Below are 54,712 nucleotides of genomic sequence, written 5' to 3' on the forward strand. Positions count from 1 at the left end.
GGCCTGGGTCTGGGCAAGCCGCTGGACCTGAGCGGTGTGGCCAACGCCGCCTGGTTTGGCCTGCCGCAGTTCACCAGCCCGGTGTTCACCGGCAACGCCATGCTGCTGATGGCCCCGGTGGCCATCATCCTGGTGGCCGAGAACCTGGGCCACATCAAGGCCGTGACGGCCATGACCGGCAAAGACCTGGACCGCTACATGGGCCGCGCCTTCATGGGTGACGGTGTGGCCACCATGGTCTCGGGCAGCGTGGGCGGTACGGGGGTGACCACTTATGCCGAGAACATAGGCGTGATGGCCGCAACCAAGATCTACTCCACCGCGATCTTTCTGGTGGCGGCCTTGCTGGCGCTGGTGCTGGGTTTTTCGCCCAAGTTCGGCGCCATCATCGCGGCCATTCCGCTGCCGGTGATGGGGGGTGTGAGCATTGTGGTGTTTGGCTTGATTGCCGTGGCCGGCGCACGCATCTGGGTGGAAAACCGGGTCAACTTTGCCGACAACAAAAACCTCATCGTGGCCGCCATCACGCTGATCCTGGGCACGGGCGACTTCACCTTGAAGTTTGGTGAGTTTGCCCTCGGCGGCATCGGTACCGCCACTTTTGGTGCGGTGCTGCTGTACCAGTTGCTCAATCTCAAAAAGTCGTCTTGATGCTGCAGGCTTAGCGAAATCCGGTGATGGGGAACTTCTCGGTGATCATCCCCATCACCCGCCCGCTCTGGCGCAGGGTGTAGCTGCGCGACAGCAGCAGGGTATCGGCCGCCAGGCCAAAGTGCGCCGCCACGGCAGCAAAGCGCTCCAGCCGCAGGTCGACAATCTCGCGGTACATCTCGGCCCGTTCCTGACGCCACAGCAGGCCAATCGGCACTTCGGTATCGACCAGGCCCGCGCGTATGGCGGGCGACAGCCGGGCCAGCACAAAGGTGGACGCGGCAAACACCAGCGGTGTGGTGCCATGTATCAGCATGATTTCGCGCTGCAACAACGAGGCGCCCGCTGGTGCATCCAGCGCTTCCAGCAGACCCGATGCGTCTGCCAGCGGCCCGGTGCCCACGGTCTGGAAAAGCTTGCTCGCGCGAATCGGGCCGCCCGCGTACAAACGCAGCAACTCGGTGACCGAACCATCGGTGGTCAACAGCACTTTTTGAAACAGGCTCAGCTGGGGCTCGCGGTGCAGGTTTTCAGGCGCAAGCATGCGTTCCAGCATAGGCTCGAAGATGGCTTCTTGGTAGGTGTTGATGGTTTTCAAATGGGGCTCTGCGAAGTAGGAATGCAGGGGTGACAGAGATGTTCGACGAGTCGTCCTATAGTGGTGTCCACGCAAAAAGGAAGCCGCAAAAATGTCGATCTGGAAACAACCCATCTCCGTGGAAATCTTGACCCAACTAAGCAAGAACACGGCCATCAGCCATTTGGGTATGGAGTTCGTTGAAGTGGGTGACGATTTCATCCGCGCGCGTGCACCGGTGGATGCACGAACCGTGCAACCTTATGGTCTGCTGCATGGCGGCGTGTCGGTTGTCCTGGCAGAAACACTGGGTTCTTGCGGCGCCGCCTATTCCGTGCCCGACGGCCACCGCGCCGTGGGCCTGGACATCAACGCCAACCACTTGCGCGGCGCCAGCAGCGGCTGGGTCACCGGCACCGCCCGCCCGGTGCACCTGGGGCGCACCACACAGGTCTGGCAAATCGACATCGTGAACGAAGCGGGGCAGATGGTATGTGCCTCGCGTCTCACGGTGTCGGTGCTCGCGCCTAGGTAAGCCGGACCACAAAAAGCCGACCCTTTGAGGTCGGCTTTTCAAGCGTTGAATTGGCAGTTCACGCATACTGGGCATGCGTGAGAAGCTCCTTTTTCAGGAGCGCTCTGCGAGCCGGTTACAGCGAGAAGATCTTGCCGGGGTTCAGAATGTTCTTGGGGTCCAGCGCGCGTTTGATGGTGCGCATCATGTCCACCGCGCCGTCGCCAGTTTCGTCCACCAGGAAACCCATTTTGTGCAGGCCTACACCGTGTTCGCCGGTGCAGGTGCCGCCCAGGCTCAGCGCACGCGCCACCAGGTCGTGGTTGAGCTTCTCGGCCGTCACCCGTTCTTCGGGAATGTTAGGGTCCAGCAGGTAGCCGAAGTGGAAGTTACCGTCGCCCACGTGGCCGACCAGGAAGTACGGAATGCCCGAGGCATCGGCCTCGGCCACCGAATCCAGCAGGCAGTCGGCCAGGCGCGAGATCGGCACGCAGGTGTCGGTGGAAATGGCTTTGCAGCCGGGGCGTGATTGCACGGCGGCGAAGTAGGAGTTGTGCCGCGCCGTCCACAGGCGCGTGCGCTCTTCGGGGGTGCTGGCCCATTCAAAGGCATTGCCGCCGAACTCAGAGGCAATCTCCTGCACCAGCTCGGCCTGTTCCTTCACGCCCGTGGGCGAGCCGTGGAACTCCATCAACAGCATGGGCTCTTCGCGCAAACCCAGCTTGGCGTAGGCGTTGACCATGCGCACAGTGTTCACGTCTATCAGCTCCACACGCGCAATCGGCACGCCCAGCTGTATCACCTGGATGGTGGTGCGCACCGCAGCTTCAATGCTGGGGAAGGAGCAGATCGCCGCCGAAATGGCTTCGGGCAACGGGTAGATGCGCAGCGTGATCTCGGTGATCACACCCAGCGTGCCTTCGCTGCCGACCATCAGGCGTGTGAGGTCGTAACCCGCGCTGGACTTTTTGGCGCGTGTGCCGGTGCGTATGACTTCGCCGCTGGCCGTCACCACTTCCAGCGCCAGCACGTTTTCGCGCATGGTGCCGTAACGCACGGCGTTGGTGCCGCTGGCGCGTGTGGCACACATGCCGCCGATGGACGCGTCGGCGCCGGGGTCTATGGGGAAAAACAGGCCGGTGCTCTTGATCTCGTCGTTGAGCTGCTTGCGCAACACGCCGGGCTGCACGGTCACGGTCAAGTCGTCGGCATTGACCGAGAGCACCTTGTTCATGCGGCTCACGTCCAGGCTGATGCCACCTTGCACCGCCAGCAGATGGCCTTCCAGCGACGAACCCGCGCCAAACGGGATCACCGGCACCGCGTATTCACTGGCCAGCCGCACCACGTCGGCCACATCCTGTGTGCTCTCGGCAAACACCACCGCCGAGGGCGGCGGCATGGTGAACGAAGACTCATCGCGCCCATGCTGTTCGCGCACCGCCATCGCCGTCGAGCAACGCTCGGCAAAGCGCTGTTTCAGCGCGTCTATCAATGCCGGGGGCACGTCACGGGCTTGGACTTGGGGTTGCAGGTGCGAGGGGTGGCTGGGGGCGTTCATGGGGTCTCCTGTAGACCGCCATTGTGAACCAATGTGAGCGCATCGGTGTTGGCAGGGCAGACATGGGCGCTGTGAAATTTCTTCATGCCGCCGCGGCATTCCACCTGTGGTTTGCCGCCTCTGAGCGGCGCTGCCCAGGCCTATTGCCGAATCGCCTGTTCAAACTCTTCTGGCTGCAAATACCCGTCTTTGTTGCGGTCGTTTTCTTGGAACACCTCGGCCACGGCGGGCAGGCGTTCGGCCTCTTCGCGGCTGAGTTTGCCGTCGCGGTTGTTATCGGCACGCTGAAATGCCAGCGTAGCACTGCGGCTGCTGATGCCCGACACTTGTACATAAGGCGTGTTGGGTTTGGCGGAGCTTGCCTCGTCAGCCCGCGCACGCAGATGCAGGGTGGCCGCACCACCGAGCACCAACGTGGCGAGCAGGGCCACACTGCTGACTTCAAAATTGGTGAGGTATACCGTCGCTTGTTTCGCCGTTTTGCTGGCAGTGGCGCTTACAGAGGCGAGGTTTTTTCGCTTTTCGGTCATATTACTCTTGCGGATAAGTGAAACATTCGGCCATTCCACCCCAGCGTGCCGCACAAAGCGAGCACTCTTGCCTGCTGTTGCGGCTCATACATTTGCTGTCTTTGTGTAACTAACACACAAAGAATTAACGACTTAATACGGCCTATTGGCTCCGTTCTCACCCATTTGTTGCACAAAGGAACCCCCCATGGGCCAACGCCTCACGCAAATCGCCACCCGCACCGGAGACAACGGCACCACCGGCCTGGGCGACAACAGCCGCGTCTCGAAAAACCACTTGCGTGTGCACGCCATGGGCGACGTGGACGAGCTCAATTCCCACCTCGGCCTGCTGCTGTGTGAGCCGCTGCCGGAAGATGTGCGCCCGTTACTGGTCGAAATTCAGCACCAGTTGTTCAACCTGGGCGGCGAGTTGTCGGTGCCGGGTTATGAACTGCTCAAACCCGAAGCCGTGCTGGCGCTGGACGAGGCGCTGGCCACCCACAACGCCCAGTTGCCACGCCTGCAGGAGTTCATCTTGCCCGCCGGCAGCCGTGCCGCCAGCCAGGCCCATGTCTGCCGCACCGTGGCGCGGCGTGCCGAACGTGCCGTGGTGGCGCTGGAGCAGGAAGAAAGCCTCAATCCCTCGCCACGCCATTACCTCAACCGCCTGAGCGATCTGCTGTTTGTGCTGGCGCGGGTGCTGAACCGCATGGACGGCGGGGACGATGTGTATTGGAAGAGCGAGCGGCTGGCGCGCGGAGAGTGAGCCCGTCTATACGTGTCAGTGGCAGTACTTCATCCGGCTATGCCATAGCTTTCCAGTTTCGGAAAACGGACTTCAGCCGTTCGACGGTGTGTGTCCACTTAGGCGTAGTTGGTTGACAGACCGTATTCTGATTGCCGAACAGTCCGACCTCGTGGAATGCGTGGGCGACATCAACCGTATCCAGCCATTTCACGCGCACAAAATACTCCGCCTGTTCGGGGTCGTTCGCTGTTTGACGGTACAGGCTACCGTGTTGAAGAACATCTATGGCTAACTGCTCTCCCTTCAGCGTTTCGACCTTAAAGTCTTTCGCTGATTGGACCGACTCCGAAACCTCGCCTACGCCAACAAAACCTTTTTTGGGGATCTTGACCCAGATGCGATCCCCCGGAGACAGCAACTTTAGGGTTTGGCTGTACCAGCTACCTCCGCCGCCGCTGACAAAGCCATACTGTCTCGCATCCTCCCAGCTGCGGCTGGAGGTGTCGCCAAAAGAGACATAAAACTCACCGTTCCAAGGCGCTCTTTCGCCCTTACTTTGAGGGGCAGTTGCAGCATTTGCTTGGGTCTCTCCCGGGTCGATCATCCAGGCCCGACTGAGAAGTTGCTGACCGGCGTTTTCAAACACTTGGAAGAACACGACATTGATGGCTATGTCGCGGGCATTCAGGTATCCCACGATGCGTTCGGTCGATGCATCCAGTTCGGACGCCACGATGATGATCTGGTGTGAATGGTTGAGTGTTTCCTCATCCAGCTCTGTGCCAAAGCGGCGTTGAAAGTCTGTTTCTAAACTTTGACCATTGGAGAAGCGGTTGTAGATCTGAACAATACGGTCAGGCGTCAATTCCGCGACCCAGGAGGCGTAGTCCAATGCCTGCGCCACGATATCTCGTGGTGTGCGATCCCGTTTCAATTCGATTAATACAAGTGCGCCGTCTGGCGCGATAGCCAAAAGGTCGATCCGGCCACCATGGCTAGTGATTTCCTGTTTGCCAATCAGCATCCATTCGCTAGACAGGATCCGCGGCTCCCGGACGATCATCTCCTCTAGCAGCCGTTCGCTGGCAAGACGCGCAAGCGGCACTTGAATCGGTGACTGGCCAACTTGCCAAATAGCGTGTTGAATAGGCATAGGACTATCAGGTTGGATCTATCGTCGGCTCGAAGGCATTCATACGCGCACCGCGCAGTAAAAAGGCCCCGAAGGGCCTAACATTTTTACTCGACCGTGGCCCCGGAAGCCTGCACGATGCCCTTCCACTTTTCGTAGTCGGTCTTCAGCAAGCTGGAGAACTGCTCGGGCGTCATGCTTTGTGGTTCGGCGCCCTGGGCGTGAATGGCGTCCTTCATTTCGTTGGTGGCCAACAGCTTGTTGACTTCGGCGTTGACCGTGGTCACCACGTCTTTGGGCGTGTTGGCGGGCGCGAAGATGCCGTACCAGGTGCTCACGTCAAAACCCTTGTAGCCCGATTCGGCCACGGTGGGCACGTCGGGGAACGAGCTGCTGCGCTTGGCCGAGGTCACGGCCAGTGCGCGCATCTTGCCGGACTTGATCTGTGTGATGGCCGAAGGCACGGACGACACCAGCAGGTCGATGTTACCCGACAGCGCGTCTATCATGGCCGGGTTGGAACCTTTGTAGGGCACGTGGCGGATCTTGATGCCGGCGGCCTTTTCAAACAGGTCGCCCGCCAGGTGGATGGTGGTGCCGCTGCCCGGCGAGCCGTAGGTGATGGTGTCGGGCGCAGCCTTGGCCGCCTTGACCACGTCTTCCAGCGTTTTGAAGCGCGAGTTGGCGCTGGTGGCAATGACGATGGGTGTGTAGGCCACGTGGGCGATGGCGGTCAGGTCCTTGGTGGGATCCCAGGGCAGGTTTTTGTACAGCCAGGGGCCAACCACCAGGTTGTCTTTCTGGCCCATCACCAGGTCGTAGCCGGTGGGCGCGGCGCGCGTGGCTTCGGTGATGCCAATGGTGCCGCCGGCACCGGCGCGGTTGTCGGCCACCACGGTCCACTTGGTGGATTCGGTGAGTTTGGCGGCCACCAGGCGCGACAAGATGTCGGTGCCGCCGCCGGGTGGGAAGGGCACGATCAAACGGATGGGCTTGGCGGGGTAGCTTTGCGCGAACGACACGGCGGGTGTCGCCACGGCGGCGGCCACGATGGCCAGCGACAGGATTTTCTTCAGCATGATGGTGATGTCTCGGATGTGTGCAGATGCGCCGGCCGCCAGGGCGACAGCCGGCTTTCACTTGCATTTAGGCAGTCGAATTCTAGGCGCACCGCGAGGCGCGGCGCATCGGGTCTAGCCCTTGCGCAGTCTGCAGATGCTAAGTTGGCTTAGCGCTCAGGCGGTGGCTGTGGGCAGCAATGCCTGCTGCATCGCCTGCAGCAGCTGCGCCGGGTCTTGTGCGCCCGACAGCGCCACCTTGTGGTTGAAGATAAAAAACGGCACACCGTTGATGCCCATCTCGCGCGCCCGCTGGTCGCCTTCGGCCACGGCGGCACGGGCTTCCAGGGTGCCCAGGAAGTGGCGCACCGCGTGGCCGTCCAGCCCGCCTTCATCGGCAATTGCGGCCAGCACATCGAGATCGCCGATGTTGCGGTTCTCGGTGAAGTAGGCGCGCAGCAGGCGTTCCTTGATGTCGGTGCCGTCGCGGCCGTTTTGCTGGGCGTAGGCCAGCAGGGTGTGGGCGGCCAGGGTGTTGGGCTGCTGCTTGATGGTGTCGATGTTCAGTTGCAGCCCGACAGCTTGGCCGGCGGCTTTGACCCGCGCGTAAATGGTGGCGGCGCGTTCCGGGCCACCAAACTTGTCTTCCAGATATTGCTGGCGCGCAATGCCTTCGAGCGGCATGTCGGGGTTGAGCTGGAACGGGTGCCAGCGCAGCACCGGCTGGGGCAGGGCAGCGGCCTCAGGCAAGGCCAGTGCGGCTTCTAGCTTGCGTTTGCCGATATAGCACCAGGGGCAGACCACATCGGAGACGATGTCTATGACCAGTTCCGGGGCTTCTTGAGTTGTCGACATGGGGTGTTTCTCCGGGGGCAGTTCTGGTGAATGCAATCGGCCGCTGGCGCTTTACTGGCTTGCGGAAGACGCTAGCAAAAATGTTGCGGCCTGGGCCACGGCCTGGGTATCGGCCTCGACCGCCCTGGGCGGCCCGCCCTTGCCCCACAACACACCGCCATCGGTCATCCCCAAAAACTGCGCGCACAGTTTGACCGAGTCCATCATCGGCTGGGCCTTGGCACGGTCGCCGCTGGTGGTGATCAGGCGCAGGGTCTTTTGCGCCATCTGCGCCTTGAAGTCCAGGCCCGGCACACGCATCCAGCCGCTCCAGTGGTCGATGTAGGTTTTGATGTGTGCGGGCAGGCTGTACCAGTAGACGGGGGCCACGAGCACGATGTCGGTGGCGGCCAGCGTGGCATCCAACAGGGTTTTCAGGTCGGCGGTTGGCGGCGCGTAGCTGCCGGTGGTGTGGCGCAGGTCGACAAACGCGGGCAACTGCATCTGCGCCAGGTGGTGCCAGGTGGTGGGGGTGTTGGACGGCAGGGCCGCGGCGGCCTGCTGGGCCAGCCATTCGGTATTGCCCAGATGGCCGCTTTCACGGGTGGAGGCGACGAGAAACAGGACGCGACGAGACATGTGGATGGGTGCCTAGCTGATGAGATGCCCCGATTCTGTACGAGGCGCATAAGCCCTGCAGGGTGTGCAGATTCAGGCTACCGTAGGGGCCACCCGGGCACCAGCGCTTGCCAGCGCGCGGCAAAGATTCTCCAGCCACGCGCAATACACCGATGTCGGCGTGGTGCGCGACGACTGGAGGTGTGCTTTAGTTTGTTTCGTTCAGAGTCTCACCGAGCGCGTTGATCAAACTATCAATCTGGCCGCGCTCGATGATGAACGGCGGCGCCAATTGGATGGTGTCGCCACCGTAGCGCACGTAGAAGCCCTTCTTCCACATCGCCATGGCAATCTCGTAGGGGCGGCGTGCGGGTTCGCCGGGCAAGGCGGCGATGGTGATGCCGGCGGCCAGGCCGAAGTTGCGGATGTCGGTGACGTGTTTCGCACCTTTGAGGCTGTGCACGGCGTTTTCAAAATGCGGCGCGATGGCGCGCACTTTGTCGACCATGTTTTCGCGCACCAGAATGTCCAGCGCGGCCAGGCCCACGGCGCAGGCCACGGGGTGGGCCGAGTAGGTGTAGCCGTGCGGAAACTCCAGCATGTAGTCGGGGCCACCCTGGTTGATGAAGGTGTCGTAGATGTCCTTCTTCACCAGCACCGCACCCATGGGTTGTGCGCCGTTGGTGATTTGTTTGGCCACGTTCATGATGTCGGGCGTGACACCAAACGCCTCGGCTCCGGTCATGGCACCCGCGCGGCCAAAGCCGGTGATCACTTCGTCAAAAATCAGCAGGATGTTGTGCGCCGTGCAGATCTCGCGCAGGCGTTGCAGGTAGCCCTGGGGTGGAATCACCACACCGGCCGAGCCCGCAAACGGCTCGACGATCACGGCGGCAATGTTCGAAGCGTCGTGCAGTGTGATGAGGTTGAGCAACTCGTCGGCCAGTTCGGCGCCCTGGGCCGGCATGCCGCGCGAGAACGCGTTTTTGGCCAACTGTGTGTGTGGCAGGTGATCGGCCGCAACACCTTGGCCAAACACCTTGCGGTTGGCGGCGATGCCACCGACCGAGATGCCGCCAAAGTTGACGCCGTGGTAACCCTTTTCGCGGCCGATCAGCAAAGTTTTGCTGGCCTGGCCCTTGGCGCGCCAGTAGGCACGGGCCATCTTCAAAGAGGTGTCGGCGGCTTCAGAGCCCGAGCCGGTGAAGAACACGTGGTCGAGGCCGTCAGGAGTGAGTTCCTTCAGCTTGTTGGCCAGCTCGAACGACAGCGGGTGGCCGAACTGGAACGCGGGCGAGTAGTCGAGTGTGGCCATCTGGCGCGTGACGGCTTCCACCAACTCGGTGCGGCCGTGGCCCAGGCCGCAGCACCACAGGCCGGAGAGTCCGTCCAGAATTTGCCGGCCATCGGCGTCGGTGTAGTAGACGCCCTTGGCGCCGACGATCAAGCGCGGGTTGGCTTTGAAGTCGCGGTTGCCGGTGTAGGGCATCCAGTGGGCGTCGAGCCAGGCGGCGTCGGTGCGCGGGGCTGCGAGGCGGTTGGCGTCGGTCATGTCCATGAGGGCTCCTGCGGGTGGTGTTGTGTCGGGGTTAAGAGTCAATCGAAGGATTTTGATGGGGCGCAATACTCTTATCTATAGATAATCATCACTGTTTAGTTGCGGGTTTATGAAAGTAATGAGGGTGCAGATTTGAATACCTTGCTGGGCCAGTTGAGCGACATGGATCTGCGCCTGCTGCGCGTGTTCAAGGTGGTGGTGGAATGTGGCGGCATGGCGGCGGCCGAGCTGGAGTTGAACATCGGCATCAGCACCGTGAGCCGCCACGTCAAAGACCTGGAAACCCGGCTGGGCCTGACGCTGTGCCGGCGCGGCCGGGCCGGTTTTGCGGTCACACCCGAAGGCCAGCAGATCTACGACGAAACCCTGCGCCTGCTGGCCGGGGCCGATGCTTTTCGCCACCGCGTGGACGAAATCCACCAGCGCATGGGCGGGCAATTACACATTGCGGTGTTCGACAAAACCGCAAGCAACCCCGAAGCACGGCTGGGCGAAGCGATTGCGCGTTTTGGGCTACTGGCGCCCGAGGTGGCGCTGAACTTACACGTGGCGCCTATCAACGCCATCGAGCGGGGTGTGATGGATGGACGCTTCCAGATCGGTGTGGTGCCGGGCCACCGCAACTCGGACAGCCTGAGCTACGACGACCTGTTTGGCGAAACCATGCACTTGTATTGCGGTGCCACACATCCCCTGTTTGCGGCGGATCACGCAACGCTGGAGTGGACGCACATTCGCGCGCACGCGTTTGCCGGCCTGGGCTACCACTCGCCCAACATGGAAATCAGCCGCCAGGTGCACCTGCAGCGCACGGCCACGGGTTTTGACCAGGAGTCGATTGCCACGCTGATCTTGTCCGGCCGCTACCTGGGTTTTCTGCCCGAGCATTACGCCGCAGGTTTTGTGCAAGCCGGGCTGATGCGCGCCGTGCGCCCGGCGCTGTTTCGCTACGACTGCCGGTTCTTGAGCATTGTGCGGCGCTCACCCGAGCCGTCGCGCGTCACGCTGGCGTTTCAGGCCTGCCTGCGCGAGGCGCACCGCCTTGAGAGTGCCTAAGCGGTGATCGGCCGCATGGCGTGCCGGGCGCGTTCGAAGCCGTAAAAGTTGAACGGCATCGCCGGTAGTTCACCGCTGAGCAGCGCCGCCATGGCCTTGCCCGAACCCGCGCCATGGGTCCAGCCCAGCGTGCCATGGCCGGCGTTGACCCACAACTTGCCGACCTTGGTGCGTCCTATATAGGGTACGTTGGTCGGGGTGGCGGGGCGCAGCCCGGTCCAGAAGCGTGGCTGGCCGCCTTCGGCCTCGCTGCGGGTGTCGCACACGCCGGGCAACACGGCCTCGATACGCTCGGCCAAAAGGCGGCAGCGTGCCTGGGCCAGGGGGGTATTCAGCGACAGGTCAAAACCGCCGAGTTCAATCGTGCCGGCCACGCGCAACTGGTCGCCCAGGCGGCTCATGGCGCATTTCACTTCGTCGTCTATGGTTGACACCATGGGCGCCAGTTCGGGGCGCAGCAGTTTGAAGGTGGCGCTATAACCCTTGCCGGGGTAGATGGGCAAATCCACGCCCACACTGCGCAGCAGCGGCGCGGAGTACGAGCCGCAGGCCACCACCACGGCATCGGCCTTGAGGGTTTTGACTTGTGAATCAAATGTGCCCCCAGCGCTTGCTGCATTGGCGCGCACAGCTACGGATTCAATAGCATTTTGCGCGCGGTTGAGCCGCACCACGTCGTGGTGGTACAAAAACTCGGCACCACGCGCGCTGCAGCGCTGGGCCAGCGCTTGGGTGAAGACCCGGGCATCGCCGCTTTCGTCGCTGGCGGTGAACGTGCCACCGACGATGCGCTGGCCAAAGGGTTTGAAGGCTGGCTCTATGCGCAGCAGCTCGTCGCGGCTCACCACCTCACGCGCCACACCGAATTTGCGCATCAGGGCGGCGGCGTCGCCGGCGGCGTCAAAAGCCTTTTGCTCGGTGTAGTAATGGGCGATGCCGCGCTCCAGCCGGTTGTAGCTGATGCCGGTCTGGCGCACCACGTCTTTCAGCGCCTGGTGGCTGTAACTGCCGAGTGCCACGATCTGCTGCACGTTGCGTTCAAAGGCCGTGCCGTTGCATTGGCTCAGAAATTGCAGCCCCCAACGCCATTGCTGCCAGTCGAGTTGCGGACGGAACAACAGCGGTGCGTCGTTGCGGAACATCCACTTCAGGAGTTTGCCCGGCGCGTCGCGGTTGGCCCAGGGTTCGCAGTAGCTGACGGAGATCTGCGCGGCGTTGGCAAAGCTGGTTTCCAGTGCGGCATCGCCCTGGCGGTCGACCACGGTGACTTCGTGGCCCCGTTCGAGCAGATGCCAGGCGGTGCTGATGCCAATGATGCCGGCGCCCAAGACGATGATTTTCATAGACCGAAGTGTGATTTGACGGCCCGAGAATTAACAGCAGAATTAAACTAATTATGAATTTATCAGTCGGCCTAATAATCCAAGCGGTGTTCAAGCCCTTATGAGTATCTTTGACCCGGACGCGTTGGAATGCCTGGCCGCGATTGTGGAAGAGGGCGGTTTCGAGCGCGCGGCGCAGCGCCTGAACATCACGCAGTCGGCGGTGTCGCAGCGCCTGCGTTCGCTGGAGGCGCAGGCCGGCACGGTGCTGATCGTGCGCAGCCGCCCGCTCAAACCCACGGCGGCGGGGCGCTTGCTGCTGAAACACACCAAACAGTTGCGCCTGCTGCGTGCCGACCTGGAGCGCGACATGCAAGACCTGGCGCCGGGCCTGGCCGGGGGCACACGCGACGAAGAGCGCATTTCGATTGCCATCAACGCCGACAGCATTGCCACCTGGGCCATGGGCGCGTTGGAAGGCATAGTGCAGCAGGGTTTTCCGCTGGAAATCATTGCCGACGACCAGGACTTCACCCAGGAATGGCTGCGCGAAGGCCATGTGATGGGCTGTGTCACCACGCTCAAGCAAGCTTTGCGCGGCTGCCGTGTGGCGCCGCTGGGGTCTATGCGTTACGTGGCCGTGGCCAGTGCAGATTTGGTGCGTGACAAGTTGGCCGGCAGCCAACTCACGCCGCACAACTTTCGCCGTGTGCCGTTTGTCGCGTTCAACCGCAAGGACGATATGCAAACGGAATTTGTCGGCGCCGCGTTTGGCTTGAAGCGCGTGGCGCTGAACCAGTTGTTTGTGCCCAGCTCAGAGGGCCAGGTGCGTGCCGTGCTGGCCGGCTGGGGCATCAGCGTGGTGCCCGAACTGCTGGTACGCGGTCTGTTGGAGCAGGGTTTTCTGGTGAACGTGCTGCCCACGCACCACCAAGCGGTGCAGTTGTACTGGCACTGCTGGAACCTGCAGTCGGATGCCCTGGACAGCCTCAGCGACGCCTTGATCGACGCCGCTGCGGCCGCCCTGGGGACACACTAGCGAACCACTAGCACCGGCACCTCGGACTTGGCCAGCACCTGGGTGGTGACCGAGCCCACGACCAGTTTCGCCAGCGCGTTGTGGCCGTGTGAGCCCATCACCACCAGGTCGAATTTTCCGGTGCTGACGGCCTTGGAAATGACATCGGCGGTGGAGCCGACCTTGTAGGCCGACGTGGCGTCTATGCCTTTTTGCGCCAGGAATTTGACAACCGGCTTCAGCACCTTTTCGGCTTCTTCTGCGTGGTACTTGGCGACCTCTTCCGAACCCAGGGCGGCTTTGGCGCGTGGTGGCAGGGCCGTCTGCGCGTTGAAGGCCGTGAATTGCGAACTCTGGCCGAACAGTTCAGGGTGGGTGACCAGATAGGCCAACATCTTCTTGGTGTACGGACTGCCATCCACAGCGAGCAGAATCTTCATGCAAGGTCTCCCAGGTTGAAAGCAACAGTGTATGCATGCTGACGGATGGTCGCCTTAATACTGGTCAAACTTGTAAGGAGTTTTGCTGCAACCGGCTTGCAGCTTGCGCTCAGAACTCCTGCACGGTGGGGCGCAACACGATCTCGCTGATGTCCACTTCAGCGGGCTGTTCCACTGCATACACAATGGCGCGGGCCACGGAATCGGCGGGGATCTGATTCGCTTCGTAGAAGGCGGCGACACCTGCGACGGCATCCGCATCCGTGCTGCCGTGTTTCAGTTCAGACTCCACCGCGCCGGGCGAGACGATGGTGGTGCGCACACCGGCTGGCGCCTCGGTCCGCAAACCTTCGGAGATGGCGCGCACGGCAAACTTGGTGGCGCTGTACACGGTGCCAATGGGCGTGAAAACCTTCAGTCCAGCGACCGAGGCGATGTTGATGATGTGGCCGCTGTTCTGTGCGGTCATGGTGGGCAAGACGGCGGCAATACCGTGCAACACACCCTTGATGTTGACGTCGATCATGCGGCTCCACTCGTCCACCTTGCCCTTGGCAATCGGCGCCAGCGGCATGATGCCGGCGTTGTTCACCAACACGTCGATGCGGTCAAAGCGCTTGAGGGCGGCGTCGGCCAGGGTCTGCATCTGGTCCATGTCGACCACGTCGGTGGCCACGGCGATGGCCTGGGCGCCGCTGGCTTCGAGTTCTTTGACCAGGGCTTGCAGGCGGTCGGTGCGGCGCGCGGCCAGCACCAGGCGGGCGCCGCGTGCCGCCAAAAGGCGGGCGCTGGCTTCACCCAGGCCGCTGCTGGCGCCGGTGATGATGACGACTTTGTTTTCGATGTTGCTGGTGATGTTCATGGTGATTCCTTAATCGGTTGATGGGGTTTGTGCGGCACGGGTTGAATTCTGAAATTGGGCCGGTGATCCGTAAATTGACATGCCGCGAGTTCAGAATTCCAAAAAATGGCACACTGAAGCCTCCCCCCGTACCTTGATCCCCACCATGTCCAACCGTCTGGAAGCGCTGCGCATCTACTGTGTTGCGGCCGAAACCCGCAACTTTCGCGAGGCGGCAGCACGGCTCGCGGTATCACCCCAGGTGGTGACGCGGGTGGTGAAGGAACTGGAGGACGAACTGGGTGAGCCGCTGTTCCATCGCAGCACACGCGGCGTGCAGCTCACCACCTTTGGCGAACAACTGGTGCCGCGTGCGCGTGAAGCCGTGGGCGGGGTGGACGGCTTGTTTCACCGCAGCGACCGGCGCACCGCATCGGCGCATGCGGGGGTGGTGCGTATCGCTGCGCCCACCTTCATAGGCCGGCAGTTCGTGCTCGGCCATTTGTCGGCTTTGTCAGCCCAGCATCCCGGCCTGGTGCTGGACATGCGCTTGTCCGAAGCCATTGCCGATGTGGTCGACCAGCAGATCGACGTGGGTGTGCGTATCGGCTTCATGCGTGACAGCCGGTTCGTGGCGCGTCCGGTGGGCAAGGCCGACTTTGTGGTGGTGGGCGCGCCTGCGCTGTTGGAACGTGTGGGTCAACCCAGCAGCCTGGAGGAATTGTTTGCGCTGCCCACTACCGCCCTGGTTGACCGCAATACCGGCAGGTTGTGGCCCTGGTTGTTCAAGGGCGGCCGCCAGATGAGTCCCAGTGCTCCGACCTTTGTGACCGACCATGCCGAGGCCGAATGTGAGGCGGTATTGGCCGGCATAGGCTTTGGCCAGCTCACGGCCTTTTTTGCCGAACCCTACATCCGCGCCGGACGCCTGGTGCGTTTGTTTGATGAGCAAGCGCCCGATCCTTGGACGTTGTTTGTCTATCGTTCGCAGCGTGCGCCTGTGCCCGCCCGGGTGCGTTTGGTGTTTGATAGCTTGATCGAAGCGCTGACCGGCCTGGGTGAATCGACCGCTTAGAACAGATTTTCAGACTTCGACCACGAAATGGTCCTGGAAGGCCACTTGTTCCCCTTTGGCGGCATAACCCAGGGGGTTGGCCACGACGCGGCAGCGGTGTTCGCCTGCGGCCGTGGCCTGCGTCACGGTGTAGTCGATGGGGCAATGCAGGTGGCCGTGTATCCATAAATCGGCCTGGGCAAATAAGCTGTCCAGCGCATTGCAGAAACCGGCGGTGCCCGGCGTTTCGCCATAGCGTGGATCGGCGCTGCGCAAACTGGGTGCGAAGTGGGTGACCGCCACGGTGGGCCCGGCGTGTGGGGTGTTCAGCGCATCCACCAGCCAGGCCTGGCACTGCAGCGCCAGTTCGCGCATCTCCTGCGCCAGCATGGGCTGGCCTTGCAGCAGGGTGGTGTTTTTGCGCAGGTAGTAGTTGGCCGCGCGAAAGGCCTTGTCGCGCTGGCGCAGCAGGTCGGGCAGGGTCGTCGCGCGGCTGGCGAGCGCGTCAAAGTCGCTCCACAAAGTGGTGCCGACAAAACGTACGCTGCCGATGTGCACCACCTGGCGCTCCAGCCATTCAATGCCCAGATCAGCACACAGACTGCGCAGCCGGGTGGTGGTGGCCTCGAATTCCAGGGCATCGAATTCATGGTTGCCCGGCACATACAGCGTGCGCGGCCAGGCCGGGCCGTTGGCTGCTGGTGAAAAACGGCGCAGGCCAAAGTCGTCTTCACGCAGGCGTGAACGCTCCTGGTACGAGCCAATGTCGCCGGCCAGCACCAGCACCTCCACGCCCGCAGCGATGCGCGGCTGGTAGTCCGGCGCCTGTTCAAGATGCAGGTCGGACAGCAGCTGGATTTTCATGTGAGTGGCGGGTTAAGGTGTTCAAAGGCGGTGTGGCGGGGGCCACACCGCAGTTTAGAGGCGGCGTGACAAATGCCGCACAAAACAGCTTCTGAGGTGGCGTGAAGGTGCGATGTTTGAGGTTATGCGCAAGCTGCATAGATCGGCTATTGCTTTTCTAGGGTTAACCCTTATTCTTCAAACATCGCAGTTTTAGCTGCTTAGACCGAGAGTCCACCATGTTTGATTTCATCGCCAAAGTGCAACCCCTGAAGTTCTTTTTGTCCAATAGCAAGGCCGCACCTGCGCGCCAGGACGTGGCCAACAACTTGTTTGAATCGGCCGACAACCGCGCCGGTCTGGATCCACGCCACGCGGCCGAACTGCGCGACGCAGCCCGCGCCTACCTGAGCGTTGTGCGCTGAGCGCAGACGTTCTGCCACTAGATCTTCAAGTCCATTTGTTCGCGCCACTCCGGCGTTCCGGCGGCAAATGCCTGGCGCGCAGAGCGGGATAAGGCGTCACGCAACCAGGCGTGCCCGCCACTGTGTTCATGGCGCAGGTGCCAGACGGCATCAACATGCACCGCCGGTACCGCAAACGGCAACTCGCGTTGCACCAATCGCGTGGCAATGCCGGTTTCCTCCACAAAGTGTTTTGGCAGCACGGTCAGCAGGTTGGAGTTGAGCACCACCCGTCCGGCGGTGAAAAACTGGTTCACCGTCAACACCACACGCCGGTCACGCTTCAGGCGCTCCAAGGATTCGTCGATGAAGCCGTAGGGCCGGCCCGAAAAGCTCACCAGCAAGTGGCGCGCGGCGCAAAAACGGTCCAGCGTGAGCGGGCCGTCGGCCAGCGGGTGTTCGCTGCGCATCACACAGACATATTGGCCGTCATACAGGCGAAGGGTGGCGAAGGTGCTGCTTTTGCCAACCTGCGCACGCGCCGTCAAATCGGCCACCATGGCGGGGAAGAAGCCCACGGCCAGGTCGGCCGAGCCTTCTTCCAGCAGTTTGCGTGGGTCGCGCGTCGTCAACGGCACGACGCGCAGTGAAATACCGGGCGCTTCGTTTTCCACTATGCCCACCAGACCGGGAATCAAGGCGGCGGCGGTGGCATCGGCCATGGCGATCACAAAGGTGTCGTCGGCCTCGGCGGGCACAAAGTTTTGCGGCGTGAGCGACTGCTGCAGTTGCAGCAGGGCATCACGTACCGCCGGCCACAACACCACGGCGCGCGGTGTGGGCTCCATGCCCTGACCGCTGCGGCGTACCAATTCATCGCCCAAAGCCTCGCGCAGGCGGCGCAGCGCATTGCTCACGGCCGGTTGTGTCAACGACAGGTTGTGTGCGGCGCGCGTCAAGCTGCGCTCGGACATGATTTCGTTGAAAACCCGCAGCAGGTTCAAGTCCAGGGTGCGGAAATTCGGCTCATGAGGCGGCATGGCGGGCAGCTGTGGTTTTGAGGTTGTGAACGATTTCACGAATAAAGATGCGATGTCGGACAACAAGCTTGTGGTTAATCGACAAATTAGAGTTTCGACTCCAGCTCAATACATGCCATGACCCGCCATGAGCTGCTACCGAATAGACCCCGGTGATGTTGCGGCGCATCATTTTCAAAGGGGTTTGTTCATCTAAAAAGATAGCGTCTATCGCTGTCCAGATAAGCAAAATAGCTCAATCCAGTGCTTTCTGATTGTTCTCTTGTGCAGCAGCCATACGTTTCTGAGCCCAGACGTCACAGTGTGAAAAATTACCAATACATCACCATTGTGAATGAATTCCATCACAAAGATAAAGTGGAAAATTACTAGGGGTAACCCTAAGATTCAGCCATCCCAAGCCCTTTGGCAGGGATAAACGAAAAGGAAAAATATCATGACCAGCTTTGTCCACACCAATATGTCCACCGTGCACCCTGGCGTTGCACGTGCGGAATCGGTCTACGCTGCAGCGCGTGAGCTGCGTCAGGGAGGCTTCGACAGCGCCAAGGGTCTGTCGGCCGTTTTGTTGGCTGCTGTTGTGGCCGCTTTTATGGTGGTCGCCGACAAGATGGTGGACACCTGGGCCGAAGGCCACTTGTTCACCGCTTGGGTGATCATGTGGGCCGTGGCTTTTGCCGCCCTGGCACTGAGCGCCGGTACCGTGCGCCGCGTGGCCAATCGTGTTGTCGCCGCCGCTGACGGCTGGTCGCGCCGTGTCGCTCAAGAGCGTGCCGATCAACGCCTGTGGGAAACCGCACAACAAGTGCCTGCCGTCATGGAAGACGTGATGGCCGCCATTGCCCGCAGCAACGTGGCCGCTCCAGCGATTGCCCGTAGCGCCGTCCAAGTCCCTGCTTCCGTGGCATCGAGCTTCTCGTTGGCCAAGGTGGTTGCCGAATGGCAAGCCAAGAACGCCCGTGCCCGTGCCGACGCCCGCCTGTGGCAAGTGGCCCAGCGCGACAGCCGCGTGATGGCCGACCTGATGGCCGCGCAAAGCCGTAGCGAACTGGCCACCAGCGAAGTTGTCGCCGCCAAGCCTGCTGCACCCGCTGCTTTCAAAGTAGAAAAGGCCGCCGTACAGCGCGACATCCTGTACACGCGTCACCCCAACTTCGCGTATTACGCTTGATTGTCTCCGTGCCCCTTACGAGGGGCATCTTCAAAAGCTGCCTGTTGGCAGCTTTTTTTATGCAGAAAAGATAGCTGCCTGCGCTTTCTGGCTAAGCCCTGGAAGCTTATTTCTCAACAATCTTGCGCGCACAAAAAAGCCCGGACCAGCCGGGCTTTTGAGCGTGAAGGCGATCAGGCGGCCAGGCCGGCTGCGAGCTTCTCTTTGGTTTGCACCAGTTCGGCCGGCAGGTGGTAGGCCAGTTGCTGGAACAGCTCGGTGTGCAGGTCCAGCTCTTTGAGCCAAGCCGCGCGGTCAATGCTGGTCACGGTGTCGAACTGGGCAGGCGTGAAGTCCAGGCCGGTCCAGTTGATGTCGGCGTAGGCTGGGCTCACACCGAAGATGTGTTCGCTGCCGGTGTTGGCGCCTTCGATGCGGTCGATCATCCACTTCAGCACACGCATGTTTTCGCCGTAGCCGGGCCAGACGAACTTGCCGTCGGCACCCTTGCGGAACCAGTTGGTGGTGTAGATCTTGGGCAGCGTGGCGCCCGAGGCTTCGAGCTTTTGGCCCAGCTTGAGCCAGTGCTGGAAGTAGTCGGCCATGTTGTAGCCCATGAACGGCAGCATGGCGAACGGGTCGCGGCGCACCACACCTTGTTGGCCAGCGGCGGCGGCCGTGGTTTCGGAACCCATGGTCGCGGCCATGTAGACGCCTTCGGTCCAGTTGCGCGCTTCGGTCACCAGCGGCACCGTGGTCGAGCGGCGGCCGCCGAAGATGAAGGCGTCGATCTTCACACCCTTGGGGTCGTCCCAGGCTTCGTCGAGTGCCGGGTTGTTGATGGCGGCCACGGTAAAACGTGCGTTCGGGTGCGCCGCCTTGGCGCCGGTTTCCTTGGCGATTTGTGGCGTCCAGTCCTTGCCTTGCCAGTCGATCAGGTGCGCGGGCAAAGCCTTGCCGGCGACGTCATCTTCCATGCCTTCCCACCAGACGTCGCCGTCATCGGTGAGTGCCACGTTGGTGAAGATCACGTTCTTGTCCAGGCTGCGCATGCAGTTGGGGTTGGTCTTGTAGTTGGTGCCGGGGGCCACACCGAAGTAGCCAGCCTCGGGGTTGATGGCGCGCAGCGAGCCGTCGGCCTGCGGCTTGATCCAGGCGATGTCGTCGCCGATGGTCGTGACCTTCCAGCCTTCGAAGCCGGTGGGTGGCACCAGCATGGAGAAGTTGGTCTTGCCGCAGGCGCTGGGGAAAGCCGCTGCCACGTGGTACTTCTTACCCTGCGGATTGGTCACACCCAGGATCAGCATGTGTTCGGCCAGCCAACCCTGGTCGCGGCCCATGGTGGAGGCGATGCGCAGCGCAAAACACTTCTTGCCCAGCAAGGCGTTGCCGCCATAACCCGAGCCATAGCTCCAGATTTCGCGGGTTTCGGGGTAGTGCACGATGTATTTGGTCTTGTTGCAAGGCCACTTCACGTCGGCCTGGCCGGCTTCCAGCGGCGCGCCCACGGTGTGCACGCAGGGCACGAAGTCGCCGTCCACACCCAGCACGTCGTACACGGCGGCGCCCATACGCGTCATGGTGCGCATGTTCACGGCCACATAGGGGCTGTCGGACAGTTCAATGCCAATGTGGGCAATGGGCGAACCCAGCGGACCCATGCTGAAAGGCACGACATACATGGTGCGGCCCTTCATGCTGCCCTTGAACAGCGGGGCCAGCGTGGCGCGCATTTCGGCGGGTGCCATCCAGTTGTTGGTCGGGCCGGCATCTTCCTTCTTTTCAGAACAGATGTAGGTGCGGTCTTCCACACGCGCCACGTCGCTCGGGTCGCTCTGGGCGAGGAAGGAGTTGGGGCGCTTGGCCGGATTGAGCTTTTGGAAGGTACCGGCGTCGACCAACTGCTGGCACAGGCGTGCGTACTCTTCTTCGCTGCCATCACACCAGTAGATGTCTTTGGGCTGCGTCAGTGCGGCCATTTCGGCGACCCAAGCGATGAGCTTGGCGTTCTTGACGTATTTGGGTTCGTTCAGGGTCAGGCCCTGCATCGTGGGTGCGTTCATCGGTAAAGCTCCAAAGTAAAAAATCGTCTTGTCAAAAGCAGCGTCAGCCCAGGGGCGCGATGCAGTCTTTGAAAAGACGTCTCTTGGCGTACGGTGTCTCACCTGATCCAGGCACCTCAAGGCCGATTTTAGGGAGTGGTTCTAAAGTTACCAAACGATTACAGGCCAACTTTATGCAAAACATGCATCATGTTATGTGTGTTGGTATGCGCTGCTGTAGGCCAAAAGCGCGTTTGGAAAACGCTTTCTGGAGGCCAAACGACAAATGCCGGTGACCTTGCGGTCACCGGCATTTAGGTGAAAGTGGAAGCGGGTTGGCGCTTACGCCATGAAGACGGCGATAAACGCGAGCAAGAAGATCAAGACGCCGCCTACCACGGGCAAAACGATGGGGATCAGCGGCACGATCGCCTCGATGGCGTCTGCGGGCTGATGCTCGGCTGCGCTGTGGTGCTGCGTGGGTTCGGACATGGCGACTCCTTTTCTGCTCTTTTGCTTGGATTTGTCTGTGCGACAGATTCTAGTGGTGCTTCTTCACCCGCCAAGTCATATTTGTTCATTGGCTTCAAAACCGGCGGCGCGCAGCGCCTGCAGAACCTCTTGCACATGCGCGCGGCCGCGGGTTTGGATCACCAGTTCAATGTCCACGTTCTGCGCCGACAAGGCGGTGAACGCCCGCTGGTGGTGCACTTCGTTGATATTGGCCCCGGCCCCGGCCACTGTCGCGGTGATTTTGGCCAGCGAACCCGGGTTGTCGCGCGCGCCCACCCGCAGCCGTGACAAGCGCCCTGCGCGCACCATGCCGCGCTCGATGATGGCGGCCAGCAACAATGGGTCGATGTTGCCGCCGGACAGCACCAAGCCCACATTCTTGCCGCGAAACCGCTCCGGATATTTAAGCAGCGCGGCCAATCCTGCCGCCCCCGCGCCTTCGACCACCGTTTTCTCGATCTCCAGCAGCATCAAAATGGCCTGTTCGATGTCGCCTTCATCCACCAGCACAAGATCGTCCACCAGTTCGCGGATGATGTCCTGGGTGAGTTGTCCGGGCATGCCCACGGCAATGCCTTCCGCAATGGTGCTGCTACCCTGGGGAAGGGCTGTGCCCTTGATCGCGTTCACCATGGCCGGAAACTGGCGGGTTTGAACACCGACGATGTGTATTTCGGGTTTCAAGGCGCGGGCGGCTGTGGCAATGCCGGCAATCATGCCGCCGCCGCCGACAGCGATCACCAGCATGTCGAGCTGCGGCACCTGCGTCAGCATCTCCAGCCCGACCGTGCCTTGGCCGGCGATGATGTCGGCGTCGTCGTAGGGATGCACAAACACCAGGCCGTCGCGCTCAGCCAGCCCATAGGCGTGGCTGCGGGCTTCTTCCAGTGTGTCGCCGTGCAGCACCACTTCGGCGCCAAAGCCGCGTGTCCGTTCCACTTTGACGCCGGGGGTGAAACGCGGCATGACGATCACCGCACGCAAGCCCAGCCGTTGGGCGTGGTAGGCCACCCCTTGGGCGTGGTTGCCGGCGCTCATGGCCACCACCCCGCGTAGCGCTGGTGTGTCTGGTGCGGCGCCACTGATACGCGCCGCGTCGGCGTCGGCCAGTTGTACCAGTTTGTTGCAGGCACCACGCTCCTTGAACGAGGCGGTGAACTGCAGGTTCTCGAACTTCAAAAACACTTCTGCGCCGGTGATCTGCGAAATGGTGCGCGAGTCGACGCAGGGCGTGTCCAGAATCTGTCCCTTCACGCGCAGGGCGGCGGCGTGGATATCAGCAAGTGTGGTCATGGCGAGGAGTGTGACAAATTTTTGCGCTGGCACGATGATGACATGCCCGTTTGACACCGTCGCCGCTGTACCCCCGCGAAATTCTGCGCAGCATCTTCCCAAGGGTTGCGCCCTGCGTTATGGTGCGGCCAACGTATTCCGTTCCTGGGAGCACTTTCCATGGTGAAACGCTCGATATCGACCGCTGCTGGCGCCCTGCTCATTCCCTCGCCCGGATTGCAGCAGGCGCCTGTGCTGGATTTGATGTGTTCCCACTTTGTGCTGACCCTGGTGGCCCGGCAAGGTGCCAAGTTCAACGTTCGGCGTGACTTGAACAGCCTGTTGGCCATGGCCGGTCGCCACCTGGTGTGGCCGTTGCCGGTACTCAGCCGCCTGCGCGAGTTTCTGGGCCGGCGTTGCAAGGACAATGAGTTCTGGCGCGGCCATGCGGCGCTGGACACCACTGAGTTCCTGGAGCGTCACGGCATCTGGCGCGGCCCCTATGAAGAGGGCACGCTGTTCTTTTATCTGGACGAATACGCCAAGGACCAGCCAAAAGACCTGCTCTCGGCGCTGACCGTCACCGGCGAATGGCTCACCCAGGTGTTGAAGAAGCAATCCACCCTGGTCGAAAAAAACATCGATGCGCTTTCCGGTCTGCTGCTGCTCAACAAGGCCGAACGTGCGCTGCTGCTCTACGGCACGTTGGCGCGTTACCAGCGCGATCTGCGCACCATCCTGGTGGAGGTGAAGGTCAACAACGCGCCCGAAGCCTATGCCGCGATCGCCGAGTTGGCCGGCGTGAGCCCGTCCGATGTGGGTGAGGCCTTGCGCGCGGGCTCGCGGCTCGAACGCATAGGCCTGGTGGAGAACCTGATCTCCGAACACAACATCACCGATCTGGCCGACCTGATGAAGGTCAGCGAAAAGCTGCCGCCGGTGCTGATGCGCGAATACCGCAACCAAAACGAGCTGATGGCCGTGTTCACGCGGCCGGCCACACGCAGCACACTCAAGCTGCAGGACTTTTCGTTTGTGGTCGATGACGCACAGGTGATGGTGTCGCTGCTGCGCAATGCCGTGGCGCGTAAAGAGCCGGGTGTGAACGTCTTGCTCTACGGTCCGCCCGGCACCGGCAAAACCGAGCTGGCGCGTGTGGCGGCCGATGCCGCCGGACTCGACTTGTTTGAAGTGGAATATTCCGACCGCGACGGCAACTCGCTCAGCGGCCGCGACCGCTACCGTTCGCTGCAGATCGCCCAGGTGTTCTTGAAAGGCAGCGTGCAGGCCGCCTTGTTGTTTGACGAAGTGGAAGACGTGTTCCCGCCCATCAGCTCCGAGGCCGCGCAGCTGATTGCGCGTGCCGAGCAGGTGCCGGCGCCGAGCAATAACTCGGTCAGCGGCAAGGCCTGGGTGAACCAGATTCTGGAATCGAACACCGTGCCCACCATCTGGATCACCAACCGCATAGAGCAAATCGACCCGGCGTTTCGCCGCCGCTTTGCCTACCACCTGGAATTGCGTTCGCCACCGCCAGGCGCGCGTGAAGGCCTGATACGCAAAACCCTGGAAGGCGTGGCGGTGTCGGATGTGTTTGTGGCCAAACTCACTGAACGCAAAGGCCTCACGCCGGCGCAGATCCGGACGGCCGTGCGTTTTGCCCAATTGGCCACCACCGAAGCCTTGGGCCTGGAGAGCCTGATCGAGCGCCAGTTGACCAACGCCGACAAGGCCTTGGGCGGCCAGCACAAGGGTTCTGAAGGGCGGCCCAGTGTCACCACCTACAGCCTGGACATGCTCAACGTCGAATGTCGCTTCGAGATTCCGCGCGTGGTGCAGGCGCTGAAGGCGCGTGGCCACGGCACACTGTGTTTCTACGGCGCACCGGGCACCGGCAAAACCGCCTTGGCCGAACACATCGCCAAGTCGCTGGGTCGCCCCCTGCTCATCAAACAGGCTAGCGATTTGATGAGCAAGTTTGTCGGCGAGACCGAGCAGAACATGGCCGCCATGTTCAAGGAAGCCGAAGCCGAGCAGTCGGTGCTGCTGCTTGATGAGGCCGACAGCTTTCTGCAAGACCGCCGCGGCGCGCAGCGCAACTACGAGGTCAGCGAAGTCAACGAGATGCTGCAGGGCATGGAGCGTTACAACGGCATCTTCATCTGCACCACCAACCTGCTGGACCGCATAGACCAGGCGGCGCTGCGCCGCTTCGCGTTCAAGATCAAATTCTTGCCACTCACGCGTACGCAGCGCGAAACCATGTTCATCACCGAAGCCCTGGCCGGTGACAACAGTCAACTCAGTGCCGAACTCGCGGCACGCCTGTTGAAACTCGAGCAACTTTGTCCCGGCGACTTTGCCGCTGTGAAGCGGCAAGCGGAAATTCTCGACGTGTTGATCGAGGCCGATGAATTCATGGCGCAACTCGAGGCCGAGCACCGCATCAAGCCCGAAGTGCGCGATGCCCGCAGCATGGGTTTTGTGCCGTAGTGCCGCGCAGGCGGATTTCGACGCTGCGCCCACCGCGGGGGTGGTGTGATGGCAAGGGGTGATACAGACCCTCTAAGAACGTGTTTACGATGGCCGTGTAGCCGCATTGGAGCGCAATCGGGACGAGTGGGTTGTCAAAGACCGCTGCATTGGCTCACTTTTGCGCCTGGCAGTGCATCCCGAGAAAATACCTGGTCGGCCCCTCGGCCATCGTAAACACGTTCTCACGTAAAACAACTATGCAAAGCTTGCGCGGTACCCAGGAGATCAGTGGCGACAAGGCCCGGCAATTGCGCCGCATGCGGCGCATATTGCAGATCTGGGCCGCCGGCATGGTTCTGGGCGGCTCGTTCTTCGGCATCAACCTCGCGCTGCGAGGTGATTGGTTCATGACGGCCATGGAGGCCCAACTGGTTCTCACGGGTGTGTTGGCCTTCTGGCTGGCGCGCCATGACCAACCACGTTATGCGGCTTTGGCCATGATGGTCAGCCTGTTTTTCACGCTCTGCCTGGTGTGTGGCACCCAGGACCTCGCCACCGCCAAGGTGCCACGCACCTCGCACATCTTTTTTCTGGCCATGGGCATGGCCACGTTCCTGATGTTCAAGGGCGAGGGCTGGTGGTTGCGCCATGGCCTCACGCTCATCAGCTTCTCGGCCTTTGTGTTCTTTGCGAGTTCTTCCACCGGCTGGCCGCAAGGCGAGCCGGTGCCAGATAGCTTGCGTGGGCCCTGGGCCTGGGGCACCACCGTTTTCGGCCTGGTTGTGCTTTATGCCTTGCTGGTGGTCATGCAGTCGAGCATGGTGGAGCGGCATTCGCTGTCTATCGACCTGCGCAACGCACTGGCCAACCGCCAGTTCGTCCTGCATTACCAGCCTCAGGTCGGTGCCCAGGGGCAGGTGATTGGCGCGGAGGCTTTGCTGCGCTGGCCGCTGCCCGAACATGGCATGGTGTCGCCGGGCGAGTTTGTTCCATTGGCTGAGCAGAGCGGCTTGATCCTGCCGCTGGGTGAATGGGTGCTGGAGACCGCGTGTAAAACCCTGGTGAACTGGGCCGGCACGCCGCACACGGCGCATCTCACGCTTGCCGTAAACGTGAGTGCGCGGCAGATGGCGCAGCCCGACTATGTCGAGCAGGTGGTGCAGGTACTCAAGGCCTCGGGCGCCAACCCCAAGCGGCTCAAGCTGGAACTGACCGAAAGCTCCCTGGTGCAGGACGTGGAGGACACGGTGGTCAAGATGAGCGCGCTCAAGGCGCTGGGCGTGCAGTTCGCGATGGACGATTTCGGCACCGGTTATTCATCGCTCAACTACCTCAAGCGCCTGCCCCTGGACCAGTTGAAGATAGACCAATCGTTTGTGCGCGACGTGCTCACCGATCCCAATGACGCGGCGATCGCGCGCACCGTGGTGACCTTGGGCCAGACGCTGGGCCTGGATGTGATCGCCGAAGGGGTGGAGACGGTGCGCCAGCAGCAGTTTCTGCGCGAGATCGGCTGCCACAGCATCCAGGGTTATCTGGTCAGCCGCCCGCTGCCGCTGGCGGAGTTCGACGCGTTCTTGCGGGCCTATGGCGAGAACGCTGCAGCGCCACCGGCCAAGGTGGCTTGAGCCGGATCAAACGCTGTCGAGCTTGCTGATGTCCAGCCCGGCCACGGCCTCCAGTGCGTTCGACTTTTCGGCCAGGAATACCGGCGTGCACATGGCCGCAATCAGCGCCAGCAAGGGCGGGCTCACGTGGTCGTAGGCCGCGCGATGGTTTAGCAGGTTGAGCGAACCTATCACTTCGCCGCCAAACCAGATCGGGATGTTCAGCACCGAGTGCAGGCCATGCTGGATCAGCATCTCGGACTCCGAGAACACGCTGCGGATGTCGTTCTCGTGGCTGCCCACGTAGACCAGGCCTTCGTCCAGCACCCGGCTCGACCACGGGCCCTTGCCCGTGGCCTTGAAGCCGCCCAGGGGGCTGATGTTGCCATCCGACGTGTAGATGCGGCCCATCAGGCGCTGCGCCTTGAGGTAGACCAGCGCAGTGAACAGCCGGTGGCCGAACAAGTCCTGCAGCAACTCGGAGATCACCTCCCACTGGCGCGCCGGGGTATCGGCGCGACCCAGTTCGTGTGCGGCCTTGGCTATGCGCACTTGCGGGAACGCTGTGGCGCTCATTGGTGCACCCTTCGGCCTGCGGCCTGTCCAGCCAAGCGGGAGCGAGCTTGCTTGGGGCGGCCCTGCGCGGCGCTCATGCGGCAATCTTCTCGAGCGACACGCCGTGGGTGTTCTTGCCAAAGAGCAGGATGCCCAGGCCGCCGACAAACAACACGCCGGTCATCATGGCAAACACACCACCAAAACCCAGCACCGGATATGCGGCGCCGACGATGGTGGGCGAGGCGATGGAGCCTATGCGCGCAAAGGCCGATGCCGCACCCATGCCGGTGGCACGGATGGAGGTGGGGTAGATCTCGGCGGTGTAGGTGTATTGCGCCGCGATGATGCCGTTCATGCCGAAAGACAACAGCATGCTCAGGTTGACGATGGACGAGTCACCACTCGCAAACGCCAGGCCCAGGGCGGCCAGGCAGGACACCACCATATAGGCCAGTATGGTGTACTTGCGGCCAATCTTGTCATTGAAATAAGCGGCTGAGTAGTAGCCCGGAATCTGTGCCAGGTAGATCAGGATGGTGAACGAGAAACTCTTGGTGATGGTGAAACCACGCGCCACCAGCAGGCTTGGAATCCACACCAGAAACGCGTAGTAGCAGAACAGCACCGAGATCCACAGGATCCAGATCACCAGGGTGGTCTTGCCGTGCTCGGCGCCAAACAGCGCTGCGAACTTGGCCCAGGTGCTGGAGGCGGCAGCGCCGCTGGTGGTACGTGGCCCCATCACCGGCGCCGGCAGTGGGCGGCCGGTGGAGCGTTGTACCGATTCTTCAATCTTGCTGCAGATGTCGGCCGCCTCCTGGGTACGGCCGACGTTTTCGAGCCAGCGTGGCGACTCGAACAGGGACCGGCGCCACCACAGCAGAAACACCACCGGCACCGAGGCGATGATCATGATCCAGCGCCAGCCATCGTCGCTCAGCGGCACGATGAAGTAGCCCAGCAGCGCCGACAGCACAAAACCAAACGAGAAGAAACCCGCCAGTGCGCCAGTAAAGCGGCCGCGGTAGCGGCAGCTCACGAACTCGGCCAGGTAGGGCGCGATGATGGCGCCTTCAGCGCCCATGCCCACCCCGGCGATCATGCGCAGGATGTAGAACGAGTGGAAGTTGTGCGCAAACGCATTCGCAAACGTGGCCACACAAAACAGCACCAGCGCCCACAACATCACCGTCTTGCGGCCATAACGGTCGCCCAAAATGCCGGAGAGCAAGGCGCCCACCAGGAAGCCCACGTAGGTGCTGCTGGCGATCCAGCCGACTTCCACGCCGGTCAAGCCCCATTGTGTGCGCAGCGACGGGATGATGAAGGCGATGATGCCCGCGTCCAAGGCCTCAAAGGCCAACCCCAGACCTCCAATGATGAGTAGCTTGAAGTGAAAGCTACTGAACGGTAGTCGCTCAAGACGTTCTGAGACGGTGTGCATGATGAGGGAAGCCTTTGGGTTAAGAGATGGGGTTCACTGGCCGGGCATGTGTGCTGACGTTTCAGTCACACGTGTTTTTGTGGATCTCGCCATTGCGCAGGATCAGCTTGAGGGCGCTGTCGTGTTGCGTCAGCAGCGCGATGTCTTCGAGCGGATTGCCGTCCACGAGCAAGAGGTCGGCATAGGCGTTCTCCACCACCTCGCCGAGCAAGCCGGTCTGGTTCAGGATCTCGGCGCCTATCAGCGTGGCTTGTTGCAGCGTCTTGGCCGCACCCAGCACCTTGCTGCGCAGCAGCAGTTCGTCGGACTGCATGTAGTGGGTTTCGCCCAGCAGGTCGCTGCCAAAACCCATCTTCACGCCGGCGGCGTCCAGCACTTCCAGCGCCTTCAGGCCGTTGGTGCGCACCTTGGCAATTTTTTGCACCGACTCTGCGGGCAGGCCGTACTTCGCGCCTTCATTCGCCAGCCCTTCGTAGGTGATGAGTGTGGGCACCATGTAGGCGCCTTGTTCGGCCATGAGCTTGGCGGTATCGGCATCGACCAGGTTGCCGTGTTCAATCGTGCGCACACCACAACGCACGGCGCGCGAAATCGCTTGCGGCGTGTAGGCATGGGCCATCACGTAGGTGTTGGCGTTGTGCGCTTCCTCGACGATGGCCTTCAGTTCGGCCTCGGAGAAGCCCAGGTTGTTGATCGGGTCGTTGGGCGAAGCCACGCCGCCCGAGGCCATGACCTTGATCTGGGTGGCGCCTTTCAGAATCTCTTCGCGCACGGCCAGGCGGCAAGCGTCCACACCATCCACCACGCGGCCGATGTTGCCAATCTTGTAGGCACACGAGCACGGGTCTAGTGTGTCGTTGCGCGCGCGGAAGTCACCGTGGCCACCGGTCTGCGACAAGGCCTTGCCGGCGCAGAACAGGCGCGGGCCGGGCACCAGCCCGGTACGCACGGCCTCGGCCAAGGCCCAGTCGGCGCCACCCGCGTCACGTACCGAGGTGAAGCCGCGGTCCAGCATGCCCTTCATGATGGGCAGTGCGCGCAGCAAGGCCAGGGCGTTGGGCAAATTGGCCACCGTGCCCAGGTTGAAGGCCGAGGCCACCACGTGTACGTGACAGTCGATCAAGCCGGGTATCAGCGTCATGCCGCGCCCGTCTATCACCTGCGCGCCTTCCACACTCAGCGGCTCGGCGCTGATGCGTTGAATCAAGCCTTCATCCAGCAGCACATGCTGAAGAGGCGTGAGGGAAAGATTCCGGGTATCCAGAATCCGCACGTTTTGAAGAACGATCGCTTGCATATTGAATTGGGCCAGAATGGATGGCCATAGACACCTGATATGGCGTTGACTCTAAAGGCAACGTTATGAAAAAGTTCATCCATTTACGGTGTTGGCCGAGCCAAAAATTCGTACCCCTATGACTGCCACTCATACCCCGCCATGCGTAGACGGTGCCCCACTATTTCGGAATTGAATGCGTTTATTTCCTCGGCGCGGCATTTGTCGTTTTCCAAGGCCGCGAAGGAATTGTTTGTCACGCAAAGCGCCATCAGCCGGCACATCGCCACGCTGGAGAGTTATCTCGGCCACGCCTTGTTCATCCGCGGTGTGAATGGTCTGGAGCTGACGCAGATCGGCGGCACTTACCTGAAACTGGTGCGCCCGGCCATGCATTCGCTGGAAGCCGCCACCTCGCAGGTGATGTACACGGCGCCCCAATCGCAGTCGCTCAACCTGTCGGTGGCGCCAACGTTTGCCGCGAATTGGTTGTTTCCTCGCTTGAATGCCTTCAGGGCGGCGCATCCGCTGATTTCGATCAACTTCGTGCGCTACCGCACCATCGACAACATGCAGGTCGAGACCGATTGCGATGCCTCCATCCAATATGGCTACGGCGACTGGCCCAGTGCCGAGGCCACCTATTTGGCGGGCAAGGAAACCTGCGTCGTGTGTTCGCCGCAATACCGCGACGAGCAGCGCATTGGTGATGTCGAGGATTTAAAACGCTGCGTGCTGCTGCAGCACATCGAGCTGCCGCTGTCGTGGGAAGACTGGTTTGCGGCTTACGTTGGTGGTTATGAATCGGCGCGTTTCGGGCCGGGGTTCAATCTGTTTTCAATGCTGATCCAGGCCGCCGCCACGGGCATGGGCCTGGCGTTGATCCCCGCGTGTCTGATCGAACGTGAGTTGGCCTCGGGTGAACTGGTCGAGCCCCTGGGGCGTCGCTTCGAGAGCCCGCTGGGCTATTACCTGTGCGCGCCCAATTCGCAGACCGACCTGGAGAGTTACCGCCTGTTTGGCGAGTGGCTGCGGCACGAGTCCTTGCACGCGGCAGTGGATACCAGCGACGGCGCCGCCTGCCGCTACTGCGGCCCTACATAGAACTCACGCGCAGCACTTCGGCGCCGTAGGCTTCGAGCTTTTTCGCACCAATGCCGCTGATGCCGTGCAGGTCGTCCAGCGACTGCGGTGCGCGCTGGGCGATGGCCGCCAGCGTGGCGTCGTGGAAGATCACATAGGCTGGCAGGTTGTGTTGCTTGGCCACCTCGGCGCGCCAGGCCTTGAGGTTGATGAAGCGCACTTCGGCATCCGGCCCCAGGTTGGCGGCCGCTGCGGCGGCGGCCTGGGTGCTGCGGCGTGTGCGCTTGGGCGCCGCGGCCGCGGTGGTTTCGCGCAACTGCACGGCGGTTTGGCCACGCAGCACGGCGCGTGAACCTTCGGTCAGGCACAGGGTGTCGAAGCTGAAGCCGGCATCGGTGGTGACCTTCTGCAGGCCCACGGCACCCACGGCCAATAGTTGGCGCAGCACGCCGCGCAACTGCTGTTCGCTGAAGTCCTTGCCCAGGCCGAAGGTGGAGAGTTTTTCGTGGCCGAACTGCAGCACCTTGTCGGTGTCTTTGCCACGCAGTATGTCCATGATGTGGCCGGTGCCGAAGGTCAGGCCGCTGGCTTCGTGTACACGGTAGATGGTGGACAGCAGCTTGCGTGCGGCGTCCGTGCCGTCCCAGACCGCGGGCGGCTGCAGGCAGTTGTCGCAGCTGGCGCATTTCATTCTGGCCACGCCGCCGTCCTGGCTGGTTTGGCCGGGGGCGCCCAATCCGTAGGTTTCGCCAAAGTAGCCGAGCAGGCGCACGCGGCGGCAGTCGGTGGCCTCGGCCAGCGCGAGCAGCGCATCGAGCTTGCCACGCATCACTTCCTTGAAGGTTTCGGCGGCGGGGCTTTCATCAATCATGCGGCGCTGGTTCACCACGTCCTGCAGGCCATAGGCCATCCAGGCGTGTGCGGGCAGGCCGTCGCGGCCGGCACGGCCGGTCTCCTGGTAGTAGCCCTCGATGTTTTTCGGCATGTCGACGTGGGCGACAAAACGCACATCGGGTTTGTCTATGCCCATGCCAAAGGCGATGGTGGCGACCATGACGATGCCGTCTTCGCGCAGGAAGCGGTCCTGGTGCAGCTGGCGCTGCTCCACCGGCAGGCCCGCGTGATAAGGCAAGGCGTTGATGCCGGCGTTTTGCAGGGTGGTGGCCAGCTCTTCCACACGTTTGCGTGACTGGCAATACACCACACCCGCGTCTTCCGGGTGTTCACGCTCGATGAAGCGCAGCAACTGGGTGGTGGCGTCTTTTTTCTCGACGATGGTGTAGCGGATGTTGTGCCGGTCGAAGCTGCTGACAAACTGCCCGGCGGCTTCGAGTTGCAGGCGCTCGACGATGTCGGCGCGCGTCAGCGCATCGGCCGTGGCGGTCAGCGCAATACGCGGCACACCGGCGTAGCGTTCATGCAGCACCGTCAGGCCGCGGTACTCGGGGCGGAAGTCGTGGCCCCATTGGCTCACGCAGTGGGCTTCGTCAATCGCGAACAGACTCAGTTGGCCGCGCTGGTGCAGGCCGTCCATCAGCTCGAGAAAGCGTGGCGTGGTCAGCCGCTCGGGGGCGGCGTAAAGCATGGTGATCTCACCGCGCGCCAGGCGGCGCTCCACGTCGAGGGCCGCTTGCCAGTCGAGTGTGGAGTTGAGAAACGCCGCCTCCACGCCGGCCTCGTGCAGCGCGCCCACCTGGTCGTGCATCAGCGCGATCAGCGGCGACACCACGATGGTGATACCGTGCCCCATCTGCTGGCGCACGATGGCCGGCACCTGGTAACAAAGGCTTTTGCCGCCGCCCGTGGGCATCAGCACCAGGGCGTCGCCGCCCTGGATGACGTGTTGGACGATGGCCTCTTGCGGGCCACGGAACTGCTCGTAGCCAAAGACTTCGTGCAGAACGGAATGCGCGGTGGACAAACGAAATACTCTTGATTTGATAGCTGGATGCGCTACTGTGGTGTGCGCTGGGGGCCGTTTTTTCTCAAGAAGAACAAGAGGATGGCGCGGCGCCCGACAAGCCCCTATTGTGCGCGGTGCGTGGCGCCCGCTCCACAGATGGCGTGCAACAGAGCGACAACTCAGCCGTTGGGCCGGTGAGGGCATGCACTGCTACTTAAAATGCCAGCATGCAAGCCCGCCCCTACACCCGCGCAGCCCAGCTGCCCACCATCCTGTCCCAACGCATTGCCATCCTCGATGGCGCCATGGGCACCATGATCCAGCGCTTCAAGCTCAACGAGGCGCAGTACCGGGGTGAACGCTTCAAAGACTTCCACAAAGACGTGAAGGGCAACAACGAGTTGCTGAGCCTGACCCGGCCCGACGTGATCACCGACATCCACGAAAAATATCTCGCCGCCGGTGCCGACCTGATCGAGACCAACACCTTTGGCGCCACCACCGTGGCCCAGGAAGACTATGACATGGCCGACCTGGCGCGCGAGATGAACCTCGCTTCCGCCAAGCTGGCGCGCGCCGCCTGCGACAAATACAGCACGCCCGACAAACCGCGCTTCGTGGCCGGCGCCCTGGGCCCTACACCCAAGACCGCGAGCATCAGCCCCGATGTGAACGACCCTGGCGCACGCAACGTCACGTTTGAGCAATTGCGTGCCTCGTATCTGGAGCAAACCCTGGCGCTTATAGAAGGTGGCTCCGACGTGCTGCTGGTGGAAACCATTTTCGACACGCTCAACGCCAAGGCCGCGCTGTTCGCCATCGACGAAGCCTTTGAGATCTCGGGTGAATACCTGCCCATCATGATCAGTGGCACCGTGACCGACGCCTCTGGCCGCATCCTGTCGGGCCAGACCGTCACCGCGTTCTGGAACAGTGTGCGCCACGCCAAGCCACTGACCATAGGCCTGAACTGCGCCTTGGGCGCCACGCTGATGCGCCCCTACATCCAGGAGCTGAACCGTGCCGCGCCCGACACCTTCATCAGCTGTTATCCCAACGCCGGCCTGCCCAATCCCATGAGCGATACCGGCTTTGACGAAACCCCTGAGGTCACCAGCCGCCTGGTGCACGAGTTCGCCGCCGCTGGGCTGGTGAACGTGGTCGGTGGCTGCTGCGGTACCACGCCAGACCACATAGGCGCCATAGGCCGCGCCGTGGCGTCGACCAAGTCGCGCCCCTTGTTTTACGCCGAGCCTGCCGAAGCCGCTTAAAAAACCATAGGGCAACGGCCTACATCGGCGGCCTGCATGCCCGGTGTAGGATGAATTCTTCGCATCGAGGAGTTCCGCCCATGGCATCGATTGCCCGTTCCCTGGGGTTGCAAGTGATCGCGGCTACGGCCCTGGCCCTGCCCCTGGGGGCAAGCGCCCAGCAGACCGCAGTCATCAGCGCCTTGCTCAATCTGCGTGCCGGACCCAGCCCCGACTTCCCCGTGGTGGCCGTGCTGCAGCCGGGTGTGGCCGTGGCCGTGCAAGGGTGTATCACCGGCTATAGCTGGTGCGACGTGGTGGTGGACGGCAACCTGCGCGGCTGGGTCTTCGCCCAGTATCTGCAATACCCGAACGGGCCGCTGGCCGTGCCGTTCAGCTCGGCCGCCATTGGTATCGGGGTACCCATTGTTGCCTTTAGCCTCGGTATGTACTGGGGCAACTATTACGCCGACCGCCCTTGGTATGGGCGCCCGCCGCCTGGCTGGGGGCGGCCACCGCCACCGCGCCCACCGGGCATGCGTCCACCGTACCGCCCCGGATATCCGGGCGGCCCCGGCATGGGCCCGGGCCGACCACCCGGTGGTCCCGGCCATGGCGGGCCTCCGCAAGTACGCCCGCCACCGGGCGGTGGCGGGCATCCCGGCGGGCCTGGCGGTGCAAGCCCCGGCCGACCACCCGGTGGCGGCGGTGGTGGTGGTCACCATGGCGGTGGCGGCGGTCGCCACTGAACCAGCAGTGTGTCTTGCGTGCTTCAACTTAAAAAATGACAGGAGACAAAAGAGATGAACGACCCCTTGGTTTTGCGGCTTGAGCAATGTTATTCGGGTGTGCTGCATGACGTGATGCGCGCCATGGGCCTGCGTCAATTCACCCTGCCGGCCACGCTGCGGCCGCTGATTGCGGGGCAAAAGCTCTGCGGCCCGGTGTTCACCGTGCAAGGCCGCGTCGACACCACGGCCGACCCCCACAGCACCTTGCTGGCCTGGACCGGACTGCTGTCCAAGGCCAAGTCCGGCCATGTGCTGTTGATCCAGCCCAACGACTCAACCGTGGCCCATATGGGCGAGCTGTCGGCCGAGACGCTGAAGTTTCGCGGCGTGCGCGGTGTGGTGGCCGATGGCGGGGTGCGCGACGCCGAGTTCATCTTGAAGATAGGCCTGCAGGTATGGCACCGTTACTTCACGCCGCGCGACATCGTCTCCTACTGGTTGCCCGATGCATTTGAGGTGCCGGTGACCATTGGCGAGGTGTTGATCGCGCCCGGCGACTATGTATTTGGCGACACCGACGGCATGGTGCGCCTGCCACGCGCCCAGGCCGAGGCCATCGTGCAGCAAGCCGAGACGGCCATGGGCCAAGAGAATCTGGTGCGCACGGCCATCATGGAAGGTATAGACCCGCAACAGGCCTACCTGCGCCACGGCAAGTTTTAAGGCTAGACGGAGGCCGGTGCCGCCAACGCGGTTTCAAGTTCACCAGCAATGCTGGCCGGGGTGTCCAGCGGCGCATAGCGGCGCAGCACGCTGCCATCGCGGCCAATCAGGAACTTGGTGAAATTCCACTTGATGGCCGTTGTGCCCAATACCCCCGGGGCCTGTGCCGTGAGCCATTGGTACAGCGGGTGGGCCTGCGGGCCCTTGACATCGATCTTGGCCATCATGGGAAAGCTCACGCCGTAGTTCATCTGGCAGAAGCTGGCGATTTCTTCGTTGGCGCCCGGGTCTTGTCCGCCGAACTGGTTGCACGGAAAACCCAGCACCACCAGCCCGCGCGGGCCGTAAGTCTTGTGCAGTTCTTCCAGCCCGGCAAATTGCGGTGTGAAGCCACAGGCGCTGGCGGTGTTCACAATCAACAGCACCTGTTGGCGAAAGTTCGCCAGCGGCACCGGGCGGCCCGCAATGTCCAGCGCTTCAAAGCTGTAGATGTCTGGTGCAACAGCCATGGTATGGCGCTCTTCTCAGTGGGAGTTGTCGTTGCGCGCGATGTCGAGCAGATGTTCCACCGTCTCGCGGTCATGGGTGAGGTTGTGGGCGTGCCAGCGCTGGATCAGCCACATGAAACCCGCCACCACCAAGCCAAACAGCGTGATGGCGCCGAAGGCCGACAAACCCATGCCGGTGGAGAAGGTGTACAACGCGCCCAGGAACAGGATACAGGCCTGCTCGTTGAAGTTTTGCACCGCAATGGAACGGCCCGCACCCATGAGGTTGTGGCCCCGGTGCTGCAGCAGCGCGTTCATGGGCACCACCAAGAAGCCGCCCAGGCCGCCCAGCAGGACCAGAAACGGCGCTGCGACCCAGACGTTGGTGATGAAGTTCAGCAGAATCACCAGCACACCCATGCCAATGCCCAGTGGAATCACCTTGGTCGCCATGTCCAGCTTCATGCGGGCCGAGGCCACCACCGCGCCCACGGCCGTGCCTATGGCCACCACGCCCACCAGACTGGAAGCCTGCGTGGTGCTATAGCCCAGCGCGGCGGCGGCCCAGGCCAGCACGATGAATTTGAGGTTGCCGCTCACGCCCCAGAACAGCGTGGTGGTGGCCAGCGAGATCTGGCCCAGGCGGTCGCGCCACAGGCGCAGATTGCAGCTCCAGAAGTCGGGCAGCAACTCGATGGTGCGCTTGGGCATGGGGCGCATTTCCACGCCGGTATGGGGAATGCGGGTGTTGAACCAGGCGGCCAGCATGTAGACCAGAATCAACACCGCAATCGCCGCTTCCGGTGCGGTGCTGATGCCGGTGTCGATGAACGGAATGTCGATCGCCAGCAGCTTGCCCGAGATCACCGGCCCGACCAATTGCCCGCCGAGCAGCACACCCAGAATGATGGAGCCAATGGTCAGTCCCTCGATCCAGCCATTGGCCTTGACCAACTGTGACGCCGGCAGCAGCTCGGTCAGGATGCCGTATTTGGCCGGCGAATAGGCCGCGGCGCCCAGGCCCACCACGGCGTAGGCGATCAGCGGGTGGGTGCCGAACAGCATCATCAAACAGCCAATGACCTTGATGGCATTGCTGTAGAACATCACCTTGCCTTTGGGCAAAGCGTCGGCAAAAGCGCCCACAAAGGGCGCCAAAATCACGTAAAAGAGCGCAAACATCGGCACCAAAGCCGCTTGTTGCCAAGCTGGGCCGTGCCCGGATCGCAGCAGCTGCACGGCACCTACGAATAAGGCGTTGTCTGCCAGCGAGCTGAAAAACTGCGCTGACATGATGGTGAAAAAACCGCGCTTCATTAATGGCTGTCGACGGCGCCAGTGGGGCTGGCGCGGGTGATAAGTTCGGTTAATCCGGTGCTGCAGTGAAGAATGCGGGTTATATCACGCGGGCCGGTGCCAAAATCATGCGAACCCCCGCAAACCGTGGGGCTCTAAGAATCGCCAACCTAACATGCCGCGCCCAATTCAAGCCATCATCCACACCGAATCCTTGCGCCACAACCTTGCGCGCGCCCGTGCTGCGGCGCCCGATGCGCGCATCTGGGCGGTAGTCAAAGCCAATGCCTACGGCCATGGCATTGAGCGTGTGTATGAGGGTTTACGCGGGGCCGACGGATTTGCCCTGATCGACTTGGACGAAGCCCAACGGGTGCGCCACCTGGGCTGGCGCGGGCCGATTTTGTTGCTCGAAGGCGTGTTTGAACAGCGTGATCTGGAGCTTTGTTCGCGCCTGGGCCTGTGGCACGCCGTGCATTGCGACGAACAAATCGACATGCTGGCCACACACAAGACCAATGTGCCACACCGCGTGTTCCTGAAAATGAACTCGGGTATGAACCGCCTGGGCTTTACCCCGGAACGTTACCGCGCCGCCTGGACGCGGCTGAACCTGCTGCCCCAGGTCGAAGAAATTTCGCTGATGACCCACTTTGCCGATGCCGACGGCCCGCAAGGCATTGCGCAGCAGATGGCCGTGTTCAACGCCGTCACCCAGGACCTGCCGGGTGAACGCACCGTGGCCAACAGTGCCGCCACGTTGCGCCACACGGCGGGTGGCCCGCTGCAAAAGCCCGATCTGGCTGCGCAAGTGGCGGGTGATTGGGTGCGCCCCGGCATCATGGTCTACGGCGGTTCACCCGACTATCCCGAATATGACGCCGCCCACTGGGGCATACAGCCCGCCATGACGCTGCAGGCGCGCATCATTGGGGTGCAGGAAATGGCCGTGGGCGCGGCCTTGGGCTACGGCTCCAGCTTTGTCGCCGAGCAAGCCACACGCATAGGCATAGTCGCTTGTGGTTATGCCGACGGCTACCCGCGCCTGTGCCCCACCGGCACGCCGGTGCTGGTCGATGGTCAGCGCAGCCGCACCTTGGGCCGCGTCAGCATGGACATGTTGGTGGTCGACCTGGCCCATCTGCCCGAAGCCGGCATGGGCAGCATGGTCACGCTGTGGGGCAAGGCCGGCAACGGTGCTGTGGTGTCCATAGACGAAGTGGCCGCCAAAGCCGGCACCGTGGGCTGGGAACTGATTTGTGCGCTGTCGCTGCGGGTGCCGGTGGTGGTCGATCCCGCACCCGAAACTAACGCCTCGCGTTGAATAACCGGTCCAACTGGCGCTCGGTACGTTTGGCCGAGCACCACTTCCAACACCAGATCCGTGCGCGGCACGCCTTGTGGTTACACGGCTGGTGTATTGGGCTGCTGACGCTAGGCTTCACCTGGGGCACATCCACGCTGTTGATGCACCTGGGTGTGCAGTCGCTGGCGCTGCGTTACTTGCTGTCGCTGGGTGTGGGCTACGCCGTATACCTGCTGGTGCTGCGCGCCTGGGCGGCGGCGATGTTGCGCCGATCGGAGTCCGGTGATGCCGATCTTTCATTCGACCTGCCTACCGATGGCACCAGCGGCTGCGGCAACGGGCCTGGCGTTCACGCTGTGCCCGGTGGCATGGATGCAGGCGGTGGCGGCGATTTTGCTGGTGCCGGGGCGAGTGGCGATTTCGCCAGCGGTGCACTGGAAGCCGCCGCCAGCGCCGACGAGGGCGCGGTGATCGCCATTCCCGTGGTGGCCGTGTTCCTGATAGTCTGCGCGCTGTTGTTTGGCGCGGGCGGTTTGCTGCTGCTGTATTTCGGCTCCGAAGCCTTGCTGGCCGTGGTCGTGGAGTTGGCGTTTTCCTACGCCGCTTCCCGGGTCGCCGTGCGGGTGGTGCGCGAGGGCTGGCTGTTGGCCGCCGTACAACTCACCTGGAAACCTTTGCTTGGCGCGCTATTCTGCGCCGTGCTGCTGGGCCTCAGCATCGATCACTTCGTGCCAGCGGCCGATTCTTTGCCACATGCGCTGCAGTTGATGCGCGGGCGCTAGGCCCGCGCGCGCCTTCAGGCCAGCTGCCGCATCTGCAAAATTTCGATGCGCTCAATCAGGTGGCCGGTTGCGGCACGGAACACCTCCATATGGGCGCCTTGTCGGTGGTCGTCCCACGACTGGCGGTCCTTCCAGCGCTCAAAAAACAGCACCTTGCCGGGCTGGCTCTCGTCTTCAAACAGTTCGTAGAGCAAGCAACCCGGCTGCTGGCGCGCCACGTTGACGAAGCCGGTCTGGGCCGCCACCAGTTCCTTCGCCGCGCCAGGCTTGGCCAGCACCTGGGCCACGATGATGAGATCAGGCATGGGGGCTCCTACTGTGCTGAGGGTTTGGGGTATAGCCCATGCACCTGTGCATGCACCCGCGCCAGGCCAAACAGCGCATCGGTGTAGGGCGTGGCCACGCCGGTGATGGCGCCAAGTTCGCGCACCGCGTTCACCAGCGCGTCCAGCTCCACGCTGCGGCCGGCTTCCACGTCCTGCAGCATCGAGGTTTTGAAGGCGCCGAGTTTGCGTGTCACGGCGTGGCGGTCTTCTGGCGCCTGGTCGATGACGATGCCGAGTTTGGCGCCCACGGCCTTGGCCTCCAGCATCACGGCAGACACAAAGCCGCGCACCAGGTCGTCGTTCATGATCAGGTCGGTGGTGGCGCCGGTCATGGCGCTGATGGGATTCACCGTCATATTGCCCCAGAGCTTGAACCAGGTGTCTTGCTGGATGTTCTCGGCCACCGGCACTTCAAATCCGGCGCGCTGCAACAGTGCGGCCAGCGCCTGCACACGCGGCGTGGCCTGGCCGCTGGGCTCGCCGATGATCAGCTTCTGGCCGAAGTTGTGCTGCACGTACCCCGGCCCGTTCAGTGCGCAACTGGCATGCACCACGCAGCCGATCACATGCTGCGCGGGAATGGCGCGGGTGATGTCGCCGGTCGCGTCGACCGACTTCAGTGTGTGCCCCGCGTAGTCGCCGCCAAAGCCCTGCAGAAACCACCATGGCACACCGTTCATGGCGGTCAGCACCACGCTGTTCGGGCCTAGCAGCGGGCCGATCTGCCGGGCGACATCCAACATGGCCGGGGCTTTGACGGCCACCACCACCAGGTCTTGTTCGCCCAGGTCGGCCGGGTTGGCGCTGGCTTTGACGGGCATGCTGCGGCTGCCGTCCTTGGTTTGCAGCCGCAAGCCGTGGGTTTGCAATGCGTCGAGTGTGGCGCCGCGCGCGACCACGCTGACGCTGCAACCGGTTTCGGCCAGCAGGGTGCCGATCCAGCCGCCAATGGCGCCGGCGCCGTAGATACACACACGCGAGAAGTTGGGAGTGGTAGACATGTCTTTAGGTCAAATAGGGGTTCTAGGCAATCTGCAAAAGCGCAAGCAGCTATCTTTAACAGAGCGAAAAATCAGTAAGTGCTGCCGCCGCGTGCAGCTTCGGGCAAGGTCTTGAACTTGGCCAGCAGCTCGGAAGCGGCGCGCGTCAACAAAGCGGTGTCTATGCCCACGGCCACAAACAAGGCGCCTGCGTCCAGCCACTTTTTCGCCTGTGCTTCGGTGGTGGCCAGAATGCCCGGCGCCTTGCCGGCGCGCAGGATGCGCGCAATGCCGTCTTCGATGGCGGCGACCACTTCAGGGTGGCTGAGTTGGCCGGGGAAGCCCATGGACGCCGACAAATCCGCCGGGCCTATGAACACACCGTCGACCCCCGGCGTGGCGGCAATCGCGTCCAGGTTTTGCATGGCCTCTACGGTTTCGGCCTGTACCAGCAGGCACACCTGGCCGTTGGCCTCGTGGATGTAGTTGGGGTAACGCTGCCAGCGCGAGGCCCGCGCCAAGCCTGCACCCATGCCGCGAATACCCTCGGGCGGGTAACGCATGGCCTGGGCCAGTTCGGCGGCCTGTTCGGCGGTGTCGACCATGGGCACCAGCAGGGTTTGCGCGCCCAGGTCCAGGTATTGCTTGATCAGCGAGGTCTGGCCCACGGGCAGGCGCACGATGGGGTGTGATGTCGAACCGGCGCTGGCCGCACTGGCGATGCCTTGCAGTTGCGCCAGCACATTGCGCACGTCGTTGGGCGCGTGTTCACCGTCCACCAGCAGCCAGTCATAGCCGGTGCCGGCCAGAATTTCGGCGCAATAGGCATCGGCCAGGCCCACCCACAGGCCAATTTGGCTGCGGCCTTGTTGCATGGCGAGCTTGAAGGGGTTCTGGGGCGTTTGCAAGTCTTGTCTCCTAGTGGGCTGAGCAGGGTGTTGTGCCTGGATTCTATGGACAGCGGGCCATTGCTGCAGGCAGGCCTACACTCGAACTATGGCCAAAGAAAAAACAATCTACACCTGCAATGAATGCGGCGGCACCACACCCAAGTGGCTGGGCAAGTGCCCGCATTGCCAGGCCTGGAACACACTGGTTGAGTCGGTGGCCGAAAGCGCTGCACCGAGCAAAAACAACCGTTTTGCGGCACTCGCCAAAACCGCCGAGGTGATGGCCCTGGCCGACATCGAAGCCACCGACATGGAGCGCACACCCACCGGGCTGGACGAGCTGGACCGCGTGCTCGGCGGCGGCATTGTCGAAGGCGGTGTGGTGCTGATCGGCGGCGACCCGGGCATTGGCAAGTCGACCCTTCTGCTGCAGGCGCTGGACGCCCTGCAACGCGCGGGCCAGAAAACGCTTTACGTCACCGGCGAAGAAAGCGGCGCACAGGTGGCCTTGCGCTCGCGCCGCCTGGGCATCCTGAACAGCCAGGTGCAGGTGCTGGCGGAGATCCAGCTAGAGAAGATTCTGAGCACACTGCAGAGCCACCGCCCGCAGATCGCGGTGATCGACTCTATCCAGACCGTTTACTCGGACCAGCTCACTTCGGCCCCCGGCTCGGTGGCGCAGGTGCGTGAATGTGCGGCGCACCTCACACGCGCCGCCAAGGCCAGCGGCGTGGCGATTGTGCTGGTGGGTCACGTCACCAAAGAGGGCGCGCTGGCTGGGCCACGCGTGCTGGAGCACATGGTCGACACCGTGCTGTACTTCGAGGGCGACACCCACAGCAGCTTCCGCCTGGTGCGCGCCATCAAGAACCGCTTTGGCGCGGTCAATGAGATCGGTGTCTTCGCCATGACCGAAAGCGGCCTGAAGGGTGTGAGCAACCCCAGCGCCATCTTTCTGAGCCAACATACCGAGCCCGTGCCCGGCAGTTGTGTGATGGTCACGCTGGAAGGCACACGCCCGCTGCTGGTGGAGATTCAAGCCCTGGTCGACACCGGCGGCCCCAGCCCGCGCCGCCTGAGTGTGGGCCTGGACAAAGACCGCCTGGCGATGCTGCTGGCGGTGCTGCACCGCCATGCCGGCATAGCGTGTATGGACCAGGACGTGTTTGTCAACGCCGTGGGCGGCGTGCGTATCAGCGAGCCGGCGGCCGACTTGGCGGTGCTGCTGGCCATCACCTCCAGCCTGCGTGGCAAAGCCCTGCCCAAGGGTTTCATCGCCTTTGGCGAAGTTGGCCTGGCGGGTGAAGTACGCCCCGCGCCGCGTGGCCAAGAGCGCCTGAAAGAAGCCGCCAAGCTGGGCTTTAGCGTGGCCGTGGTGCCCAAGGCGAATGCGCCGAAAAAGCCTATCGAAGGCCTGACCATACATGCCGTGGAGCGCGTGGAAGAAGCCATGGAAGTGGTGCGCGGGCTGAGCTGATCCAGGGTTTTATGGCAGGGTTTTCATTGGTTTTGCCGTACGCAGTGCCCACAAGCCGGGGCTTTCAGCGGGCTGCGAAAATGCGCCCATGAACTGGAAAAACTACGCGTATCCCTTGGTCGGCCTGGCATTGCTGGTCGTGGCGTTTCAACGTTTTGGCTGGATGGGCGTGCTCGCTGTGACCGGCGGCCTGGTGATGTGGGCGCTGCTGCACATCACCCGCACCATGCAAGTGCTCAAAAAGGCGGCAGACCGGCCCATTGGTTACGTGGCCAGCGCGGTGATGCTGAACGCCAAGCTCAAGCCCGGCGTGAACCTGCTGCACGTGATGGCCATGACGCGTTCGCTGGGCGAGTTGCGCTCGCCCAAAGACCAGCAACCCGAAATCTTTCGCTGGACCGATGGCTCGCAGTCGCACGTGACCTGCGAGTTCTTTGGCGGCAAGCTGGTGAAGTGGGTGCTGGAGCGGCCAACCGAGCCAACGGCGGCGGTGGAAGACAGCCCCGTCCAGCCGTAGAATTGAAAGCTCACTGCATTCCAGGACGAATGCGGGCAGAACTAAAGGACAGATTGCATGAGCCTCATCCCCCCAGCTCCCTCCATGGCCGACCGCGACGGCAAAATCTGGATGGACGGCCAAATGGTCGACTGGCGCGACGCCAAGATCCACGTGCTGACGCACACCCTGCATTACGGCTGCGGCGCATTTGAAGGTGTACGCGCCTACAACACCGTCAACGGCACGGCCATCTTCCGCCTGGAAGAGCACACCGAACGCCTGTTCAACAGCGCCAAGATCCTGCGCATGAAGATCCCCTTCACCAAGGAGGAGGTCAACGAAGCACAAAAAGCCGTGGTGCGCGAGAACAAGCTGGAAAGCTGCTACCTGCGCCCGCTGACCTGGATCGGCTCGCAAAAGCTCGGCGTCAGCCCCAAGGGCAACACCATCCATTTGATGGTGGCGGCCTGGGCCTGGGGTGCGTACCTGGGTGAAGACGGCATGAAGCGCGGCATACGCGTCAAGACCTCCAGCTACACGCGCCACCACGTCAACATCACCATGACGCAGGCCAAGGCGGTGAGCAACTACAGCAACTCGATCCTGGCCAACATGGAAGCGCTGGACGACGGCTACGACGAAGCCCTGCTGCTCGACGCCTCGGGCTTTGTCAGCGAAGGCGCTGGCGAAAACGTGTTTGTGGTGAAGAACGGCGTGGTCTACACGCCCGACCTGTCGGCTGGCGCCCTGAACGGCATCACCCGCAACACCATCATGCACATTGCCAAGGATCTGGGCATTGAAGTGGTGCAAAAGCGCATCACACGCGACGAAATCTACATCGCCGACGAAGCCTTCTTCACCGGCACCGCCGCCGAAGTCACGCCCATACGCGAACTCGACCGCGTGGAAATCGGCTCTGGCTCGCGTGGCCCCATCACCGAAAAAATCCAGGCTGCGTTTTTTGACATCGTCAACGGCCGCAACCCCAAATACGCCCACTGGCTGGCCAAGGTCTAAAACAATATGAGCACCACCACGAGTAGCAAAGCAACGGTTGAGTTGCTGGCCAAAGACCTGAACCACCAAGGCGGCGTGTTCTGCCCCAGCCCCAAGGCCGACATGAAGCTGTGGAACAACCACCCCAAGGTATACCTGGACGTGGGCCGCAGCGGCGCCGCCAAGTGCCCTTATTGCGGCACGCTGTACCAGCTCAAAGCTGGTGAGCATTTCGGCGGCGGCCACTAAGTTTGGCCTGGGCCGGGCGCTTTGTGCCGGGCCCTTTCTCTTTCTGTTCTTCTTCTGAACTGAACCCCGCGTGGCTTCCACCTCCCTGATCGTCGCGCCGCAATGGATTGGCGACGCGGTCATGACCGAGCCGCTGATGCGCCGCCTGCACGCGCGCGGCGAGCAACTCACCGTGGGCGCCTTGCCCTGGGTGGCGCCGGTGTACCGCGCCATGCCGCATGTACATGCGGTGGTTGAATTCCCTTTCCGCCACGGTGGCCTGCAATGGCAGGCGCGCCGTGCCATGGCCAGTCAGTTGCGCGGTCAGTTTGACAATGCCTACGTCTTGCCCAACTCGCTGAAGAGTGCGCTGCTGCCTTTCCTGGCCGGTATTCCCCGGCGTGTGGGTTATTCGGGCGAAAGCCGCGTGTTGCTGCTGAACCAACGCCTGGCCAACCCCAAGGGTGAACGCCCGCCCATGGTGGCCTACTACTCGGCGCTGAGCGGCGAGGGTGCCATTGATGATTTGGTGCATGATCGCCCGCAACTGCAACTGCCCGAAGATGTGGTGGCGCAGGCCCTGCATCACCTGGGTGTGGTACGTGGCACATTTGCGGTGTTTGCGCCGGGTGCTGAGTTTGGCCCGGCCAAACGCTGGCCGGCGGCACACTTTGCCACCCTGGCCAAGGCCTTGGCCGAGCGCGGCGTGCCCGTGTTGTTGCTAGGCTCTGGCAAGGAACATGCGCTCTGCGAAGAAATCGCCCAGCCCGTGCTGGCAAGCCATCCAGGCAGTGTTCAGAATCTGGCAGGAAAAACGACGCTGGAGCAGGCCCTGTCAGCGATAGCTGCTAGTAAATTTGCAGTCACCAACGACTCCGGCCTGATGCATGTCGCCGCCGCATTTGGCGTGCCGCAAGCCGCCGTGTTTGGCTCCAGCAGCCCGCTGCACACGCCGCCGTTAAATCCACTCGCCAGCGTGTTCTGGCTCAAAAACGACCCCGGCTACCAGCCACCGCTGGATTGCGCGCCGTGTTTTCAGCGCACCTGCCCGCTGGGGCATACACGTTGTCTTGTGGATGTCACGCCCGAGCGGGTGTTGCAGGCTTTGGTCTAAGCCCCGACAGCAACCCCGCCATCCACACTGGCGGACAATCGGCGGCAATTCTTCCAAGGCTTTTCAAAGGGCCGTTTTAAAGGCTATTTGCCATGACCGTCACGCCAGCCAGCTTTCCGTTCGACAACACGTTTGCACGTTCCCTTGACGGGTTTTTTGTGCCCTGGCTGCCCGAGCGTGTGCCAGCTCCGGCCATGGTCAAACTCAACCACGCCCTGGCCACCGAGCTGGGTTTGGATGCCGGCGCGCTCGACAGCCCGGAAGGCGCGGCCATCTTTGCCGGCAACCAGGTACCCGAAGGCGCCACGCCCTTGGCGCAGGCCTATGCCGGCCACCAGTTTGGCGGCTTTTCGCCGCAGTTGGGTGACGGCCGCGCGTTGCTGCTGGGTGAATTGATCGACGTGTTTGGCCAGCGCCGCGATCTGGCGCTCAAAGGCTCGGGCCGCACACCGTTTTCGCGTGGTGGCGATGGCAAGGCCGCACTGGGCCCGGTGCTGCGCGAGTATCTGATGGGTGAGGCCATGCACGCGCTGGGCATTCCCACCACGCGTGTTTTGGCGGCCGTGACCACCGGCGAACAAGCCAACCGCGAAGGCCTGCCGCCCGGTGCCGTGCTGGCGCGTGTGGCCGCCAGCCACATCCGCGTCGGCACCTTCCAGTACTTTGCCGCGCGTGGCGACACCGACAAACTGCGCCAACTGGCCGACTACACCATCGCCCGGCACGACCCGGCGGCGGCCCAGGCCGACAACCCCTACCTGGCGCTGCTCGTCGGCACCAGCCAACGCCAGGCAGCCCTGATTGCCCAATGGATGGCGGTGGGTTTCATCCACGGCGTGATGAACACCGACAACATGACGCTGTCCGGCGAAACCATAGACTACGGCCCGTGTGCGTTCATGAACCAGTACGACCCGAGCACGGTGTTCAGCTCCATAGACCACCACGGCCGCTACGCCTACGGCAACCAGCCGCCCATTGCGCAGTGGAACCTGGCGCGCCTGGCCGAAGCGCTGTTGCCCTTGGTCGACGCTGACCGCGACAAGGCTGTGGCCGCCGTCACCAAGGTGTTGCATTCCTTCCCGGTGCTGTATGAACAGCGCTGGCTGGCGCTCATGCGCCAAAAGCTCGGCCTGGAAGCCGCGCAAGAAGATGACCTCACGCTGGTCAACGACTTCCTGGCGCTGCTGCAGGCCCAGGGTGTGGACTTCAGCCAGGCCTTTCGCGGCCTGGGTGAAGACGTGGACAGCCGGGCGCATGCGCGCAACCTGTTCATAGACCTGGCCGCCTTCGACGCCTGGACCAGCCGCTGGCACCGCCGCCTGGCCAAGGAAGTGGCGACCCCCGGCAGCCGGGCCGGCGCCATGCAGCAGGTCAACCCGGTCTATATTCCGCGCAACCACAAGGTCGAAGAGGCGTTGGCTGCTGCGGTCGAGCGCCGCGACTTCGCGCCGTTCGAGCAACTGCTGACGGTGCTGAGCCAGCCGTTCAGCACACGCGTCGAATGGGCTGAATATGCGCAGCCAGCCACGCCGGCGCAGGCTTTGGGTTATCAGACGTTTTGTGGGACATGAGGGCAGGTCTGGGAAGGCCTGCCGTCGTGGCTAGGGCCGCCCTGGCGTAAGCGGGGCCAGCTCCATCCGGTCCCGGCCCTTGCGCTTGGATGCATAGAGGGCCTCGTCGGCCCGCTTGAGCCAATGTGACAGCTCCGTTTCGGGCTGGTCGAACAAGGTCGCACCTATGCTCAGCGACACCGGCTCCGGCGTCGCGAACATGAGGCGCGCCTGCTGCGCAAACGCCTCGCGCAGGTCCTGGCCCAGCGCCTGCGCGGCCGCTCCAGAGACGTTGCGCAGCATGATCACGAACTCGTCCCCGCCCAGCCGCGCGGCCAGCGCACCGTGGGGCAGCGCGCCGCGGATCAGGTCGCTCAGGGCTACCAGCAAGCGGTCGCCGGCATCGTGCCCGTGCAGGTCGTTGACCTGCTTGAAGTGGTCTATGTCCATCAGCAGCAGGGCGCCGGGATTGGCCGGCGAGGCCTGCCCCAGCAGATCCGGTGCGCGCAGATAGAGCGCGCGGCGGTTGTCCAGGGCGGTCAGGGGGTCGCGGGCGGCGATCTGCGCGATACGTTCCTCGCGGCGATGGCGCTCGGTGCCGGTCATGGACATTGCAAGCAGCATGATGGCCATCACGCCTTCCACCAGCGAGATCAGAATCATCGCGCCGTGGAAACTGGCCAGGTTGACAACGGCATCGGGCAGCAAGGTCGAGCCGGCTTTGGCGAGGTAGAACAAGCCGTGCGCCAGCAGAACGAAACGCAGCTGCGCCGCACCCAAGCTCAGCGCGCCGCCGTGTGGGCGCAGCAGCAGGCCGGCGCGCAAGGTGATGACGGCGATGAGCAGCGACTGTATGCCCAGCATCGCCTTGGACCACCAGGGCTCATCGGGCAGAAACAGCATGACCAGCCAGACGGCGACCAGCAGCCACCAGGCGCGCGTTAGCCGGGTGCGTGTGAATCGGGCGACACCGGCCAGGAACAACCAGTGGGCAGCGATCAACATGCCGTTGGGGAACCAGATGCCGATCAGCACATGGCCACTGGAACGCAGCAGGGCCAGCACGCTGCCCACGGCGATGATGGCAAAGCCCGCGCTCCACAGCAGCAGCGAGCGTTCACGCACGCTGCTCCATTCCGCGGCCAGGTACAGCGCCGAGGCGGCGGCCATGGCCGAGGTGAGGACGAGAAGGGTGAAGGGATCGAGAACCATGGACGAGGGATGTAGCGGCGCGGGCGGGCTCCACCTGAGAGCCGCCCGGCCAGGAGCCATGCGCGGGAGCCGATCAGTTGCTCGGCAGCGACGGTCGGGGCCGTGCATTCAAATGAAACGGGGAGCGGATTATCGCAGGATGCGGATTTCCAGGCATCTGTTGTGGGCCGGGCCGCCGGGAGTCAAAGGCGGATAACGCCGGCCATACGCAGAAGCTGAGCGACGCCGCTGGCTGCGAGTGTTGACGGCCATCGCCACATCCTGGCATTTTTCAGCCGATCAAAGAAAGCCAATCCAGCGCCCAGCCAACACGACCGACACCCAGAGTGCAACAGACAGGATGGCACGTATCCGCAGCGCACGGCTGGCCCCATCCCCTTTCAGCACCCGCCCCCAATCCCCACTGAAATGCTGCCAGGCGATGTTGCCCACTGCCAAGGCCAGAAGGGCCAGCTTGAATAAAAACGCCGGGTTGCCTACATAGTCGGTAGGGCGCACGCTGAACAGCCACAAGCCGGTCAACACCGCCAAGCCCAGCCCACACGCCGCTGCGCGCGGCAGGATGCGGGCGAGGACTAGCAGTTCGCCGCCGGGGGCGTTTCGGGCCAGCAGCACATCCAGCGGCACGATGCCACCCACGAGTAATGCGATGCCCAGGATGTGGGCCGCGTTGACCAGCATGTAGGCCGTGCCCGAGCTTTGCAGCCACAGGGCGCCGGGCCAGGCCGCGATCAGGTCGAGCACGTGCTTGGGGCCTGTGAACAGGCCCTAATCCTTGATGCGTTCGGGGTACATGTCGTAGTTCTTGCCGTCCAGGGTGATGCGCACGGCCTTCATGTGCAGGGCGTTTTTCTCGGTGGAGCGGTTACCGCGCACGGTGATGGGGTCGCCCGCCTTGGCCGTGCCGCCCTTGAAGCCGGAGCGTTCGGTCTGCGTGGGGTTGCCCAGGTCGATTTGCCAGGAGCCGCCGTCCGCGGCCTTGACCTTGAGGGTGGGATGCGGCGGCGCCATGGAGATCGACTCTATGGTGCCTTGCAGGATCATCTGCTCGCCTTCGGCCCAGGACCAGCCGTGGTGGGCAAAGGTATTGACTGCGGTGAGGGTCAGCACGGCGGCGGTAAAGGCGCGCGCCCGTAGCCCCAGCTTGCTGGACGGGGTGGAGATGCCAACAGCGTTCATATCAACTCCTGTCGTCGTTGAAAACAGTTTGTGCGCCTAAGCCTGGGGCGCTTGCCTGGCTTAGGCGACAGATATGCATCCTACGCCATAGTGTTGGCAGACCCTAGCCCTGGCTTGCGCCAAACTCCTGCGACATTTCGCCTGCGCGCCGGTGTGCTGCCCACATGGCACGCACGATGGCGGGCTGCAGGCCCTGGTCCATCATGCTGTTGAGTGCGGCAAAGGTGGTGCCGCCCTTGGACGTGACTCGTTCACGCAGTGTGGCCAGATCGTCGCTGGAGGCCGCGGCCAAAGCGGCGGCGCCTTCCATGGTGCCCAGCGTCAAGGTGCGGGCCTGCTCTGGTGTCAGGCCCATCTCCAGGCCGGCGGCCAGCATGCTTTCCATCCAGTAGAAGACGTAGGCCGGGCCTGAACCGGAAACGGCGGTCACGGCGTCGATCAGCGCTTCCTTTTCCACCCACAGGCAGCGGCCCGTGCTGGAGAGCAGTTGTTCTATGCGGGTGCGGTCGTCGGCCGAGACGTTGGGCGGTGCATACAGCCCGGTCATGCCCTGGCCTATGAGCGCCGGGGTGTTGGGCATGGCACGCACCACGCGCGGCGTCTGCAGCCAGCCACTGAGCACCTGCACCGGAATGCCGGCGGCCACACTCAGATGCAGCGCTTGTTGTGCGAACCGGCCTGCGGCCAGCGCTGCCTGTTCAAACTGCTGCGGCTTCACGGCCCAGACCAGCAGGTCGCAGGTGCTCAGGGCGTCGTCGGCCTCACACGCGGCGTCGATGCCGAAGCTGCGGCGCAGGTTGTCGCGCGCTGCCTCGAAGGGCTCCACCACATGCAGGTGCTGGGCGCCAAAGCCTTGTTTGACCAGGCCGCTGATCAGTGCCGTGGCCATGCTGCCGCCGCCAATGAAGGCGATGCGGGGATGTGTGCCCATGTTCATGTGGCCCTCCCGCCCAGGTACAGCTCGCGCACCTGTGGGTCGGCCATCAGCGTGGCGGCGTCGCCGGTCAGCGCCACCGTGCCCATGGACAGCACGTAGGCGCGGTCGGAGATACGCAGCGCTTCCATGGCGTTTTGCTCGACCATCAGAATGGTCACGCCTTCCTGCTTGCGCACGGCCTGTATGGCCTCGAACACCTCGAGCAGCACCTTGGGCGACAGGCCGGCCGAGGGTTCGTCCAGCAGCAGCAGCTTGGGGCGCGGCATGAGGGCGCGCGCCAGCGCCAGGATCTGCCGCTCCCCGCCCGACATCGAGGCCGCCGGGGCGTTGAACTTCTTCGCCAGTATGGGGTAGAGCGTGCAGAGTTCCTGCATGCGCTGCGCCGCATCAGCCTTGGCCATGTAGTGGCCGCCGACCTGCAGGTTCTCGCGTATGGTCAGCGCGCTGAAGACGTTTTCGGTCTGCGGCACAAAACCCACACCGCAGTGGCGTACCTTGTGGTGCGCGGGCAGGCGTGACACGTCTTTGCCGTCGAGCGTGATGCCGCCGCTGCGTGGCGTGAGGAAACCGACAATGGTTTTCAGCAGCGTCGACTTGCCGCAGCCGTTGGGGCCGAGCAGGGTGACGATTTCGTTCTTGCGTGCCTGCAGCGTCATGCCACGCAGGATGTCGACTTCGCTGGTGTAGCCGGCGACGACGTTTTGGACTTCTATCATGCGGTCTCCAGTTCGGCCTTGGGGGTGTGCGCGGTGGCCGAGCCACCCAGGTAAGCCTGCAGCACACGCTCGTTCGAGGCGAGTTCGCTGGGCGCGCAGCTCGCCACGATGTGGCCACGGTCAAGCACCACGCAGCGCGTGCAGACTTCGCGGATGAAGTGCATGTCGTGCTCCACGATCACCAGGGTCATGCCCTGGGTGTTGAGCTTTTGCAGCGCGCTCACGATGTCGCGGCGCAGATTCGGGTGCACACCGGCCGTGGGTTCGTCGAGCATCAGCAGTTGCGGCTCGGCCATGAGCGCGCAGACGATGCCCAAGAGCTTTTTCTGCCCGCCCGACAAGGCCGACGCCGGCAGGTCGCGCACATGCGACAGCAGCAACTGGTGCAGCAACTCGGTGGCCTTTTCGCGTGCGGCGGCTTCGGCCTGGCGCGCCGCGGGCGAGCCCAGCAGCGTGCCCCAGAAGCCGTGGGCACGTGTGGCCGCGGCCATGGCGACTTCGATCACCGACATCTTGGTCGGCATGGACGGCAGCTGGAAGGTGCGCGCAATACCGGCCTGCACAATGCGGTGCGGCGCCAGCTTGTCTATGCGCTGGCCGTTGTAGGCGATGTGGCCCTGGTCCACGGCCTCGAAGCCGGTGGTGGTGTTGAGCAGTGTGCTCTTGCCCGAGCCGTTGGGGCCGAGCAGGCCCACGACCTCGCCCGGGGCGATGTCGAAGTTCACGTCTTGCAGCACCTTGTTGCCGCCGAAGGCCTTGGCCACGGAGGTGACCTGCAGCAATGCCTGTTTAGGGGGTTGGGGATTGGTGTTCATGCGATCTTTCGCAGTTTTTCGGGCACCAGGCCTTCGCTGCGCCACAGCAGGCAGACCAGCAGGATCAGGCCGATCAGGCCCAGGCGCAGCGCGCCGGCGAGGTCGGTGCCGAATTGGAAATAGTCCTTGGCAAAGGGCACGGCGGCATAAGCGGTCTGCACCAGCAGCACACCCACCAGCACGCCGGCGGTATTGCCCAGGCCACCTATCATCAGCATGGTCCAGAGCAGAAAGGTCTCGGACGCGAGCATGTAGTCGGGGCCGACGAAGCTCATGTAGTGCGCGTACAGCGAACCGGCCAGGGCGGTGAGCGCCGCGCTGGCGAGGATGGCGCGGGTTTTCAGCGAGCGCAGGTCGTAGCCCATGCAGGCGGCCAGTTGCGGCTCTTCGCGCATCAGGCGCAGCGCGCGGCCAAAGCGGCCATTGCCCAGCCGGCTGCAGACCCAGGCGAACAGCGCCACGGCCAGCGCCACCAGCAGCAGAAAGGCCAGCGAGCCGTTGATGCGCGACAAGCCGTCAAACGGCGAGGGAATGGCGGCAATGCCGTTGGCGCCGCCGGTCAGCCAGCCCTCGTTGGTGGCCACGGTGCGCAGGATTTCGGCGATGGCCAACGTGGCGATGCCCCAGTAGTCGGACGCCAGCTTGCGCCCCAGGCGCGCAATACACCAGCCCAGCAGCATGGCTGCACACACACCGATGGCGGCGCCGGCCACAGGTGAGCAACCGGCCTGCACGGCGATGCCGGTGGCGTAGGCACCCAGTCCGGCGAAGGCGATGTGGCCGAAGTTGAGCAGGCCGGAGTAGCCGGCTTGCAGGTTCAGCGCCAAGGCCATGAGGCCGTAGATGCCCGCGACGGTGAGGGAGGAGATCAGGAAATCAAACACGGCGTACCTCCCGGTCGAACAGGCCGTAAGGCTTGAACAGCAGAGCCAGCAACAGGATCAGGAACGATGCGGCGCTGATGTAGGCCACGGGCAAAAAGGCCATGTCCTGGCCGACCAGCCAGCCGAAGTTGGCGTTGGTGACGATGGTTTCGGTGAGAGCGATCAGCAGCGCACCGGCCACCGCACCCATGGGGTTGCCCAGGCCGCCCAGGATGGCGGCGGCAAACACCGGCAGCAGCAGGTCGTGCCCCAGGTTGAGGTGGGCACCAGTGGACAGGGCCAGCATGCTGCCGCCCAGGCCGGCGACGGCACCACTGCCAAAGGCGACGAGGCGGGTAATGTTTTCCGCGTGCAGGCCCGAAGCCGCAGCCAGCGCCGGGTTGCTGGCCAGCGCACGCATGGCGCGGCCGGTGTGTGTGAAGAACAGCACCAGGGTGAACAGCAGCAGCAACACCAGCGTGGTGCCGACGAAATACAACTGGGTGTGCGACAGGCGTGCCGAGCCCATGGTCACGGCGTTGCCCATGGGCAGATTGAACATGCGCGGAAACGAGCCGGCAATGCCTTGGGCGAACGCCACGGCCAGCATGGCCACGGCGAGCGAGCCAATCATCGCAATCGCCGGGCCGCCGCGCAGCAGGCGGCGAAACACCAGCAGGTGCAGCACCAGTGTGAGGGCCCCGGTGAACAGGCAAGACAGCACGATGGCGCCAACCAGTGGCAGGCCTGCGGCATACAGCGCGTACGTGAGGTAGGCGCCCAGCATGGCGTACTGCACGTGGGCGATGTTGGGAAACTTGACCAGCCCGTACACCATGCTCAGACCCAGCGCGATCAGCGCCAGGTCGGAGGCGCGCAGGAGCGTGTCGACCAAAAATTGAAACATGGAAGAAAACTTATGAAAAAGCGGCCCCATTGGGCTGGGGCCGCTGTGGAGAGCGTAGGAAACCGTCAGTCCGTCTCGCGTGGCTGATTAGCGCGGCACAACCTTGCCGTCGAACTTGAGCTTGGCGTAAGGCGGGTCTATGCGTTGGCGGTTGTCGTCGAATGCAATCGGACCGGTCACGCCCACATAACCACCCTTGCCGATGTCCTTCAGCGCGGCCTGTACGGCGGCGGTGTCGGTGGACTTGGCCTTGTTCATGGCGGCGGCGGTCATCAGTACGGCGTCATAGGCGTAGCCGGTGTACGAGGTTTTCATGCCTTCCTTGTATTTGGCGGCG

General features: G+C 63.0%; 56 protein-coding genes. 22 read left to right on the top strand and 34 right to left on the bottom strand.

The features are described 5' to 3' along the window. The coding region (locus ACFQ95_RS22285) for a solute carrier family 23 protein (RefSeq protein ID WP_422834581.1) at positions 1–651 on the top strand (651 nt) is incomplete at its 5' end. A 10-nt stretch (positions 652–661) separates the two neighbouring features. On the opposite strand, the gene ACFQ95_RS22290 is transcribed toward ACFQ95_RS22285, so the two are convergent. Then, on the bottom strand, positions 662–1,249 hold the full coding sequence (locus tag ACFQ95_RS22290) for a chorismate--pyruvate lyase family protein (RefSeq protein WP_422834583.1): 588 nt from the start codon (positions 1,247–1,249) through the stop codon (positions 662–664). 91 nt (positions 1,250–1,340) lie between these two features. Between ACFQ95_RS22290 and ACFQ95_RS22295 the strand changes: the two genes are divergently transcribed. Next, positions 1,341–1,763 (top strand): hotdog fold thioesterase, encoded by a 423-nt coding sequence (locus tag ACFQ95_RS22295; protein ID WP_422834585.1) that lies wholly within the window; start codon positions 1,341–1,343, stop codon positions 1,761–1,763. Between the two features lie 115 nt (positions 1,764–1,878). Here the strand turns inward: ACFQ95_RS22295 and ACFQ95_RS22300 are convergent, their stop codons facing one another. Next, the gene (locus ACFQ95_RS22300) at positions 1,879–3,303 is read right to left on the bottom strand and encodes an FAD-binding oxidoreductase (RefSeq protein ID WP_422834587.1); all 1,425 of its coding nucleotides are present in this window, start codon (positions 3,301–3,303) and stop codon (positions 1,879–1,881) included. 140 nt (positions 3,304–3,443) lie between these two features. Then, the gene (locus ACFQ95_RS22305) at positions 3,444–3,833 is read right to left on the bottom strand and encodes a hypothetical protein (protein ID WP_422834589.1); all 390 of its coding nucleotides are present in this window, start codon (positions 3,831–3,833) and stop codon (positions 3,444–3,446) included. A gap of 187 nt (positions 3,834–4,020) precedes the next feature. On the opposite strand from ACFQ95_RS22305, the gene ACFQ95_RS22310 reads away from it, so the two are divergent. Continuing rightward, positions 4,021–4,581 (top strand): cob(I)yrinic acid a,c-diamide adenosyltransferase, encoded by a 561-nt coding sequence (locus ACFQ95_RS22310; protein WP_422834591.1) that lies wholly within the window; start codon positions 4,021–4,023, stop codon positions 4,579–4,581. A gap of 37 nt (positions 4,582–4,618) precedes the next feature. Here the strand turns inward: ACFQ95_RS22310 and ACFQ95_RS22315 are convergent, their stop codons facing one another. From ACFQ95_RS22315 to ACFQ95_RS22335, 5 genes are all read right to left on the bottom strand, one after another. Further along, complete coding sequence (locus ACFQ95_RS22315; protein ID WP_422834593.1) at positions 4,619–5,716, bottom strand: hypothetical protein; 1,098 nt, start codon at positions 5,714–5,716, stop codon at positions 4,619–4,621. 86 nt (positions 5,717–5,802) lie between these two features. Beyond that, positions 5,803–6,774 (bottom strand): Bug family tripartite tricarboxylate transporter substrate binding protein, encoded by a 972-nt coding sequence (locus tag ACFQ95_RS22320; protein WP_422834595.1) that lies wholly within the window; start codon positions 6,772–6,774, stop codon positions 5,803–5,805. Positions 6,775–6,930: 156 nt separating this feature from the next. After that, positions 6,931–7,608 carry a DsbA family oxidoreductase gene (locus ACFQ95_RS22325; RefSeq protein ID WP_422834597.1) on the bottom strand — a complete coding sequence of 226 codons (678 nt, stop codon included), beginning with the start codon at positions 7,606–7,608 and terminating at the stop codon, positions 6,931–6,933. 51 nt (positions 7,609–7,659) lie between these two features. Next, on the bottom strand, positions 7,660–8,226 hold the full coding sequence (locus tag ACFQ95_RS22330) for an NAD(P)H-dependent oxidoreductase (protein WP_422834599.1): 567 nt from the start codon (positions 8,224–8,226) through the stop codon (positions 7,660–7,662). Between the two features lie 187 nt (positions 8,227–8,413). Further along, a complete protein-coding gene (locus tag ACFQ95_RS22335; RefSeq protein WP_422834601.1) occupies positions 8,414–9,763 on the bottom strand; it encodes an aspartate aminotransferase family protein in 1,350 nt (449 codons plus the stop codon). Positions 9,764–9,925: 162 nt separating this feature from the next. On the opposite strand from ACFQ95_RS22335, the gene ACFQ95_RS22340 reads away from it, so the two are divergent. Next, positions 9,926–10,819, top strand: coding sequence for a LysR family transcriptional regulator (locus ACFQ95_RS22340; protein ID WP_422834678.1), 894 nt, complete (start codon positions 9,926–9,928; stop codon positions 10,817–10,819). Here ACFQ95_RS22340 and ACFQ95_RS22345 read toward each other — a convergent pair. After that, on the bottom strand, positions 10,816–12,162 hold the full coding sequence (locus ACFQ95_RS22345; RefSeq protein WP_422834603.1) for a D-amino acid dehydrogenase: 1,347 nt from the start codon (positions 12,160–12,162) through the stop codon (positions 10,816–10,818). The genes ACFQ95_RS22340 and ACFQ95_RS22345 overlap by 4 nt on opposite strands. A 100-nt stretch (positions 12,163–12,262) precedes the next feature. Between ACFQ95_RS22345 and ACFQ95_RS22350 the strand changes: the two genes are divergently transcribed. Beyond that, the gene (locus ACFQ95_RS22350; protein WP_422834605.1) at positions 12,263–13,180 is read left to right on the top strand and encodes a LysR family transcriptional regulator ArgP; all 918 of its coding nucleotides are present in this window, start codon (positions 12,263–12,265) and stop codon (positions 13,178–13,180) included. Here the strand turns inward: ACFQ95_RS22350 and ACFQ95_RS22355 are convergent. Together ACFQ95_RS22355 and ACFQ95_RS22360 are read right to left on the bottom strand one after the other, a co-directional pair. Further along, positions 13,177–13,599, bottom strand: coding sequence for a universal stress protein (locus ACFQ95_RS22355; RefSeq protein ID WP_422834607.1), 423 nt, complete (start codon positions 13,597–13,599; stop codon positions 13,177–13,179). The genes ACFQ95_RS22350 and ACFQ95_RS22355 overlap by 4 nt on opposite strands. A gap of 109 nt (positions 13,600–13,708) precedes the next feature. Continuing rightward, positions 13,709–14,461: an SDR family oxidoreductase gene (locus ACFQ95_RS22360; RefSeq protein ID WP_422834609.1), complete on the bottom strand. Its 753-nt coding sequence runs from the start codon at positions 14,459–14,461 to the stop codon at positions 13,709–13,711. A 145-nt stretch (positions 14,462–14,606) separates the two neighbouring features. Here ACFQ95_RS22360 and ACFQ95_RS22365 point away from each other — a divergent pair, with 145 nt between their 5' ends. Further along, positions 14,607–15,515, top strand: a complete 909-nt coding sequence (locus ACFQ95_RS22365) for a LysR family transcriptional regulator (RefSeq protein ID WP_422834611.1) — start codon at positions 14,607–14,609, stop codon at positions 15,513–15,515. 9 nt (positions 15,516–15,524) lie between these two features. On the opposite strand, the gene ACFQ95_RS22370 is transcribed toward ACFQ95_RS22365, so the two are convergent. Continuing rightward, complete coding sequence (locus ACFQ95_RS22370) at positions 15,525–16,358, bottom strand: metallophosphoesterase (protein WP_422834612.1); 834 nt, start codon at positions 16,356–16,358, stop codon at positions 15,525–15,527. A 218-nt stretch (positions 16,359–16,576) separates the two neighbouring features. Here ACFQ95_RS22370 and ACFQ95_RS22375 point away from each other — a divergent pair, with 218 nt between their 5' ends. Continuing rightward, positions 16,577–16,762, top strand: coding sequence for a hypothetical protein (locus tag ACFQ95_RS22375; RefSeq protein ID WP_422834614.1), 186 nt, complete (start codon positions 16,577–16,579; stop codon positions 16,760–16,762). A 17-nt stretch (positions 16,763–16,779) separates the two neighbouring features. Here ACFQ95_RS22375 and ACFQ95_RS22380 read toward each other — a convergent pair whose 3' ends face one another. Next, on the bottom strand, positions 16,780–17,781 hold the full coding sequence (locus ACFQ95_RS22380; protein WP_422834616.1) for a LysR family transcriptional regulator: 1,002 nt from the start codon (positions 17,779–17,781) through the stop codon (positions 16,780–16,782). A 436-nt stretch (positions 17,782–18,217) separates the two neighbouring features. On the opposite strand from ACFQ95_RS22380, the gene ACFQ95_RS22385 reads away from it, so the two are divergent. Further along, positions 18,218–18,952: a hypothetical protein gene (locus tag ACFQ95_RS22385; RefSeq protein ID WP_422834618.1), complete on the top strand. Its 735-nt coding sequence runs from the start codon at positions 18,218–18,220 to the stop codon at positions 18,950–18,952. Between the two features lie 173 nt (positions 18,953–19,125). On the opposite strand, the gene ACFQ95_RS22390 is transcribed toward ACFQ95_RS22385, so the two are convergent. The 3 genes from ACFQ95_RS22390 to ACFQ95_RS22400 form a co-directional block, all read right to left on the bottom strand. After that, the gene (locus ACFQ95_RS22390) at positions 19,126–20,994 is read right to left on the bottom strand and encodes a phosphoenolpyruvate carboxykinase (GTP) (protein ID WP_422834619.1); all 1,869 of its coding nucleotides are present in this window, start codon (positions 20,992–20,994) and stop codon (positions 19,126–19,128) included. Between the two features lie 321 nt (positions 20,995–21,315). After that, a complete protein-coding gene (locus ACFQ95_RS22395; protein WP_422834621.1) occupies positions 21,316–21,465 on the bottom strand; it encodes a hypothetical protein in 150 nt (49 codons plus the stop codon). A 75-nt stretch (positions 21,466–21,540) separates the two neighbouring features. Then, the gene (locus tag ACFQ95_RS22400; RefSeq protein ID WP_422834623.1) at positions 21,541–22,779 is read right to left on the bottom strand and encodes a threonine ammonia-lyase; all 1,239 of its coding nucleotides are present in this window, start codon (positions 22,777–22,779) and stop codon (positions 21,541–21,543) included. Between the two features lie 159 nt (positions 22,780–22,938). Here ACFQ95_RS22400 and ACFQ95_RS22405 point away from each other — a divergent pair, with 159 nt between their 5' ends. Together ACFQ95_RS22405 and ACFQ95_RS22410 are read left to right on the top strand one after the other, a co-directional pair. Continuing rightward, positions 22,939–25,251: an ATP-binding protein gene (locus ACFQ95_RS22405; RefSeq protein ID WP_422834624.1), complete on the top strand. Its 2,313-nt coding sequence runs from the start codon at positions 22,939–22,941 to the stop codon at positions 25,249–25,251. Between the two features lie 239 nt (positions 25,252–25,490). Further along, the gene (locus tag ACFQ95_RS22410) at positions 25,491–26,861 is read left to right on the top strand and encodes an EAL domain-containing protein (RefSeq protein WP_422834626.1); all 1,371 of its coding nucleotides are present in this window, start codon (positions 25,491–25,493) and stop codon (positions 26,859–26,861) included. Between the two features lie 6 nt (positions 26,862–26,867). Here the strand turns inward: ACFQ95_RS22410 and ACFQ95_RS22415 are convergent, their stop codons facing one another. From ACFQ95_RS22415 to ACFQ95_RS22425, 3 genes are all read right to left on the bottom strand, one after another. Beyond that, positions 26,868–27,416, bottom strand: coding sequence for a GAF domain-containing protein (locus ACFQ95_RS22415; RefSeq protein ID WP_422834627.1), 549 nt, complete (start codon positions 27,414–27,416; stop codon positions 26,868–26,870). Between the two features lie 73 nt (positions 27,417–27,489). Continuing rightward, a complete protein-coding gene (locus ACFQ95_RS22420) occupies positions 27,490–28,842 on the bottom strand; it encodes an MFS transporter (protein WP_422834629.1) in 1,353 nt (450 codons plus the stop codon). Between the two features lie 61 nt (positions 28,843–28,903). Next, entirely contained in the window at positions 28,904–30,139 is a 1,236-nt protein-coding gene (locus ACFQ95_RS22425) for an amidohydrolase family protein (protein WP_422834631.1), read from the bottom strand. Between the two features lie 141 nt (positions 30,140–30,280). Between ACFQ95_RS22425 and ACFQ95_RS22430 the strand changes: the two genes are divergently transcribed. After that, entirely contained in the window at positions 30,281–31,222 is a 942-nt protein-coding gene (locus tag ACFQ95_RS22430; RefSeq protein WP_422834632.1) for a LysR substrate-binding domain-containing protein, read from the top strand. Here ACFQ95_RS22430 and recQ read toward each other — a convergent pair. Continuing rightward, a complete protein-coding gene (gene recQ, locus ACFQ95_RS22435; RefSeq protein WP_422834633.1) occupies positions 31,215–33,122 on the bottom strand; it encodes a DNA helicase RecQ in 1,908 nt (635 codons plus the stop codon). The genes ACFQ95_RS22430 and recQ overlap by 8 nt on opposite strands. A gap of 209 nt (positions 33,123–33,331) precedes the next feature. Between recQ and ACFQ95_RS22440 the strand changes: the two genes are divergently transcribed. The 3 genes from ACFQ95_RS22440 (at position 33,332) to ACFQ95_RS22450 (ending at position 35,808) form a co-directional block, all read left to right on the top strand. Beyond that, positions 33,332–34,375, top strand: a complete 1,044-nt coding sequence (locus ACFQ95_RS22440; RefSeq protein WP_422834635.1) for a homocysteine S-methyltransferase family protein — start codon at positions 33,332–33,334, stop codon at positions 34,373–34,375. 80 nt (positions 34,376–34,455) lie between these two features. Then, positions 34,456–35,103, top strand: a complete 648-nt coding sequence (locus ACFQ95_RS22445) for an SH3 domain-containing protein (RefSeq protein ID WP_422834637.1) — start codon at positions 34,456–34,458, stop codon at positions 35,101–35,103. A gap of 54 nt (positions 35,104–35,157) precedes the next feature. Next, positions 35,158–35,808 (top strand): RraA family protein, encoded by a 651-nt coding sequence (locus ACFQ95_RS22450; protein ID WP_422834639.1) that lies wholly within the window; start codon positions 35,158–35,160, stop codon positions 35,806–35,808. Positions 35,809–35,810: 2 nt separating this feature from the next. Here ACFQ95_RS22450 and ACFQ95_RS22455 read toward each other — a convergent pair whose 3' ends face one another. Then, complete coding sequence (locus ACFQ95_RS22455) at positions 35,811–36,317, bottom strand: glutathione peroxidase (RefSeq protein ID WP_422834640.1); 507 nt, start codon at positions 36,315–36,317, stop codon at positions 35,811–35,813. A 15-nt stretch (positions 36,318–36,332) separates the two neighbouring features. Beyond that, a complete protein-coding gene (gene lplT / locus ACFQ95_RS22460; RefSeq protein WP_422834642.1) occupies positions 36,333–37,613 on the bottom strand; it encodes a lysophospholipid transporter LplT in 1,281 nt (426 codons plus the stop codon). 154 nt (positions 37,614–37,767) lie between these two features. Here lplT and alr point away from each other — a divergent pair, with 154 nt between their 5' ends. Together alr and ACFQ95_RS22470 are read left to right on the top strand one after the other, a co-directional pair. Further along, the gene (gene alr, locus ACFQ95_RS22465; protein ID WP_422834644.1) at positions 37,768–38,916 is read left to right on the top strand and encodes an alanine racemase; all 1,149 of its coding nucleotides are present in this window, start codon (positions 37,768–37,770) and stop codon (positions 38,914–38,916) included. Beyond that, positions 38,913–39,680 (top strand): hypothetical protein, encoded by a 768-nt coding sequence (locus ACFQ95_RS22470; RefSeq protein ID WP_422834646.1) that lies wholly within the window; start codon positions 38,913–38,915, stop codon positions 39,678–39,680. The genes alr and ACFQ95_RS22470 overlap by 4 nt, the downstream gene beginning before the upstream one ends. Positions 39,681–39,694: 14 nt before the next feature. Here the strand turns inward: ACFQ95_RS22470 and ACFQ95_RS22475 are convergent, their stop codons facing one another. The 3 genes from ACFQ95_RS22475 to hpaI all read right to left on the bottom strand — a co-directional run bounded on the left by ACFQ95_RS22475 (position 39,695) and on the right by hpaI (position 41,894). Further along, positions 39,695–39,985, bottom strand: a complete 291-nt coding sequence (locus tag ACFQ95_RS22475; protein ID WP_422834648.1) for a putative quinol monooxygenase — start codon at positions 39,983–39,985, stop codon at positions 39,695–39,697. A gap of 8 nt (positions 39,986–39,993) precedes the next feature. Continuing rightward, entirely contained in the window at positions 39,994–41,007 is a 1,014-nt protein-coding gene (locus tag ACFQ95_RS22480; RefSeq protein ID WP_422834650.1) for a 2-dehydropantoate 2-reductase, read from the bottom strand. 71 nt (positions 41,008–41,078) lie between these two features. Then, positions 41,079–41,894, bottom strand: coding sequence for a 4-hydroxy-2-oxoheptanedioate aldolase (gene hpaI / locus ACFQ95_RS22485; RefSeq protein WP_422834651.1), 816 nt, complete (start codon positions 41,892–41,894; stop codon positions 41,079–41,081). Between the two features lie 88 nt (positions 41,895–41,982). On the opposite strand from hpaI, the gene radA reads away from it, so the two are divergent. From radA to ACFQ95_RS22515, 6 genes are all read left to right on the top strand, one after another. Further along, entirely contained in the window at positions 41,983–43,353 is a 1,371-nt protein-coding gene (gene radA, locus ACFQ95_RS22490; protein ID WP_422834653.1) for a DNA repair protein RadA, read from the top strand. 88 nt (positions 43,354–43,441) lie between these two features. Further along, entirely contained in the window at positions 43,442–43,870 is a 429-nt protein-coding gene (locus ACFQ95_RS22495; RefSeq protein ID WP_422834655.1) for a glycerate kinase, read from the top strand. A gap of 57 nt (positions 43,871–43,927) precedes the next feature. Then, positions 43,928–44,872 carry a branched-chain amino acid transaminase gene (locus ACFQ95_RS22500; RefSeq protein WP_422834656.1) on the top strand — a complete coding sequence of 315 codons (945 nt, stop codon included), beginning with the start codon at positions 43,928–43,930 and terminating at the stop codon, positions 44,870–44,872. Between the two features lie 6 nt (positions 44,873–44,878). Then, a complete protein-coding gene (locus ACFQ95_RS22505) occupies positions 44,879–45,100 on the top strand; it encodes a zinc-finger domain-containing protein (protein WP_422834657.1) in 222 nt (73 codons plus the stop codon). 70 nt (positions 45,101–45,170) lie between these two features. Continuing rightward, entirely contained in the window at positions 45,171–46,193 is a 1,023-nt protein-coding gene (gene waaF / locus ACFQ95_RS22510) for a lipopolysaccharide heptosyltransferase II (RefSeq protein WP_422834659.1), read from the top strand. A 92-nt stretch (positions 46,194–46,285) separates the two neighbouring features. Continuing rightward, a complete protein-coding gene (locus ACFQ95_RS22515; protein ID WP_422834661.1) occupies positions 46,286–47,767 on the top strand; it encodes a protein adenylyltransferase SelO in 1,482 nt (493 codons plus the stop codon). A 30-nt stretch (positions 47,768–47,797) separates the two neighbouring features. Here the strand turns inward: ACFQ95_RS22515 and ACFQ95_RS22520 are convergent, their stop codons facing one another. The 9 genes from ACFQ95_RS22520 to ACFQ95_RS22560 all read right to left on the bottom strand — a co-directional run. Then, on the bottom strand, positions 47,798–48,958 hold the full coding sequence (locus tag ACFQ95_RS22520) for a GGDEF domain-containing protein (RefSeq protein WP_422834662.1): 1,161 nt from the start codon (positions 48,956–48,958) through the stop codon (positions 47,798–47,800). Positions 48,959–49,237: 279 nt separating this feature from the next. Then, a complete protein-coding gene (locus ACFQ95_RS22525; RefSeq protein WP_422834664.1) occupies positions 49,238–49,702 on the bottom strand; it encodes a DUF2214 domain-containing protein in 465 nt (154 codons plus the stop codon). 24 nt (positions 49,703–49,726) lie between these two features. Next, positions 49,727–50,137 carry a DUF6152 family protein gene (locus tag ACFQ95_RS22530; protein ID WP_422834666.1) on the bottom strand — a complete coding sequence of 137 codons (411 nt, stop codon included), beginning with the start codon at positions 50,135–50,137 and terminating at the stop codon, positions 49,727–49,729. 103 nt (positions 50,138–50,240) lie between these two features. Next, entirely contained in the window at positions 50,241–51,068 is an 828-nt protein-coding gene (proC, locus tag ACFQ95_RS22535) for a pyrroline-5-carboxylate reductase (RefSeq protein ID WP_422834668.1), read from the bottom strand. Between the two features lie 2 nt (positions 51,069–51,070). Next, entirely contained in the window at positions 51,071–51,790 is a 720-nt protein-coding gene (locus ACFQ95_RS22540; protein WP_422834669.1) for an ABC transporter ATP-binding protein, read from the bottom strand. After that, positions 51,787–52,605: an ABC transporter ATP-binding protein gene (locus tag ACFQ95_RS22545; protein ID WP_422834670.1), complete on the bottom strand. Its 819-nt coding sequence runs from the start codon at positions 52,603–52,605 to the stop codon at positions 51,787–51,789. The genes ACFQ95_RS22540 and ACFQ95_RS22545 overlap by 4 nt, the downstream gene beginning before the upstream one ends. Further along, positions 52,602–53,489, bottom strand: coding sequence for a branched-chain amino acid ABC transporter permease (locus ACFQ95_RS22550; protein WP_422834672.1), 888 nt, complete (start codon positions 53,487–53,489; stop codon positions 52,602–52,604). The genes ACFQ95_RS22545 and ACFQ95_RS22550 overlap by 4 nt, the downstream gene beginning before the upstream one ends. After that, positions 53,482–54,375: a branched-chain amino acid ABC transporter permease gene (locus tag ACFQ95_RS22555; protein WP_422834674.1), complete on the bottom strand. Its 894-nt coding sequence runs from the start codon at positions 54,373–54,375 to the stop codon at positions 53,482–53,484. The genes ACFQ95_RS22550 and ACFQ95_RS22555 overlap by 8 nt, the downstream gene beginning before the upstream one ends. An 87-nt stretch (positions 54,376–54,462) precedes the next feature. Beyond that, the coding region (locus ACFQ95_RS22560) for an ABC transporter substrate-binding protein (protein WP_422834676.1) at positions 54,463–54,712 on the bottom strand (250 nt) is incomplete at its 5' end.

This window comes from Variovorax sp. HJSM1_2, assembly GCF_049316285.1.
In the GTDB taxonomy this organism is placed as follows: domain Bacteria; phylum Pseudomonadota; class Gammaproteobacteria; order Burkholderiales; family Burkholderiaceae_C; genus Rhodoferax_B.

Coding starts and splice junctions, on each gene's coding strand:
- ACFQ95_RS22430 (WP_422834632.1), top strand. CDS start 30,281: ATGCGTAGACGGTGCCCCACTATTTCGGAATTGAATGCGTTTATTTCC.
- radA (WP_422834653.1), top strand. CDS start 41,983: ATGGCCAAAGAAAAAACAATCTACACCTGCAATGAATGCGGCGGCACC.
- ACFQ95_RS22455 (WP_422834640.1), bottom strand. CDS start 36,317: ATGGCTGTTGCACCAGACATCTACAGCTTTGAAGCGCTGGACATTGCG.
- ACFQ95_RS22305 (WP_422834589.1), bottom strand. CDS start 3,833: ATGACCGAAAAGCGAAAAAACCTCGCCTCTGTAAGCGCCACTGCCAGC.
- ACFQ95_RS22425 (WP_422834631.1), bottom strand. CDS start 30,139: ATGCAAGCGATCGTTCTTCAAAACGTGCGGATTCTGGATACCCGGAAT.
- ACFQ95_RS22440 (WP_422834635.1), top strand. CDS start 33,332: ATGCAAGCCCGCCCCTACACCCGCGCAGCCCAGCTGCCCACCATCCTG.
- ACFQ95_RS22375 (WP_422834614.1), top strand. CDS start 16,577: ATGTTTGATTTCATCGCCAAAGTGCAACCCCTGAAGTTCTTTTTGTCC.
- ACFQ95_RS22365 (WP_422834611.1), top strand. CDS start 14,607: ATGTCCAACCGTCTGGAAGCGCTGCGCATCTACTGTGTTGCGGCCGAA.
- ACFQ95_RS22380 (WP_422834616.1), bottom strand. CDS start 17,781: ATGCCGCCTCATGAGCCGAATTTCCGCACCCTGGACTTGAACCTGCTG.
- proC (WP_422834668.1), bottom strand. CDS start 51,068: ATGGGCACACATCCCCGCATCGCCTTCATTGGCGGCGGCAGCATGGCC.
- ACFQ95_RS22350 (WP_422834605.1), top strand. CDS start 12,263: ATGAGTATCTTTGACCCGGACGCGTTGGAATGCCTGGCCGCGATTGTG.
- ACFQ95_RS22345 (WP_422834603.1), bottom strand. CDS start 12,162: ATGAAAATCATCGTCTTGGGCGCCGGCATCATTGGCATCAGCACCGCC.
- ACFQ95_RS22310 (WP_422834591.1), top strand. CDS start 4,021: ATGGGCCAACGCCTCACGCAAATCGCCACCCGCACCGGAGACAACGGC.
- ACFQ95_RS22295 (WP_422834585.1), top strand. CDS start 1,341: ATGTCGATCTGGAAACAACCCATCTCCGTGGAAATCTTGACCCAACTA.
- ACFQ95_RS22400 (WP_422834623.1), bottom strand. CDS start 22,779: ATGACCACACTTGCTGATATCCACGCCGCCGCCCTGCGCGTGAAGGGA.
- ACFQ95_RS22370 (WP_422834612.1), bottom strand. CDS start 16,358: ATGAAAATCCAGCTGCTGTCCGACCTGCATCTTGAACAGGCGCCGGAC.
- ACFQ95_RS22330 (WP_422834599.1), bottom strand. CDS start 8,226: ATGTCTCGTCGCGTCCTGTTTCTCGTCGCCTCCACCCGTGAAAGCGGC.
- ACFQ95_RS22395 (WP_422834621.1), bottom strand. CDS start 21,465: ATGTCCGAACCCACGCAGCACCACAGCGCAGCCGAGCATCAGCCCGCA.
- ACFQ95_RS22340 (WP_422834678.1), top strand. CDS start 9,926: ATGGATCTGCGCCTGCTGCGCGTGTTCAAGGTGGTGGTGGAATGTGGC.
- ACFQ95_RS22410 (WP_422834626.1), top strand. CDS start 25,491: ATGCAAAGCTTGCGCGGTACCCAGGAGATCAGTGGCGACAAGGCCCGG.
- ACFQ95_RS22385 (WP_422834618.1), top strand. CDS start 18,218: ATGACCAGCTTTGTCCACACCAATATGTCCACCGTGCACCCTGGCGTT.
- ACFQ95_RS22415 (WP_422834627.1), bottom strand. CDS start 27,416: ATGAGCGCCACAGCGTTCCCGCAAGTGCGCATAGCCAAGGCCGCACAC.
- ACFQ95_RS22555 (WP_422834674.1), bottom strand. CDS start 54,375: ATGTTTCAATTTTTGGTCGACACGCTCCTGCGCGCCTCCGACCTGGCG.
- ACFQ95_RS22500 (WP_422834656.1), top strand. CDS start 43,928: ATGAGCCTCATCCCCCCAGCTCCCTCCATGGCCGACCGCGACGGCAAA.
- ACFQ95_RS22445 (WP_422834637.1), top strand. CDS start 34,456: ATGGCATCGATTGCCCGTTCCCTGGGGTTGCAAGTGATCGCGGCTACG.
- ACFQ95_RS22545 (WP_422834670.1), bottom strand. CDS start 52,605: ATGAACACCAATCCCCAACCCCCTAAACAGGCATTGCTGCAGGTCACC.
- ACFQ95_RS22320 (WP_422834595.1), bottom strand. CDS start 6,774: ATGCTGAAGAAAATCCTGTCGCTGGCCATCGTGGCCGCCGCCGTGGCG.
- ACFQ95_RS22520 (WP_422834662.1), bottom strand. CDS start 48,958: ATGGTTCTCGATCCCTTCACCCTTCTCGTCCTCACCTCGGCCATGGCC.
- lplT (WP_422834642.1), bottom strand. CDS start 37,613: ATGAAGCGCGGTTTTTTCACCATCATGTCAGCGCAGTTTTTCAGCTCG.
- ACFQ95_RS22360 (WP_422834609.1), bottom strand. CDS start 14,461: ATGAACATCACCAGCAACATCGAAAACAAAGTCGTCATCATCACCGGC.
- ACFQ95_RS22325 (WP_422834597.1), bottom strand. CDS start 7,608: ATGTCGACAACTCAAGAAGCCCCGGAACTGGTCATAGACATCGTCTCC.
- ACFQ95_RS22495 (WP_422834655.1), top strand. CDS start 43,442: ATGAACTGGAAAAACTACGCGTATCCCTTGGTCGGCCTGGCATTGCTG.
- ACFQ95_RS22450 (WP_422834639.1), top strand. CDS start 35,158: ATGAACGACCCCTTGGTTTTGCGGCTTGAGCAATGTTATTCGGGTGTG.
- alr (WP_422834644.1), top strand. CDS start 37,768: ATGCCGCGCCCAATTCAAGCCATCATCCACACCGAATCCTTGCGCCAC.
- ACFQ95_RS22420 (WP_422834629.1), bottom strand. CDS start 28,842: ATGCACACCGTCTCAGAACGTCTTGAGCGACTACCGTTCAGTAGCTTT.
- ACFQ95_RS22530 (WP_422834666.1), bottom strand. CDS start 50,137: ATGAACGCTGTTGGCATCTCCACCCCGTCCAGCAAGCTGGGGCTACGG.
- ACFQ95_RS22505 (WP_422834657.1), top strand. CDS start 44,879: ATGAGCACCACCACGAGTAGCAAAGCAACGGTTGAGTTGCTGGCCAAA.
- ACFQ95_RS22355 (WP_422834607.1), bottom strand. CDS start 13,599: ATGAAGATTCTGCTCGCTGTGGATGGCAGTCCGTACACCAAGAAGATG.
- ACFQ95_RS22390 (WP_422834619.1), bottom strand. CDS start 20,994: ATGAACGCACCCACGATGCAGGGCCTGACCCTGAACGAACCCAAATAC.
- ACFQ95_RS22540 (WP_422834669.1), bottom strand. CDS start 51,790: ATGATAGAAGTCCAAAACGTCGTCGCCGGCTACACCAGCGAAGTCGAC.
- ACFQ95_RS22300 (WP_422834587.1), bottom strand. CDS start 3,303: ATGAACGCCCCCAGCCACCCCTCGCACCTGCAACCCCAAGTCCAAGCC.
- ACFQ95_RS22335 (WP_422834601.1), bottom strand. CDS start 9,763: ATGGACATGACCGACGCCAACCGCCTCGCAGCCCCGCGCACCGACGCC.
- ACFQ95_RS22480 (WP_422834650.1), bottom strand. CDS start 41,007: ATGTCTACCACTCCCAACTTCTCGCGTGTGTGTATCTACGGCGCCGGC.
- ACFQ95_RS22315 (WP_422834593.1), bottom strand. CDS start 5,716: ATGCCTATTCAACACGCTATTTGGCAAGTTGGCCAGTCACCGATTCAA.
- ACFQ95_RS22515 (WP_422834661.1), top strand. CDS start 46,286: ATGACCGTCACGCCAGCCAGCTTTCCGTTCGACAACACGTTTGCACGT.
- ACFQ95_RS22405 (WP_422834624.1), top strand. CDS start 22,939: ATGGTGAAACGCTCGATATCGACCGCTGCTGGCGCCCTGCTCATTCCC.
- ACFQ95_RS22475 (WP_422834648.1), bottom strand. CDS start 39,985: ATGCCTGATCTCATCATCGTGGCCCAGGTGCTGGCCAAGCCTGGCGCG.